Origin of the sequence: Methanothermococcus sp. (assembly GCF_015523155.1) — an archaeon.
Classification (GTDB): Archaea; AGJL01; Methanococci; order Methanococcales; family Methanococcaceae; genus Methanofervidicoccus.
Map to the genome: position 1 here is coordinate 1 of NZ_WAKW01000003.1, position 56,869 is coordinate 56,869.

The window sequence follows — 56,869 nt, forward strand, 5'->3', positions numbered from 1 at the left end:
TCGGAGATGTGTATAAGAGACAGATATATAAATATATCTTTAATTATACAATTTTTATCGGTTTATAACCTATGTTATTAACAGTATAAATAATTAAAAAAATAATAAAATAAGGTGTGATGACATGATAGCAAAGGATATGATATTCATCAACCCAACTATATTACGCTCATTGAACAAAAGTAAATTAAGAAAAAAAATTTTATTTTTTCTTTACAAAATACATCCACAGGGTGTTTATCTTTCAGAACTTTCTAGATGGGTAAATTCAGACCCAAGTAATGTATTGGGATGTTTAAAAGGAATGGGAACTAGATACAATGGCAATTATTCCCTAATTGAAATGGGACTTGTTGAATGTATTGACGAAGCAGGAATGAAAATCTATGTTATAACTAAATATGGTAAAAACATTGTTGAATATTTAAAAGATTATGATTCAATTGACAGGTGGTGATATCATGGAGATTAACTTTAACCATGGAATACAAAATATAGTAGGTAGGAGCAATTATGAATATGAGTATAAAATAGACGATATGAACCATGCCCTTAAATCCATGGATTATACTATAAAATATTTGAGTAATGAATTGTTGGTGGCTTTTTTTAAACAGGGCATGGATTTTGGAATATATGGAGTAATTGACAAATATAAACCAAAGCCAAATAAGGTAAATTCTCTTTTGGGGTATCCAAATAATGATTTTTTGAATGATTATATAATCACTGCCATTAAATTGGGAATAATTTATCAAAACGAAGATGGTAATTTAGAGCTAAATAGAGATAAAAAAATAATTATAAAACACCCTGAGTATGATAAATTTATGGAAGATTACATCATAAACTACGACCACATGACTAAACTGTCAAAATATGCCCTTATAGGATATAACCATCCAAAAATATTACTTAACTTTATAGAGGATGCCGATATTTGGGATATTATATTGAATACCTCATATTTAAAATCATGTAGAAATGTCATTGCAAAGTATTTGAATTTAAGAAATGGAGATTATATACTTGATGTAGGTTGTGGTTCTAGATCCCCTGAATTCTATATCTCCAAGATATTCCCAAAGGGAAAATATACAGGGATAGATATATCAAAAAATTTGCTGAAAATAGCAGAAATAAGAACAAAAAGATGGGATAATGGTAGTATCTCGTTAAAACATATGGATTTTTGCAATGCAATGATTAAAAATAAATACGATTATGTTATATGTACATATACCCTTAAATATAGCCCATCACTAAAAATATTCCTAAAAAAGATGATGAATGCCCTACATTCGGGGGGTAAATTAATTATTGCAGAGGAATTCTTTAAAGATACCTCTAATATAAATATTGAATTATTTGAATTCTACAATAGATTAAATAAATTTTTTAAAAATTATCATTCTAAAAAGGAAATATTGGACACATTGGAATCTATGGGTTATGATATTAAACACACATCATTAAGTGATGGAATATTGGTAATTGAGAAAATATAATTTTAAAATTTTTACCCATATTTCAATACTTCAATTAAATAACCTACAATCAATGCAAAACCTGGGGCAGAAATCCATCCCAATATAATATTTAACAATGTTTTCCATTTTACTGTTTTGATACCCTTTGTTAATCCAACTCCAACAACACCGCCGATTATTGCTTGGGTCGTAGAAACTGGCATTCCAAACTGTGTAAATACAAAAACGCTTATTCCTGCGGATAACTGTGCCACAAATGCTGTTAATGGACTTAATTTAACAAGATTCATACCAACAGTTTCAGAAACTCCTTTTCCAAATAGTAGGGCACCTATTATAATAGCAATTCCACCCATAAAAAAAACATCCGTATTATTTGATATTGCACCAAGGGCTGTTGGAAGGTCATTTGAACCTAAGTTATATGCTATAAGACCACCGCTTAATATCAACCCATATTTTAACAATTCTACTCTTTTTAAAATAGGTATATTTGAATGTTCAAACAATTTATAAAGGGTAAATGATATTGATGCAGTTAATACAGGTGAAATTATCCAGCTTCCAACAATTTTAACAAATAATTCCATGTTTGCGGAGCTCATGTTTAACCCAACCAAAGCACATACAATTACTTGGTGGGTGGATATGGGTATCTTTTTGTAGGTAATTACCGTAATAATCAATCCTGCAATAACAAGTGAAGGAATAACATTTCCCGACACAATAGTACTCATAGTATGTCCCACATTGTGAGCATTTAAACATCCCAATAGCACAAATATTCCAAATATTAACACTAATTTTTTATAGCTCATTAATTTTGCTCCAACTGATGTGCCAAGAGCATTTGCCGTGTCATTTGCCCCAATTACGAATGCAATATATAACCCACTTAATAGAGCAATTGATTCTAATATATAAATCACCGATAACTTAGATATATTATTTGGAATTCATCTGATACATTTTCTATATAATCACTTATTTCTGTTATTTTATCTACAAAATCACTCATAAGTTTTCCCTCCCAAAATGAGTTTATTTTCATATTTACCATATACCTATAAATTTCATGATGAATATCATCAATTTTTTCCTCTCCTGCTTTTATATCTTTTATATGTTTTTTAAAGTCGCCTCCGTTTTCAAACACATCTATTAAATTATACATTGAATTTAACATATTTAAGGATATATTTAGTATTAATTTGCACTTTTTCTCAATGGTGTCGTCTAAATCAAAAGTCATCAAATTGTATATAAGAGCTCCATGTTTAATACTGTCAAGAACTTCATCAAGGATTTCAATTGAATAATTTAATTCTTTTTTCATGCTGGGCAAAAATGCTTCATAGAGATTTAATATTACTCTTTTTCTTATTTCATCCCCTTCTTTTTCAAGTTTTATAATTTCACGTAATTTATTGTCGCTCTTATCATCGATATATTCATCTAACACTTTAATACTATCAATAGATAGGGAAACATGAGTTTTCAGTAGATTTATGACTTCTTTTTCAGGTTTCCTTTTAAAGAGAAATATGGTCAAATTACCGCCCCCTATATTTAATCATCCAACATATCATTTAATACAATTAACATAGTTCAATACATTTAATTTGGGCTTTTAAATTATTATCATTTATAATATATATCAAATATAAATAAAAACATATTGCCAATAGATAAAATATATAAAACTGTAAAATTTAGTTTTTTTGAAATTAAATTGATTTTAAGTCTATGGAGAAAAATCTAAATGAATATTTTATATTTCCTTTCCTTTTTTATACCATTCTTTTTTATCATATGTGTCTATATTTTAATATTACAGTAAAAAAAATCAATAAATATATAAAATATTAATCCTATAATAACTAAAAATTATACTTTAATATATATTTAATATCAAAATTTTCTTATAATGTAAAAAAATATAAATAAAAATAATAAAATAAAAAGGCGATAATATGAATGCATTTGGTTTTTTAGATATTGAAAGAGAAAACGGCATTACAATGGTTTTAGATAAGGGACTTTCCCCTGATTTTGTAAAAGATTATTTGAAAACTTGCGGAAAATACATAACCTTTATTAAATTTGGCTGGGGAACAAGTGCAGTTCAGGATGGGGACATTGTAAAAGAGAAGATAAGAAATTACAAAGAATATGGAATAAAAGTATATCCCGGAGGAACTTTATTTGAGGTTTGTTTTTCAAGAGGAATGTTTGACGAATATTTAAATGAATGTAAGGAGCTCGGTTTTGAAGCTGTGGAAATATCCAATGGCTCTATGGATTTAAGCCTAGAAGATAGAAAAAATGCCATAAAAAAGGCAAAGGATGAAGGATTTATCGTTTTAACAGAAGTTGGAAAAAAGAGTATAGAAAAGGACAAGGAATTAAGCATAATGGATAGAATAAATCTAATAAATGAGGATTTAAAAGCAGGAGCAGATTATGTAATTATCGAGGGTAGAGAAAGCGGAAAATCCATCGGATTATTCGATAAGGATGGAAATGTAAAGCTGTCTGAATTTGAAACCTTAATTAATCATGTTCCAGTTGAAAAAATCATATTTGAAGCACCAAATAAAAATCAGCAGGTTGAATTTATATTAAAAGTTGGAAATGATGTTAATTTAGGAAATATTGCCTATGACGAAGTAATTTCATTAGAAACCCTTAGAAGAGGATTAAGGGGAGATACTTTTGGAAAAATACAGTGAAATTTGTAATAGGCAGTAATAATAATTAAAATAATAAAATAATAATTATAAACTAAACGAAATATAATGATATAAAAATATGTGATACTATGGATATAAATGAAATTACAATAATTGGCGGATACAACAAATTTGGAGAGCCAGAGGCAGTTAGAGAATTAACTGTAAAAAAAGGAGAAATATTTGGTGTTGTAGGTCCAACAGGTAGTGGAAAATCAAATTTAATAAGCGATATTGAGCAGTTAGCACAGAGGGATACCCTTTCAAGAAGAAAAATATTGATAAACGGGGAAGTCCCGCCGGTTGATATGAGAAGAGACCCAAGAAAAAGAAGGATAGCCCAATTATCCCAAAACATGAACTTTTTAGCAGACATGACTGTTGAAGAATTCTTATTGATGCACGCAAAAAGTAGGGGCATAGAAAAAGAAGGAATAGTGGATGAAATAATAAATTTGGCAAATAAATTGACGGGAGAACCGATTAAAAAGGAATATAATTTAACCATATTAAGCGGCGGTCAATCAAGAAGTTTAATGGTTGCAGATGTGGCAGTTATAAGCGATTCCCCTATTGTGTTAATTGATGAGATAGAAAATGCAGGGATTAAAAAGCATGAAGCTTTAGAGCTCCTAGCAGGTTATGGAAAAATTGTGATGGTTATTACCCACGACCCAGTTTTAGCACTTATGACAGATAGAAGAGTTGTAATGAAAAACGGTGGGATGACTGAAATCATTGAAACTACCGAGGAAGAAAAGGAGGTTTCAAAGAAATTAAATAATATAGATAATTGGATGCTGTTAATGAGAGAAAAAATAAGGCATGGCGGTAGATTGGCATTGGAAGATATAGAATTTACAGTATAAGGTGAAATAATGGATAATTTAAATAAAATAGATAAAACAAATAAAAAAGATATAAAAATAAGTATAGTGGCTGGAACACCGGGAGCAGGAAAAACTTCTGTATTAATACATACAATTAAAAATCTTATGAATGCAGGACATAAACCAGCGGTTGTTAAAATTGACTGTCTTTATACGGATGACGATGTAAGATATGGTAAATTGGGCATTCCTACTCTTATAGGTCTTAGTAAGGATATGTGTCCAGACCATTTTGCAATATATAATATGGAAGAAATGGTTGAATGGGCAAAAAATCAAGATGAAGATATTGACATACTCATAATTGAAACCGCAGGATTGTGCCATAGGTGTGCTCCCTATACAAAAAACAGCCTTGGAATCTGTGTGATAGATGCAACATCTGGACCAAATACGCCGAGAAAGGTAGGTCCATTTTTGACAAGTGCCGATGTTGTGGCAATTACAAAAGGAGATATAATTTCTCAGGCAGAAAGGGAAGTATTTAGAGAAAGAATTTTAGAGATGAACCCCCATTGTAGAATTTACGATGTAAATGGATTAAGCGGTCAGGGTTGTGGGGAAATAGCCGATGAAATAGCTGAAACAAAACCATTAGCAAGTTTAGAAAATGAGGAATTAAGGCACAATGCCCCATTATGTATTTGCACCCTTTGTGTTGGAGAAACAAGAGTTTCAAAGAAATACCACAGAGGAGTTTTAAGAAGAATCGATGGATTTACAAAATACACAGGGGAATAATATGGATGTAAATAAATTAAATAAAATAATAAAATTGCTTCCCGGATACAACTGCAAAGCATGCGGTTATAAACGATGCGATATTTTTGCAGAGGAACTTTTAAATGGTGAAACTTCACTGGATAAATGCCCATTTTTATTTAGGGAAGATTTTAAGGAAAATATGAAAGAATTAAAAGAATTATTAAAGGATGTCGAGTATAAAAAAGAGGTAAAACCAGAAGTGGAAAAAGAAGAAAAAAAACTCATAGGAGTAATTGATGGGTATGAAGCAGATTTTCTGTTGGACCCGCTACCTAATGAACATTCATGCAGGGAAACTTTAATAATTACAGATAAAAGACCTTTAAAAATTGGAGATTATATCCAATACAGACCATTAGGCTGTCCGATACCACATTTTGCTAAAATAATTGATGAAAATCATGGATTGTATATTGCCCATATTGAAGGTCCATGCCATAGAATCACAGGGGAAGAAAAAGAATATATAAACGTAGGTATTGCCATGGTTGTGGCATTTGAAGGCATAGTTATTGGAAAGGTTCCAGAAGTCGGGCATACTGTTAAGTTTATACCAAATCACTGCATGATGCAAAAGGTTCATTCAGGGGTAGTTGTTGAAGTTGAAGGAAACAGAGTATATATTGAAGGTATTGATTTAAAGGTATGGTGATTAGAGATTTTAAATCCTCTGGATTTTTATTTATCTTTTTGCTTGTAAATTAGACTAAATCACTTCGTGATTTCGTTGCTCACTTGGCTATGCAGGTGATTTCATTATCCAACATCTTCAAAACCTTTCTAAGAGGTATTTTTAATTCTTCTGCTATTTTTTTGGCGTCTTCATATTCTGGTTTCATATTTATTATTTTATCATCAATACATGATATTTTCACATTAAATTTAAATTCCTTGCCATTTATATTAATAAAATGGGTTTTTTCAATTCGCTCTGCCTTTATCCTATCTATCTCTTTTATTCTTACCCCTAATGTTCCAGTTTCTTCCATAAGCATTTTTGCAAGTTTTTCAGATTTTGCATAATTTGTGATTACAGAAATAATATTGGTGGGTCGGTTTTTCTTTCCGATACCATTTACAACAAATACTTCTTTTGCCCCTTCATTTAGTAGTTTTTCAAAAAGATTTCCTATAATCTCCCCAGAAACATCATCTACATTGGTTTCAAGCACAACCATGTTTTTTTCTATATTTTTGTTTATTTTTCCTTCAATAACTCTTAAAATATTTGGGACTTCTTTTAATATTTTTGAGCCTCCACCATATCCAACTTTTATGGGCGTCATAGGGGGGAAGTTATCCACAATTTCATCAACCACATTGGAAAGTACGGCAATGCCCGTTGGTGTAGTATGTTCAAATTTAGTGGCATAAGGTGGATTGGAGTATTTTATACCATGTTTGCATAATATTTCAAGGGTAGCAGGAGCAGGAACTGATAAAATACCGTGTTCCATACTCACATATCCACCGCCAAGAACTGGGGGTGTGGAGTATATTTTTCCGTTCAAAAATCCGTTTTTTTCAAGGAGCATTACGCTTCCAACAACATCAAAAACTGTATCAAGGGATGCCACTTCGTGAAGGTGGAAGTCGGTTTTATGGAGCTTTTTTTCGGCAGATATTAAATCGTCTATAATATTACAGATTATGTTCTTTGCCCTTTTGGATAAATTCAAATTATTAGAAACTTCCTTAACGGCATCTTTTAAATCTTCTGGGCGGTGAAATCTATCTTCAATTATATTCATATAAAGCTTTTTTACCACTATACCGTTTATTTTTTCTTCCTTAATATTTACTTCAAATTTTTTGCAGTTTTTTAGATTGTTGATGGTGGAGGTGAGCTCACATAATAAATCAATATCATCGGTTAAATCAATAAGTGCAGATATGAACATATCACCGGATATTCCAGATATTTTGGGGTCTATAATTAGAGTTTTCATACTATCACTTTTTTATATTAAATGAAGGAAATAATATTTAAAATATATTCCTATTTTAATCTTTAATTTAATAAATTATACGTATATGTTATATGATTATCATCGTGATATTATGTATATCTTAAAAGTGGCATATGATGAATATAATTATGGATTCCAATCTCAACCACATAAAGAAACCGTTTGTGATAAAATAATGGATGCTTTAAGAGAATGTAATTATTTAGCAAATGATAAAATAATTTTTTATGGTGGAAGGACTGATAAAGGCGTTTCTGCAATTGGAAATTTTATAGTGGTGGAATTAAACCAAGAGCCGATTTTATCCTATATTTATTCAAAATTAAAAAATAAAGGAATTTGGATTTTAGGCTACAACAAAATAAATGCCATTCCAGAGGTAAAATATAGACATTATAGGTATATATTGCCTAATATGCTATATGATGATGAATATAATATTGATTTAATGAAGGAGGCTTCAAAAAAAATCATAGGAACGCATTCATTCCATAACCTATCAAAAAGAGATAGAACAAAGGAAAAAAGCCCCATTAGGACAATATATGATATAAAAATTGATGAAAATCCATATTATATTACAATTGATGTTATCGGCAAAAGTTTCCTGTGGAATATGGTAAGAAAAATAATTACTGCACTATCCGAGGTGGGAAAAGAAAATAAATCTTTGGGATGGATAGATGAACTCCTGTGTGAAAACTATAAAGAGGGCGTAGCACCGGCACCAGCAGAGGGGCTTATACTGATGGATGCAAAAACTGATGTAGATTATATTTACGATAGCTATGTGTTAAATAGATTTAAAAGGGAGTGGATGGAAAACTATAAAAAAACAACCATGAAATTAGGAGTATGTAGAAATATGGTAAATTCGTTTAATATATAAAAAGAGTAGTGAATTACTCCCCTCCGTCTTAAAATGGACTCTCCCATCGCAAATCTTTATTTGCGAGCTAAAATCCAAAGGATTTTTTAATCCCTTATCTTCGCGAAGCGAGGGGATTAAACAGAATGCTTCGCATTTTGTAGCTCACCAACTTTGTTGGTGATTTTAAAAATCTTTGATTTTTAAGACGGAAGGGGACTTCTTGCGGAATAAGTTAAATCATGCTCTTTTATTCTTACTCAATGCGATAATTCCATTGGCAATTGACACTGCAACAGGAGTTCCCCCTTTTGCCCCTACTGTGGTTATAGATGGAATATTGGTATGTCTTAACGCCTCTTTTGACTCGCCTGCTTTTACAAAACCAACCGGAGCTCCGATAACAAGTTTTGGTTTTATGTCCTCTTCATTTATCAATCTAATTACTTCAAATAGTGCAGTAGGTGCATTACCTATTACAACAATACCTCCGTTTATAAGTTTTTTTGCAACCCTCATAGATGCCATAGCTCTTGTAATTTGCTCCTTTTTAGCCATTTTATAAGTTTCTCTATCGTTTATAAAGTTATGCAAATTATCGTATCTAATACCGGCTTTAACCATATTAACATCAACAACTATTGGTTTTTTATTTTTAATTGCTTCAATGCCATTTTCTACTGGGTTATTTTTAAAAACTAAAAGTTTTGCATATTCTTCATCTGCTGTGGCATGCACAACCCTTTCCATTATTGTCAGTTCTTCATTGGAGTACTCTTTTAATTTATCACCCAAAACACATTTTATTTTATTTCTTACAATTTCCCTAGATTTCTCAGCAATATTTAATCCATCCTTTGTTGTAGCTCCCATAAACATAATATCATCTTTTTAACTTATTATTTATTCTACTGTTTTTAAAATTGTTTTTGTACTACCATCTGATTTTGTATGAACAAATTCTATTAAATCATTAACTACCTTTGATAATTCGAGCTCTACGAGTCCTATCAAATCATTGTCAGAATCCAATCTAAAAAATGTACCATCTTTGCTAATGACTGTCCCTTCTAAATGGCATCTTCCAAAGTATGCTTCTATATAATCTCCTTCATCGACAGTATCGATATAATTGTATAACTCATTTTCTTCATTAACAACTATTTCAATAATTTTCATAATATCCCTTTTTTTATTTTTAATTAAATTAATTATTTATATGCATTTAAGAATATTAAACGCCCATTACTGTTCTAAATAAATCCCTAAGTCCCGGAGCAAGTCCCAAAGCCATTATAGCTATTTTTAAAATATTTCTAAAATCTTTGTTATCCACCTCTCTGTTTATAATATAAAGTACAGATATAACCACAATAAGTTTTAAAGGTATCATCACATAAGGTCCAAAAGCATCCATGAAGAATCTTGGTATAGGGTGCTGTTCCCAATACCCATATACTCCAATACCAATTGCTGTTGCTGATGCATCTGTTAATTGTGAAAATATGGCATATTTATCCAAAATATCAAATTTTAATCTATTCTTTAAAAATCCTATCTTTTCAATAGACCATACTACAATAGAGCATATAATAGCCACCAAACCAAACACATAAAAAAATGCTTCTACATGCATCATATTTTTTAAAAATATACTTAGTAAATAGATTGTTGGAATTATTGCCATTATCAAAGCTAAAATATGATACCTTCCTTTGAGTAATAGCCTAGAAAGTATTATAGATACCATATAATATAACCCAACCAAAATCACAATACCGGGTGTTACTGTATAGTATGAGTGAGGTATATATCCTGCATCAACAAGAGCCCTCATTAATGATATTAGAACAATATAAAATATGGTTATATATGCAAACTTGTTATCCAAGGATATATTTAACAATTTACAAATTTTAAAAAAAATATACACCATAACAAACAATAATATACCATAGGTAATCTCTTGAATGGAATTATATCCTGATTTCATTTTGATAGGTTCTATATAATATTTATAAATAAACTCTAAAAATGATTCTTTTAAATCCATTAAATCACCATATAAATATTATTATATTAAATATTTTAAACTATATTATATAAATATAGAATTGTTTTGGTGATATTATGAAAATAATAAATGCTAAAATGTTAAAAATATACTTAAAAGAAACTGACAAATATAAAGGAATAGCCCTGTATAGATATATATTAAAAAAACTTAAAGAGAATAGAGTTGCGGGAGCTACTGTATTGAGAGGATTTTGTGGCTATGGTATAAGGGGAATCTCTGAGGCTGACATTATAAGACTTTCTATGGATTTACCTATAATAATAGAATGTATCGAATATGAGGATAAGTTGGTAAAAATATTGCCTGAATTAGTTGAAATAATTGGAGAAAATGGAGTTATAAGTATTACAGATGTCAAGGTTATAAAAAATAAAAATAATAAAAAATAATAAAAAATGAAAATATAAAAAATAATATAAAAAAGGTATTTTTCAGGGTGTTATTTTTGGATTTTTCATATTTACTTAGTAAAAAACATAAAATTTGCAAAAAGATAGAATCTCTTAATGTAGATTTTGATATTGATAGATACTGGGTTTCACAGGACTTTGAAAATCCATCGTACTGTGTATTTGCCGGTGGAGATGGTAGTTTTAATAAAATAGATTATGTTGATTATTGTCTTTATTCAGTAGGTGCTGTATCTTATATAAACAAAGTTGGAGAGAAAATAGAAGAATCCATTTCCTATTGGGATACAGATATAATACTACCGTATAGATACATATCAAATAGGCTTAGGCTTTATATGATAAATATGGAGTTAAAAACTGCACTATGGAATTTTAAAAATAAAAATATTGATTACTATCTATTTGATGGCTCATTGTATTCTCTTTTAATCCAAACCCACACCTATGGAACCATTGTTGAAAATAAAAATGAAGAAAATGAAAAATCTATTATAGATTATTATAATGAATACAGTCATGAAATTAAAAGCAGAATTCTTGAAAATATCCATGAAAATCGGCTTATTCCAACTCTAGCCCTAAACAAAAATGATAGAGAAAGAATAATATTTGAACAGCTTGAATATATAGTTCTTTTAATAGAGATCCTAAAGAAATATGGTAAAAAAATAATTGGTATCTCAAAAACTTCAAAAATGAATTTGTATTTTAAAGAATCTAATATTCCTGATATTGCGGTGTTTTCAAAAGTAAACGGAACAGGATATTCAAAACCATTAAATTTAACAGATGGAAGAATAAAGGAGATAAATAGAAATGTATATTATACTATAAATCACTTAAAAAAATTTGGGTATAATGTAGATGAAATATACTATCAATTTTTAAGGTTGGATAGTGGAGCAGGCGTGTTGAACATTACTTCATTTTCAAAATTAAATAATGACTTCTTTTCAAATTTAAATGAAATATCCATTGGAGGATATCCATATATATTAAAAAAATCCCATGAAACTGTAAAGATAGGTGATAAAGATATGGAGCTCTGTGCTAAATTATTGGGCATATACAATAAAAGTGATAGAAATTTAATACTTTAATATCTATTTTATTTTATATTTATAATACGAAAAAAATTTAAAAAATCATCTATTTTAATATAATTTAATCGACATATAACGAACAAAAGTTTCTTTTAAATCGAAACTTTTATATAATATGGAGTATATTTGAAATTATGGAAAAAATAAAAGTGCATATTATAGGAGATATTGTATTGTCCGACAACATAGGGAAGAGTATGAAAAAATGGAGGGAAATGTTTAATATCCCTCAAATATATGTTGCTAGATATTTAGATTTATCTCCATCAGTTATAAGTGATTACGAAACTGGTAGGAGGAAAAATCCAGGAGTAAATATCGTAAAAAGATATGTTGATGCATTAGTTGAACTTGACAAAGAAAACGGAGGGCATATAATAAGAGCCCTTCAAAAGGTTTTAAATCCTCCATCAATGAAAGCTATTCTTCAAATAAGAGAATATAGAGACCCGATAGCTATTAAAGAATTCTTAAACATTATAGATGGGAAAATTGCGGTAGGAAATCGAAAAATTTCAAAAATTTCAAAATCTTCTGAGATTCAAGAGTTAGAAAACAAGTTAAATAGTCAAATATTTGGTCATACAGTTGTAGATAGTATAAGGGCAATATTGGAAATGGATGGACAGGATTTTTTAAATCTATACGGTTGGACTACCGAAAGGGCATTGATATTTACAAATGTTTCATCTGGGAGAAGTCCAATGGTTGCCATAAGAGTGAGCTCTATAAAACCAAGACTGGTAGTTCTTCAAGGTATATTTCACTTAGATAAATTGGCACTAAAAATAGCAGAAATTGAAGGAATACCTCTTATTATAACAAAACTTAATATTGATGAACTATTAAAGAGATTAAAGGGAATATCAAATTAATATTACGTATAATGAATTTATTTTAATGTTTATTTTTGTTTTTATTTATTTTTAATTTATTTATATTATTAAAAAAGGTGATTACATGAAAGTTGGTATTGTAGGTTATGGAAGTTATATCCCTAAATACAGGATAAAAGTAGAGGAAATAGCAAAAGTTTGGGGAAAAAATCCAGAGTCCATAAAAAAAGGATTGATAGTCAATGAAAAAAGTGTCCCTTCACCAGATGAAGATACTGCAACAATAGCTGTTGAAGCAGCTAGATCTGCATTAAAAAGAGCAGGCATAAATCCTCAAGATATTGGAGCAGTATATGTAGGTAGTGAAAGTCATCCCTATGCTGTAAAACCAACATCATCAATAGTAGCAGAGGCAATTGGTGCCACGCCGGATTTAACAGCTGCGGATTTAGAATTCGCATGCAAGGCAGGAACCGCGGGAATCCAGATGTGCATGGGTCTTGTTAGTAGCGGGATTGTAAAATATGGTATGGCAATTGGTGCAGATACAGCTCAGGGGGCTCCAGGTGATGCACTGGAATATACCGCAGCAGCAGGTGGTGCAGCATATATAATTGGAAACGATAAGAATGAATTAATTGCAGAAATAAATAGCACCTGTTCATTTACAACAGATACCCCTGATTTTTGGAGAAGAGAAGGAGAATCCTACCCAAGACATGGTGGGAGATTTACAGGGGAGCCTGCATTTTTTAGACATGTGTTAAGTGCGGCTAAGGGAATGATGGAAAAAATGGGAACTACTCCAAAGGACTACGATTATTGTGTATTCCACCAGCCAAATGGGAAATTCTACATAAGGGCGGCAAAATCATTAGGATTTATAAATGAACAGTATAAATACGGACTTTTGACTCCCTATTTAGGGAATACATATTCAGGTGCTGTTCCACTGGGGCTTTCAAATGTTTTAGACCATGCAAAAGAGGGAGATAGGATTTTAGCAGTATCCTATGGAAGTGGTGCAGGTAGTGATGCCTTTGATATAACTGTAACGGACAAAATCGAGGAAGTTAAAAATAACGCTCCAAAAACAGTAGATTTACTCAATAGGAAAAAATATGTAGATTATGCAGTTTATTTGAAATATAGGGGCGGAATAAAGATATAAATGTGATAATAATAATGATTGAAAAAATAAAAAAGGATTTTAAAGACTTTAAGGATGAGGCATTTGGAATTTTATTATTCGGCTCTTATGTAAAAAATGAACATACAAAAAGAAGCGACATTGATATATGCTTGATTGGTATTGATAAAAGCGACATTGATATATGCTTGATTGGTATTGATAAAGACGACTATTTAAAAATTTTAAAAAAACTTGGAGATAAATATGATATAAAAATCTTTGAAGAGCTCCCCCTTTATATAAAAATTGATATTATCAAAAACCACAAAGTTATTTGGGGAAATGAATTAGAAATTTCAGAGTATTTCTACAAATTCAGAAAAATTTGGAGGGATATGGAAAAAAGGATAAAAGAAAACCAGTTTAAAAGTGTGAGGGAAAAATCTTCTTTGCGGAGGAGATTCAATGGAAAGAAAAAAGAGATACTTGGAGAAATTTGAAAAATTTGAGGAAGAATTTTACTTCATAAAAGAACATAAAATTGAGGATGAAATTACAAAACGAGCATTGTTATACTCCCTTCAACTATGTGTTGATATTGCAATGGATGTTGTGGCAATGCTTGTAAAAGATGTTGGATTAAATGTTGAGGACGATTATACAAATATTGAAAAACTTCTAAACCACGATATTATTACAAAAGAAGAAGAAACTATATTAAAACAATATAATGGAGTTAGAAATGCAATTTTTCATAAATATGATAAATTAAATTTGGATATTGTAGAAGAAGGACTAAAAAGAATTGATGAACTTCATGAAATAATAATTAAACTTATATAGAGTTTTACGAAGAGGTGGAATAATGAGAGATGTTGCAATAATAGGATACGGACAAACAAAATTTGGTGAACTCTGGGAATCATCATTTAGGGACATAATTGTTGAGGCAGGAGTTAAAGCAATAAAAGATGCAAATATTGAGGGGGATGATATAGAAGCCATGTATGTTGGAAATATGAGTGGAGGCCTTTTTGTAGGGCAGGAACACATAGCATCACTTATAGCAGATTATGCAGGATTAAACCCCATTCCATGCACAAGAGTTGAGGCGGCATGTGCATCTGGGAGCTTGGCTCTTAGGAGTGCATATCTCTCTGTTGCAAGCGGATGCCATGATGTTGTTTTAGCCGGCGGTGTGGAGAAGATGACAGATGTAGCAGATGCCACGTCAGCAATAGCCACTGCAGCAGACCAGGAATGGGAGGCATTCTTTGGGGCAACATTTCCATCATTATATGCTATGATGGCAAGAAGATATATGTATGAATACAATCTTACACTTGAACAGCTCTCAATGTGGAGTGTAATAGCTCATGACAATGGCTCAAAAAACCCCTATGCTCAGTTTAGATTTAAAACCACACTTGAACAGGTAATGAATGCTTCACCAGTAGCAGACCCATTAACACTTATGCACTGTTCCCCAGTTTCCGATGGAGCTGCGGCACTTATTATATGTGATGCAGATAAGGCAGAAGAATTTGCACCAAAAGATGAGATAATTTATATTAGGGCATCAACTCAGGCATCTGACACAATAGCACTTCATGGAAGAAAGGATATGACATCACTTAATGCCGCTAAGGTTGCATCAGAGAAAGCGTATAAATTGGCAGGTGTGTCTGCTGATAAGATGGATGTTGCAGAAGTTCATGATTGTTTTGCAATCAATGGTTTAATTTTATTGGAAGATTTGGGATTCTGCAAAAAAGGAGATGCTGGAAAAATCGTTGGAGATGACGAGAGAATAAGAATAGATTACGACGATTTTGTCAGTGTTAATCCAAGCGGTGGTTTAAAGGCGGCAGGTCATGCTCTCGGTGCCACAGGTATAAGACAGGTTGGGGAAATTTACTGGCAACTAAAACAGGATAAAAATTGTAAAGACAGGCAGGCATCCATTAAAAACGGATACGGTATAACTGCAAATGTTGGAGGAAGTGGTGGAACAGTATGTGTTCATGTTCTTTCAGATAAGAGGAAATAAAATAAAAAAAATAAATTAAATAAAAATAAAAAAATCAAAAACCTAAAAAAGTGAAATTGTGGTTGTGGAAATTATTATATAATCTAATTTCTTCACTAAAAAATTGGTAAAATTCATAACATTCGCAATTTAACAAATATCAATAGAAATGAAAAGATTTAGAATTAATTATATTTGATATATTATTATTGCATGTTTATGATTATCCTCCTATATACTAATTGGAGATTTGGCAATATATTTCTTAGCGCGTGATTTTATAATAATTATTTAATGGTTATAGGGATTGATTATGCCAAATATAATGGAAAGTTAGAATTTAGTGATAATTTAATGAGGTGAAATAATGTGTAATCTCAACCTATATATAAATGACGAACTCTTAATGGAGGATATCATGATTGTTGAAAAAAAGGATGGTAAGATAATAGCAGTTGATTTATTTGGAGATGTAAAAGAGCTCGATGGAGAAATAATAAAAATCGACTTAATTGAAAATAAAATAGTAATAAAAAATTAATGGTGATAATATATGGTGGTAAGAACTTGGAGGCACATTAATGAAAGATATAACCTTATAGGAACAAGATGTAAAACTTGTGGGACAGTTTATTTTCCTTCAAGAAATGTATGTCCAAAATGTAGGAGAAGAGGAGAACTTGAACCATATAAACTCAGTGGAAAGGGAAAAATATATACCTATTCTATAATATACACGCCACCAAAGGATTTTGAAAAAATGGCACCTTATGTAATAGCTGTAATAGAATTAGATGAAGGACCAAAACTAACTGCACAGGTTGATTGCGATATTAATGAGGTTTATATTGGCATGCCTGTGGAGGTGGCATTTAGAAGGATAAAAGAGGATGGTAAAGATGGAGTTATTAGTTATGGATATAAATTTAAACCTATTGAAGAATTATAATTAAGTATTATATCCTATTTATTATTATTTAAATTATTTTTTATTCTTATTATTTTATTATTTTTATTTAAAGGTGTATATGATGCATGAATTATCCTATGCAACATCTATATTGAATACAATTTTAGATACAATAAACAGTCAAGATTTGAAAGGTAAAAATATTAAAAAAATTTCCAAAATAAATTTAGAAATTGGAGAATTGATATTTATAAACTTTGAACAGTTAAAATTCGCATTTGAAGTAATCTCAGAATCCACAGTATGTGAAGGTGCAGAGTTGGTGGCAGAATTCATAAAACCGCACATTGTATGTAAAAACTGCGGATATGAGGGCGAGTTGGAGCCAAAAGATGAATTCGATGTTTCATGTCCAAAATGTGGTAGTTTATCTTTGAAAATAAAGGGTGGAAAAGAATTCAATATAAAAAACATAATAGCTGAATTTGACGATGAAAAATAATATTATATTTTTATTTTATCGCATAATTTTGGAACAAATGTATTAAATCCTTCTCCAATTGCCCATTCTTTAAATGTATTTATTGGTTCTTCTTCTCCATGCTGTATTATTAGATTCTCAGGATTTGCCTTTTTTACGACTGTTCTTAATTCATCCATTCCAGCATGTGCTGAGAATTCATAGAAAGATATTTCAAATTTTGGTTTTATCACCATCTCTCCAATTGGAAATTTTCCAGTTTCAAGAAGTATTCTTCCAGCAGTATTTTTCACCTGATAACCTGTGAATATCAAGGAGCTCTTAGGGTCATTCCAGAAGTTGCTTATATATTTTATCACAGGTCCCCCATTAAGCATTCCAGCAGTGCTAACTACTACACCACCATTTTCCTTTAAATCTCTCATCACATAGTGCCTCTCATCGCTTTCTACTGTGTATGTGTTTAAAAATACTCTTTTAAGCTTTTTATGATTTCTGATATATTTGGGGTGTTGCCTTAGCATAATCTCTGTTATTTTTATTCCCATTCCATCAAGGTATATGGGATTATCCAAATTTAAATCGCTTAGCATTAAAATTGCCTCCTGGCTCCTATCGACTGCAAAGGCAGGAATTATTGCAGTGCCTCTCCTTTCCACAGTTTCTTTTACCTTATTTAAAAATTCCTTTTCAAGCTGTTTTCTATCCGGATGATTTTTATCTCCATAGGTTGATTCAATAATCAGAACATCTATATCATTATCGCAAAAACTTAAATCTGCCCCCTTAGTGAGCCTTGTTTTTGAAAGCTTAATATCGCCAGTATATAGAACCTTCCTGTTATTGGCATAATTTAAATAGATTGAAGCACTTCCTGGGATATGTCCAGCATCAAAAAATGTATATTCAAAATCCCTCATGAAATATGTTTTTCCATATTCTACATTTTTATGATGGTGAAGTATTCTGTTTATATCTCCCTTATTAAATGGAAGCTCCCTATGTTCCTCCATGCCTATTTTTAATGAATCTTTTAGGAGCTCCTTTGTCAGTGCCCTAGTCATTGAAGTTGAATATATTGGACAGTGCAAATGCAGATGAGATAGTATAGGTAAAGAACCTGTATGGTCAAGATGGGCATGGGATATAAAAACAGCATCAGGATATATCTTATTTAATATTGGATATTCTGGGTTATTCTCAGACAATTTTACTCCACAGTCAAGGAGTATATTGCTGTTATCACTTCTAACTTCTATACAACTTCTTCCTACTTCCATTGCTCCTCCCCTAAACACAATATCCATAAAATCCCTCTTTTTTATTTTTTAACCTATTAGCATATATCTATCTATATTTATTATTATATATTGTGGTTATCATATAATTACATAGCGGTTTAAAACTACATTGTGTTATATTTATATATCATTTAATATCAAAAAATGGTATTTATGAAAATTTTAAACGAGAAAGTGAAATCATGACTGATTTGATAATCTGTGAGAAACCAAATGTTGCAAAAAAAATAGCAAATACACTTGGAAAAGCTAAAAAAAAATCATTAAATAAGGTTCCATACTATGAATTGGAAAGGAATGGAAAAAAAATAATCGTTGCATCTGCTGTTGGACACTTATTTACATTGGAAGAGGTAAAAACCGATAAAAAGAAAAAATTTGGAGAATATCCTGTTTTTGACATAAGATGGGTTCCTGCTTCAACTATAAAGGGGAAGGAATATGTTCAAAAATACATAAACACGCTGAAAAAACTTGCAAAAGAAGCTGATGAGTTTTACATAGCATCAGACTGGGATATTGAAGGGGAATTGATAGGGTATCATGCGTTATACTACTGTTGCGGAAAAAAAGATGCAAAAAGAATGAGATTTTCTAGTTTAACTAAAAATGAAATTGTTAAAGCATACGAGAATCCTGATAAAATAGATTTTGGGCTTGTTGATGCAGGGGATAGTAGGCATAAGGTAGATTGGTATTATGGTATAAATGTTTCAAGAGCTTTGATGCAGTCCATAAGGGCAGTCAATAGATGGCAGACTATGAGCACAGGTAGGGTTCAAGGTCCTGCACTATCATTTTTAGTTGATAAGGAGCTGGAAATAAGAAAGTTTGTTCCAACACCCTACTGGGTAATCGGAGCTCACTTAAAGGATGAACTCACGGCTATTCATGAAAAGGATAAATTTTGGGATGAAAAGGAAGCTAATGAAATTTACAACAAAATAAAGGATGAAAAAGAGACAGTAGTTTCAAGTGTCAAAAAAACTAAGAAAAAGATAAAACCAAATCCACCATTTGATTTGGGGACATTGCAAAGGGAGGCACATAGGGCATTTAAATTTTCACCAAAAAAGACGCAGGAAATAGCTCAGAAGCTTTATGAGCAAGGAATATGCTCTTACCCTAGAACATCCTCTCAAAAGCTTCCAAAGGATGAAAATTACATAAAGGATATTTTAACCAAAATTTCAAAACATAGCGATTATAAAAAATATGCCGAGCTCATTTTAAATGAAAATAGAAAACCAATAGAAGGTAAAAAAAGCGACCCTGCACACCCTGCAATACACTTTGTAGATATTCCAAAAGAACCACTGGCTGATGACGAGAAAAAATTATACGATTTAATTGTAAGAAGAACGTTGGCAGCCTTTTGGGGTGATGCAGAAAGGGAATATGTCAATGTAGTATTGAACATTGGTGGAGAAAACTTTAAACTCAGCGGTTCAAGAACTGTAAAAGAGGGGTGGCACGAGATATATTACTTCACAAAGTTTGATGAAAAAGAGCTCCCAAGTTTGAGAAAAAACGATAAAATACCTGTTGAAAAAATAACCATTGAAAGAAAGGAAACAAAACCACCCAAAAGATATACAATGGCATCTATTATAAAAGAACTCGAATCAAGGGAGTTAGGGACAAAAGCTACTCGTGCTGATATTGTAGAAAAACTCGTAAAAAGAGGATATTTAATTGATGACGGCTCTTTAAAAGTGACTGATTTGGGGATAGCAGTAATTGAAACCCTTAAAAAATACTGTCCTGAAATAATTGATGAACAGATGACAAGAGAGCTGGAAAAGAAACTGGATAGATTACAGAAAGGAACCATAAAAAAGGAAACCGTTTTAAAAGATGCTGAAAATAAGTTAAGGGCGATACTTGAAGAGGTTAAAAAGAAGGAAAAAGAAATAGGAAAGGAACTGGTGGAAAAGATAGATACAACAAACAAATCTTTAAAAACTGTTGGTAAGTGCGAATGTGGCGGAGATTTAATAATAATCAGGGCAAAAGGTAAAAAAAGGTTTATAGGATGCACAAACTATCCAGAATGCACAAAAACTTATCCATTACCTCAGAAAGGAAGGATAAAGGTTTTAAATGAGACCTGTGAAGTTTGCGGAGCTCCGGTGATAAGCATAGATAATCAGAAAGTCTGCATAAATCCAGAGTGTTCGTCAAAAATATCCAGTGAAGAACAAAAAGAAATAGAAAAAGCTGAAAAAGCTGAAAAAACCTGCCCAAAATGTGGTGGAAAGCTAGTAATTAAAAAAGGAATTTACGGCGTATTTTTAGGCTGTGAAAATTATCCAAAGTGTAGATATACGGAAAAGCTGAACGGTAAAAATAAAACTGAATCTGAAAAGGTAATAGTAGGTAAATGTCCCGACTGTGGCGGAGATTTAATAATAAGGAAGGGAAGATTTGGGGAATTCATAGGATGTTCAAACTATCCAAAGTGTAAATATACGGAAAAATTAAAAAAGAAAAATAAAAAATAATTAAAAAATAAGAAGGTTTTTTCTTGAAAATTTAACTTTCGCTTACTTCGTAAGCGAAATGAAGGATTTATAACAAGGGGCTTCCTGTGCTATAAGTTAAATTTAAATTTTGAATATCATAATATATATGCTTATGCAATATTTCTTAGGATTCTTTATTATTGATTATTTTATTGAATAATTTTTCAAGTTCTTTCCCAACATTTGAATTCAAATCAATGGGTTTTCCTATTAAATCTGATGAAGAAACTTCGTTACTATATGGTATATATGCCAATATGGGAATACCTACCTCCTCTTCAAATATTTTGCCAAATGTCTCTTTTTCCATATTATCTTTTATTTTATTAACAACGGCATATATATTGGATATATTGATATCATATGCAAGTTTTTTTATTCTTTTTGCAGTTAGCATAGATTTTTTAGAGGGTTCTACTACAACAATCATTAAATCAACATTTTCGGTGGTTTTTCTTCCTAAATGTTCTATACCTGCTTCCATATCCATAATAACTACTTCATTTCTTTTTAATATTAAATGTCTCAAAAGTCGCCTAAGTAAAACTGAAGCGGGACATACACATCCTCCTCCTCCTTGTTCAATGGTGCCCATTACAAGTAAATATATGTTTCCCTTTCCAGCTCGGTATGAATACTTTTCAACAATATCATCCACTTTTGGATTAATTTTAAAAACACTTCCATACTCCCCTACCTTTGCACCAGTTCGTTCCTCTATAAGCTCACCCATTTTTGACAATGGTGTTATTTCCTCATCAATCCCTAATGCACATGCAAGATTCATATCCGGGTCTGCATCAACAGCTATAACCTTATATCCATTTTTTTCAAATAGTCGTGCCAGTGTAGATGATATAAATGTTTTTCCTACTCCACCTTTTCCAGTGATTGCTATTTTCATAATTTCACTATATCTTTTAATTAATTTTAAATATATTTAATAATATATTTAGTTATATATAAATCATAAATAAATGTATCCATCTGAAATTTAATAATTTTTATTTTGGATATATCCATATAATACTAATATAAAAAGTGATATTTATGTTTAATTTAAATATAGTTGGAATGCTTCCAAAAAATATGGAAAATAGAGGTATGTTGGTATTAAAGGATAATTTAAAAGAGATTGAAGAAATCCTAAACCATAGAAGCATACCCAAAAATGGATTGGATGATGAAAAAATAAAATTATTTTTAAAATTACTTTCCCTTATGGATACGGATAAAGACCCTAAATCTATAAGAATAGGAGAGAGGGAAGGGAGATTATCATCAAAAATTCAGGAAGAATTGGTTTCTGGCTTTTGTCATGGTGTTGGGAGAAGTGGAAATTTAACAGACCCTCAGCCAAAAGCCCCAGGAGCAAGTGTAATGTATGGATTAACAAACAGTATTTTAAAAAGTTTTTTGAAAAATTTGGGTTTAAATGTTCATTCAATAGCTACACCAGTAGCAACTGGAATGTCAATAGCACTGTGTTTAAGTGCGTCAAGGAAAAAATACAATTCAAATGTGGTTGTATATCCTTATGCAGCACATAAAAGTCCAATAAAGGCTGTATCTTTTGCAGGACTCAGAATGCGACTAGTTGAAACTAAATTATATGAAGATGCTGTAAAGGTTGATGTTGAAGATATAGAAGATGCCATAAAAAATGAAATAAAATCCAACAACAACCCATGTGTTTTAAGCACCCTTACATTTTTTCCACCAAGGGAGGGGGACGATATCGAAGAAATAGCAAAAATTTGTGATGAATATAATATTCCACACATAATAAATGGGGCATACGCCATTCAAAATAAATTTTACATCAATAAATTAAAGAAGGCATTTAAATATAGGGTGGATGCAGTGGTGAGCTCATCCGATAAAAATTTGCTGACCCCAATAGGTGGTGGGATAATATATTCAAAGGATAAAGAATTTTTAAATGAAGTTTCCCTTAGCTATCCAGGTAGGGCTTGTGCAACTCCGATTGTAAATATATTGGTTTCAATGTTGTCATTGGGGTTAAATAAATATTTGGAGCTTATGAAACAGCAAAAAGAAAGCAGAAAACTTTTGAATAATCTTTTAATGGAATTAGCAGAAGAGACAAATAATAAAGTTTTAAATATTAAAAACCCAATATCCTTATGTATTACCGTAGGTTTAGACCCTGTGGAAATTGCAGGTAAATTATACAATCTAAGAATTACTGGTCCAAGGGGAGTAAGGTCCTCAGATAAATTTGGTAATTGTTATTTGGGTAATTATCCCCATAATTATGTTGTTATGAACGCAGCAATTGGGGTTAAAAATGAAGATGTTATTGTTGCAGTTGAAAAATTAAGAAATATATTATTAAATATTAAATAATATTAGGTGAAAAGATGGCAATAACTATTGCAATAGCTTCTGGTAAGGGTGGTACAGGTAAAACCACCGTTTCAGCCAATTTATCAGTGGCACTTTCAAAATTTGGAAAGGATGTTATTGTGCTTGATGCAGATATAGCTATGGCAAATTTGGAACTTGTAATGGGTTTGGATGGGAAGCCAATAACCTTAAATGATGTTCTTGCTGGTAATGCAAATATAGAACAGGCCATTTATGAAGGACCTGCTGGTGTAAAGGTAGTCCCTGCTGGTGTATCATTAGATAGTTTTAAAAAGGCTAAACCCGAGAAATTATTGGATGTATTAACAAAGTTGCATGAAATTGGAGATATTATAATAATAGATTGCCCAGCAGGTATTGGAAAGGAGGCATTAACTGCAATATCAACTGCTGAACATTTAATATTAATAGTAAATCCTGAAATATCATCCATTTCTGACGCTTTAAAGGTTGTGGCTATTGCAAGAAGATTTGAAACTAATATATTGGGAACAATAATTAATAGAACCACCATGGAGGATTCTGAATTGAGTGCCAAAGCTATTGAAACAATATTGGAAGTTCCCGTAATTGGAATAATTCCCGAAGATCCGAACATAAGAAGATGTGCGGCATTTGGAGAACCCATTGTATTAAAATATCCAGATTCTCCTGCTTCACAGGCTATAATGCAAATTGCGGCAAAATTAACTGGGAAGAAATATATTCCTAAACAAACTGAGGAAAAATCATTTATTAAAAAGTTTATTAAGGGGTTATTCGGAGGGAGAAAATGATAGATATAACCGTAGTTCTTATAATGGCGATTATTAGCCTATTAATAAATATTGTATTGTTTATCAAACTTGTGCAGTTGAAAAAAGAATTGGACAATGTTAAGCATTCCACTAGACTTACCCGTGAGGAGGTGGAAAAACTAAACGAGAGATTAAAGAGGATTAAAAGTTTATAATTTTTTATTATTTTAAATAAAAATTTTTTGGTGGATACTATGAAAAGGTTATTTTTGATGATAACTTCTATTTTTATATTAACAACTATGAATTATGGTTCTGAACTCATAAATATAAGCCCAAAAATAATAAATAATAATACCAATGATATTTATATTATATACCATCTAAATAATACACTTCCAATATACAATTTTACTTTGCTTGTAAATTCCAATAGTGTAATGTTTAAAAATAATTCAGTGAATATAGCCCATATCAAGGAATATCATGGAGTTTATAGAAATTTCAGTGGCAAAATTATAAAAAATATGGATAAATATAACATTACTATATCTGTTAGATATATATTGAACAACTCATTGGTGAGTTATATAAAATATTACCATATAAAATACAGCAATTTTTCGGTGAAAAAACTAAATCACTACAATAGTAATAGTAATTTAAGCAATTATTATGTAAATAAATATCAAAGTAATAAAAGCAATATTACAAAAAGTATAATAAACGACACATTTAACCATAGAAATGTTATATCTTCAGAAAATAACAATGGGAACAAGAAAAAATTAAAAAATAATTCAAAACCTACGAATTATAGTTTAAGCACCAATAAATCTTTAAACAAAAAAGAGAATCAATTTGATTACATTATTTATGCAATAGTTGGTTTGATATTTGGCATTATTATTGCCATAATGGTGTTATATGTGTATGGGTTATAACAGCACTATTTTTTAATTTTTTAATTTTTTATATTATTATGTATGACTTATTAAGTTAATTAAGTTAATAAGTGAATAATATGGATAAAATGGTTGTAGTGATTCCAGCATATAATGAAGAAAAAAATATTTTAAAAGTTTTAAATGATTTGAATAGTCTCAATGTTGATTCAATAGTTGTAGATGATGGAAGTTTGGATGGGACAAAATTTGTTATTGAAAATTATATAAAAAACAATACAGCTAAAAATAAAATATATCCAATATTTAAAAATAAAAATGAAGGAAAATCAAAAGCATTGGAAGATGGAACTAAATTGGCGTTAAAACAAGGATACAAATATATTGTGTATATGGATGGGGACTACCAGCACAAACCAAGTGATATTCCAAAAATGTTTAAAACATTGGAGAAAACTAATGCAGACGCTGTTTTTGGTATTAGAAGATATAATTATATTCCATTTTATAGGCAAATATCAAATTTTCTTGCGAGTATGTTAATGTCGTTAATAATCTCGATATATTCTAAAAAAATTTACTTTTTTAGAGATATACAGAGTGGATTTAGGATTATTAAAAGCGATTTTTTAAATAATGTATATTTCGGCGAAGGTTATAGTGTAGAGCATTTAATAGCCCTTCAATTGGCAAAAAAAAATGCTAAAATTGTTGAAGAATATATTAAAATTGAATACCATCCTGATGCAACATCCCATATTACAACAAAAAAGATATTTGATGTTATGAAAGAGGTTGCAAAATTTGTTTTAATAAAAAAACAATAATTTATAAATATATATGAATTATTTTTTATTTTTATTATATTTATTTTATCATAATTTACAATATAAAAGAAATTAAAAAAAAGTGATAATATGATAGATTCGAAAACTAAACTATTAGGGCTTATAGGACATCCTGTTGAGCATTCCTTATCCCCGATAATGCACAATGAGGCATTAAATGATAAAAATCTAAATTATGTATATCTCGCATTTGATGTTCTTCCCGAAAATTTAAAGTATGTTGTTGATGGAGTAAAATCTCTTGGAACAGTGGGTGGATTTAATGTAACTATCCCGTATAAAGTGGATATAATGAAATACCTTGATGAAATAGATAAAGAGGCTGAGCTTATGGGTGCAGTAAATACTGTAAAACTAAAAGATAATAGGGCAATAGGGTATAACACCGATGGTTTAGGAGCAAGAATGTCCCTTGAAGAAGAAATCGGGAAGGTAGAAAATAAAAACATACTGATAATCGGTGCAGGCGGGGCTGCAAGAGCTGTGGCATTTGAACTTGCAAAAAACAATAATTTAACGATTGTAAATAGAACTGATAAAAAGGCGGAGCTCCTTGCAAAAGAAATATCTAAAAAATTAAATAAACATGTATATTATAATAATTTAGATATAAATATTGGCGATTTCGATATAATTATCCATACCACTCCAATAGGCATGTATCCAAATGTTAATGTGAATCCTATAATAGACACCAATAAAATTGAAGAAAATATGGTTGTAATGGATTTAATATATAATCCAGAGGAAACAGTCCTTTTAAGAGAGGCGAAAAAACGGGGTGCAAAAACAATCAATGGTCTTGGAATGTTGGTGTATCAGGGAGCAATCTCTTTTGAGATATGGACGGGTGTTAAACCAGATATTGATGTTATGAAAAAGGCGATATATGCTTCATTAAAAAAGAATTAAAAAATTATTTATTAATATGAACCAAATTATATAAATTGAATAGGATAAAAAAGTTAAATTAAGTTTTTTTATTATTCCTCTGATTTAACAAATTCCACTACCATAAGCCATATACGCAATAATCCAAAAAAATAATGGAAGGAATATGTAATTTCTGAATGCAAATCTAATCCGTTATTAATTTCAAATAGTAATATTAATTAATATTGACAATTACAAATACCATGTCGGTTAAAAAGGTTTTAAGTTTATTATTATATGTTAGTGAACTACTGGCCTTATGGACGAAGCTTCCAGCCTGTCCCGTAGTCTTCACAGGCGTCACTGCACTGTCAGTCTTTGGACCTTTTCATTTAGGTAGCAATAAAATATTTGAGAATAACTATATAATTATATAAATTACGGCTTTCATCCTTCCGTAGCGAAGCGGAGGCTACAACTAGAAAAACCTTCGGTTTTTGTTGCTCACTTACTTTGTAAGCGAAATGAAGGATTTTTTATCCCTTATCTTCGCGAAGCGAGGATATATTACAATCAAACGAAGTTAAAATCCGAAGGATTTATAACAGAAGGGGACTTCTTGCGGAATAAGTTGAAAATAAAAATTGGTGATTACATGATAGATGATAAAATAAGAGATATAGTGAAATCTTTTAAAGCCTATGTTCCAGGGAAATCAAAGGAAGAAATAGCAAGAAATTACGGGATAAACCCAAAAGATATTATAAAATTAGGTTCAAATGAAAACCCATGGGGATGCTCTCCGAAAATAAAGAATGAAATATTTAAAGAGATTCCAAAAATTTATCAATATCCAGAACCAATAAATCCAATACTCATGGAAGAGCTCTCCAAATTTACAGGAGTTTCAAAGGAGAATATTGTTGTTGGTGGAGATGGTGCAGATGAGATAATAGATGCAACAATGAGGATATTGGTAAATAACGGCGATGAGGTAATTATTCCCATACCCACATTTACACAGTATAGAATATCCGCATTAATATATGGTGCAAAGGTAAAATATGCAAAATTTGACAAGGAAAAGGATTTTAAATTGGATATTGATAGTATTTTAAATAATATAACAGATAAAACAAAAATTATATTTCTATGTACCCCCAATAATCCAACAGGAAATATAATCGATAAAAAGGACATTGAAAAAATCATAAATTCAACGGACGCATTGGTGGTAATAGACCACGCCTATATAGAATATTCAAAAGAGGAATACGATTTAACAAACTGGGCATTAAAGTATGATAATGTTTTGGTGTTAAGAACATTTTCAAAGGTATTTGGTTTAGCAGGCCAGAGAATAGGCTACGGTATTACAAGTAAAAAAATCGTAGATTATATGATGAGGGTTAAACCAATATTCAGTTTAACAAGATTAAGCCAAATCTGTGCTATTACAGCACTAAGAGATAAGGAATTTTTCAATAAATCAAAAAATGATGGTATAAAGAGCAGAGAAATATTATACGAAGGATTGAAGAAATTTAAAGAATTAAAAGTATATCCATCTGAGGCAAACTATCTTTTAGTTGAGGTTAAGAATGGTATGAGCTCAGGTGAGTTTTGTGAAGAACTCTTAAAAAGAGGGGTAATTATAAGAGATTGCAAGTCTTTTGAAGGACTTGATGGAGAGTATGTAAGGGTTGCCATTGGAACTTTTGAAGAGGATAAAAGATTTTTGGAGATTTTAAGGGATTTAATGATGAATATCTAAATATCTAAATATTCAATATTATTATTTTTAAATATTTATGTTTTAAGTGGTTGATAATAGATTTCCCAATGATTATGAAAATTAAAAATATATGGTGATTTTATTGAAAGATTTAGATTTATACAATGAAGAATTATGCAAACGGACGATTGTAGATTTAGACAAATTGAAAACAAAAAAAGTCAAATGCAACTGCGGGTATGTGTTTAACTGCGTTGGTAAAAGAATATTATGTCCAAGATGCAAAAGAATTTTTATAGTAAAATAAAAAACACCCCTCCTAAAAAAGGTTCGGAGTGCTTTAAAACTTAAATCTCTAAAATCTTTACATCTTTACTTAAATAAGCCTTCCCAACACCTGATTTTTTAACCCTTCCAACTTCAAATGCATAGCATCCGTTTTTATGAAGTTTTTCTATTAAATCCTGAGCATACTCTTGTTTTGTGGATATAAATAATCCACCAGCAGTTTCAGCACCATATCCTTTTAATAGGACATGTCCAAACAACGGGGCCAATTCACAAGTTCCTTTTATTACTGGAAGTGCATTGATTTCAATTTCAACGGAGCTCTGTTTCGCCATTTCATTACCATGTCCAAGAATTCCAAAACCTGTTATATCTGTCATAGCATGAGCAATTTTTTCACCAATTTCTTCTTCAAGTTCTCGAAGTGATAAAAGTGGTTTTCTATTGGATGAAGTCATCAATTCAATGGCTTTGCTTATAATTTTATTCTTTTCAGATTTTTCAATGTCAAGTAAATCATCAAATTCAGGGCCTACCCTTGATAGTGCCATTGCAGTCTGGGTACCCAATGGTTTTGTTAATATTAAAATATCTCCTTCTTTTGCACAGCTTTTTGTTAATATATCCTCTTTTTTTCCAACCCCTGATACAGCCCCGCCTATTAAAGGCCATGGGTTTAAAATTGTATGACCTCCTACAATGGTTGTTTCATTTTCCCTGCAAAAGTCCTGAAATCCTTTTAACATATCTCTTGAAACTTCTATTGGAAGGCTTTCTGGAATTCCCATAATTACCAATACGCCTATAACATCCAATACACCCATGGCATACACATCACTTGTGGAATTGCACGCTGCAATTCTGCCTTGTAAATATGGGTCATCTACTATTGGGGTAAATACATCGACGGTTTTTACCACTGCCATACCGTTTCTGATAATTACTGCGGCATCATCACCTAATCCAACATATGTTTTTTTTAAATCATCTTCTGAGACTATTCCTTTTACTAAAAATTCCAATTCGGTGTTGGGAAGTTTGCATGCTCATCCGTGAAGTTTTACCATTTCTGTAAGTTTTATATCTTTTTTTACTTTTTTTGCTGCATTGTTATTTAGTTCCATAGGTTATCACCATTAATATATTTATACAATATATTATCAAAAATATTTATAATTATATATACCTACTATTTATTAATTTATGGATAAGTATAATTTATAAGTATCTATTTAAAAATTTAATAATTATTCAAAGATATTAATTTTTTTAATATAGTGATATTATGATAAGTATCCCAAACTATAAAGATATAAATGCTAAAACCGTTGTTTTTGATTTAAACGGAACCCTTGCAGTAGATGGAAAAGTAGATAACGAAATAAAAGATCTCTTAAATGAATTAAATAAAAAATATAATATAGTTGTGCTAACCGCAGACACATTTGGAACTATAAGAAGAGAATTTGAAGGAAGTGATATAATTATTGAAATAATAAAAAATACCGAAGAAAAGATGAATAAGGCAAAAAAACATGCTCCATATATTGGAGTTGGTAATGGAAATAACGACATAAACATGCTTAAAAATGCTGAGCTTGGGATAGCGGTAATTGGAAAAGAAGGATGTAGTATCAAAACTCTATTATCCGCAGATATTGTTGTAAATAATATTATGGATGCCATATATTTGCTGTTAAATGAGAAAAGAATGATAGCAACACTTAGGAAATAAAAAAATATAAAAAACTATATAATTTTCTTATTCTTTATTTTCCACCTACTTTTTATTTCTCGGTAGGTAATGAGCTTTTAGTGATATTATAAAAAGTTTTAAATTGATGTTTTTAACCGTGGTCTTCCCTTGCTTTTCCCTCCTAATTCTATCATTCATTTTTTAATAATAGCATCTGCTACTATCATGTGATTTTATAGCAAACTCACCATATATTGACTGTATACTGAGATTATAATTTTTCTTTTTTATATTTTATAGATAATATAAACCTTTATTTATAGTAGTTTCTATCTAAATATTATATATAATTATTTAGGTGATATTATGAAGTTTGGAGTATCTTCGCTTGTGTTTTTACCTGAAACATTGCAGTCATCCATAGAAAAGGTTGCCGAAAATAGGTTTGATTGTTGGGAAATTGTATGTGAAGGCAGCCATCAATTGAATCCTAAAAATATAAAATACCTTATGGAGTTAAAAAATAGGTATGAAGTGGATATTGTGGTTCATGCTCCATTCTCTGATTTAAATCCTGCTTCAATGAACGACAGAGTGAGACAACTAACTATCGACTGTATAGTGGAGGCAATTGAAGGGGCATTTGAACTTGATGCAAATGTTGTAACAGTTCATCCGGGATATATACCACCCTTGTGGTCAAATTACGTGGAGGATATATTGGTGGATAACAATTTTTCAACATTAAATGATATAGTTGAGGTAGCAGAAGATTATGAAGTTATGATTGGTTTGGAAAATATGCCCAATTATATGGGAGTTTTAGGTATAACCCCTGAGAGTTTGAAAGAGATTGTAAAAGATATAGATTCTAAGTATTTGGGTATTACCTTTGATATTGGTCATGCAAATACTGCCTGCGGAAATCCAAGTGAGTATGTTAAGGAATTAAATAAAATAGGAGAAGGTATTGTTCATGTTCATTGCCACGATAACAATGGAAACGACGATGAACATTTAAAAGTTGGAGATGGAAATATTGATTTTTTCAGTGTATTTAGGGAATTAAAGGATATGGATTATGAGGGTGTTATATCCTTTGAATCCAAAAATATAAGGGATGCAGTTAAAAGCAGAGAGATTGTTAAGGAACTATTGTCCAATATTGAGCTAAACAAAAGTAAAGTATTGAATATAAAAATATAAAATATAGTATGTGGTATTGATTATATAAATGATTGATAGGGATAATAGTAAAATGGTGATAAAATGAAAATAGCAATTTTAGGAGGAACAGGAGACCAAGGTTTTGGTTTAGCACTCAGATTTGCTAAAAATCACGATGTTATAATAGGTTCAAGAAAGGAGGAAAAAGCAGAAGAGGCATCAAATAAAGTAAAGGAAATATTATCCTCAAAGGGACTAAAATATAAAAATGTAATAGGTTTAGACAACAAAGAAGCTTCAAAAGAAGGGGATGTTGTTATTTTATCATTACCATATCAGTACATATTATCAACATTAAAGGATTTAAAAGAAGAATTAGCAGGTAAAATAGTTGTATCTATTGGAGTTCCACTGGCAACGGCAATAGGAGATAAGCCAACGAGGGTGGTTTTACCACCTCAGGGTTCAGTTGCTGAAATGGTTCAAGATTACTTAAAGAATTCAAAAGTGGTAAGTGCATTCCAAAATGTATGTTGTAAGGAGCTCGAAGATATAGACAACCCTGTGGATTGCGATATACTTGTTTGTGGAGATGATGCTGAATCAAAAAATATTATAATGTCTCTTGCAGAAGAAATCGATGGAGTTAGAGCAATAGACTGCGGAAAATTGGAGCTATCAAGCTACATAGAACAAATTACGCCACTCTTAATAGGGTTAAATATAAAATATAAATTAAAAGGTTCTGGAATAAGAATAACAGAATTAAAAGAATAATAACATAAAATTAGAAAAATTAAATGTTATCTATATTTTTTTATATTTTCAGCAAACTTTTTTGCATTCTCCAAATCCTCTTTATTTGGATGTCCTTTATTTATACCACCAATTAATTTGAACACTGAATAATCTTCATAACCTCTACATGAAAATTCTCCAACAATATTAAATTCCTTATTTTTTAATTTATTTCTCAAAATTTTATGATAAAGTGGTAAATCTATACCGTGCGTAGAAAATATAAATGCTTTTTTATTTTTGCCAGATATTTTATCCACAAGTTTTAAGAGCTCTTTATGATGTTTCCCAAAGTATATCCCAGAGCCAAATCCTATTAAACCGTATTTTTTAGTTTCATCGGGGTTTATTTTCTCCGGCTCAATAACATCTGCATTTAAGACCTCTGCCATAGCATCTGCTATTTTTTTAGTATTTCCGTGGTGTATGGATTTACAAATGATTAATGTTTTCATAATTCCCCCTTATTGTAAGGTAATTAAATAGTATAATATATGCTGAATAATAAAAATAAAATAGTAAATATATGCTTTGTAATCCTGCGGTGATTATTTATTATTCTTTAAACATTAACTGCCTCATTATTTTACCCATTGGACCTCCCATTTTAAGCATTTTTCCTCTTTTTAAATTCTGAAATGCGTTTTTAGTTGTGGCATAATATTTTAAGAGATCCTTTATCTCCTCCTGTTTAACTCCTGCACCCCTTGCTATTCTCTTCATTCTTGAAGCTTTAATTATCTCAGGATTTTCTTTTTCCTCCTTAGTCATGGAATCCATTATAATTTTATACTTCTTTAATTTCTGCTCTGTGAGATTTGCTGCATCTTTTGGAATAGCTCCTCCAAATCCTGGAATCATGCTCATTATTTGTTTCATAGGTCCCATTTTAGATATTGCTTCCAGCTGAGAGTATAATTCATTAAGTGTGAATTTTCCTTTTAATATGGCATCTATGCTTTCCTCCGTATCATCATCTATTAAATCCTCTGTTTTTTCAAGAAGTGAGTCCAAATCTCCCATTCCTAAAAGCCTTGAAATAAATTTATTTGGGTCGAATGGCTCCAAATCATCTACATTTTCCCCAGTACCTATGAATTTTATAGGTGCGTTTATCTCCGCCACGGCACTTAGGGCTCCCCCACCTTTTGCAGAACCATCCAATTTTGTAACGAGTATGCTTCCTATTTCACCTACTGCATCTTTAAATGCTTTTGCCTGATTTTTTGCCTGCTGTCCAAGTGTTCCATCTATTACAAGTATAATTTCGTCTGGATTTACAACATCTTTTATTTGTTTCATCTCCTTTAGAAGTCCAGCTTCTTCTTTATGTCTTCCTGCGGTATCTATTATCAAAACATCCATTTTTTTAAGGTTTTTAATACCATCTTTTGCAATTTCTATTGGAGTTTTTGTTTTTGTTTCATCACCATACAATGGAACATGTATCTTCTCTGCAAGCTGTTTTAGTTGCTGGTATGCCGCAGGTCTGTATATATCCGCCGCTATTAATCCAGGCTTTAAACCTCTTTTTTGGATGTATCTTGCAAGTTTTGCGGCACTTGTGGTTTTACCACTACCTTGAATACCTACAAGTAATATAATTGTTTGTTTTTTTGGATTTAACTCCAACTTTTGCCCTTCTTCACCAAGTAGTTTTACAAGTTCTTCATAAACAATTTTTAGTATATGCTCTTTTTTTGAAAGTCCTTTTGGTATATTTTCGTTTATTGCCCTTTTTTCTATTTCTTTACTCATTTTAAATACAAGTTTTACATTGACATCCGCCTGAATTAGTGCCTTTTGGATATCCTTAATTACTTCTTTTATAAGCTTTTTATCTACGAATGTAGCATTTTTTATTTTATTCAATGCGTTGGTGATGTTTTGTCCCAATTTATCAAGCATAATTTCACCTAATATCTTAATATCTTAAAATTAAAATTATTTTACAATTATTCTCTCCATCTTTTAAATAAATTGTTTTTCATTCCTAAATTGTCCAATATTCTCCCCACTACAAAATTAATAATATCATCTATTGTTTTTGGCTCATTGTAAAATCCAGGAATAGGGGGCATTATTAAAACTCCTAATTTTGAGAGTTTTAGCATGTTTTCAAGATGTATGGCACTAAAAGGCATTTCTCTTGGCATAACTATTAATTTTCTCTGCTCTTTTAGAGCTATATCACAAACCCTACATATTAAATTACTACTGTATCCATTTGCTATTGACGATAATGTCTTCATAGAACATGGCACTACAACAACGGCATCGAATATATTTGAACCTGATGCAACAGGTGAAAAGAAATCGTTATTTTCGTAGTATTCATCAGATAATTTTATAAAATCATCAATTGTAATTTTTAACTCATGTTTTATTATTTCTTTCGCTGATTTAGAAATTATTAAACAAGTTTTTACATTTTCATTATCCTTTAAAACTTCAAGAAGTCTTTTAGCATAGTGAGCTCCGCTTGCACCACTTACGCATACCACTATTTTTTTCATGTTATTTCTCCAACAATTATTATATATTGTATAAGATGAGGCATTATTTTTATATAAAATTTGTTAAAATATAATTATATATTAAAATAAACAAATATTACCTTCGCAAAAAAAATAGTGCGGGGGAATTGATTCAAACGCATCTTTTAAAAAAGGATGCTATCCAAAATCCAACCTCCACTCGCTATCACTCGTGTCGGTTGGAACCTGATATAGTAATATTGGTATAAAAAATATAGTGCGGGGGAAGGGATTTGAACCCTCGAACCCCTACGGGACTAGGCCCTCAACCTAGCGCCTTTGGCCAGACTTGGCAACCCCCGCTCACTTGCTATTTTTGCGGTTTAAAAACGCATAGTATGGTTTTCTATAATGATATATAAACCTTTCGGCGAAAAGTATATATATGAGATATTATTATCTAAGGATGCGTTAATAATTTAATAATGCCGAGGTGGCTTAGGCTGGTTATAGCGCTCGGCTCATACGGATATTCCCAAGGTGCTTTTCCTTGGGTCCTGGGAAACCGAGAGGTCGGGGGTTCAAGTCCCCCCCTCGGCATTTTTTATAATTCTATCAATCTATAAATTTATATATTCTAATTAACTATTTAAAAAAATAAAAAATAAATTAAAAATAGAATTAAATAGGTTTTCCAAAGAAATTTATTTTTTCAATTAATTCTTCAAATGCATTTTTTTCAAATTCTAAAACCTCTTCTTTTGTCAATGTTCCGCTTACCTCTCCATCTAAAGATAACTTATCAACTCCTCTTAAAATCATCCTACCATTACCATCTCTGTTTAATATTTCTTCTGCAACCCTGTCATGAACAAACGCCATCGGAGGTATAAACACCGTATCTTTTAATTTCTTTAAATCAACAGTTTCTAAATCCTTTGCTGTAATTAAATCTGAAATATCTTTATTAACTTTAATGACATTAACTGGGGTATCCTTAAATATTTTATTTAAAAATGGATATGATATATTTCCTGTAATTATAGTAGCTTCGGATTTTATTTTATTTCTTAATTTTTTTAATAATCCATCTTCATAAGATATGGCAAATGGTGCATTTGTCAATGGGTCATAAAGTGGTGTGCCTGTAATTCTTATTTTATCTCCAAATTCTTCAAATGTTTTTTTTACAATTTCTTTAAATTCTTCAACACTATGACTTTCGATTCCATCGATAATTGGTGCATTTTCTAATATAAGTCCCTGTTCGGTTTTATTTGCAAATCTCATCAATATTACTGCATGAGCTCCCCAGTCTATTAAATCGTTAATGGTTTTTTTAAGTTCTTCACCATCATTTACGCCGGGAATTAATATAATGGCACAATGGACTTCACAGTTTTCACAGAAGTATTTTAAGCATTTTAAAGATTCCTCTGCGTTTTTGTCATTTAACCATTTTTTTCTGATTTCTGGGTTTGTGGAAAATACTGAAAATGTAACTTCATTGACACCATAATCAACAAGATTTTTGGCAATTTTAACAGATTCAAATCCTTTTCCAGATGTGTATCCAAGATGAATCTTTAAACCGATATCACCTATATATTTACAGAGAGCTTCCAAGTCAGGATAAAAGCTAACATCCCCGCCGCTTGTAATATTCACTTTATCGTAATTTTGGAAAAGTAATGCATTTTGAATTTGTTGTATTACAAAGGGTAATGGTATAAACTCCCCATTAATTTCTCTTACAGAGTATGTGCAGTAATCACAACCTATTTGAAATGTGCAGTTTTTACAGCCAAATGGTCTTGGGTTTGAATTATCCACTTTTTTAAAATAGCAAAATTTGCAGAATCCTCCACAATTCTTACCTGGCTCTCCTTTTAAATCAACCAATAGCTGAGATTTGGGTTTTAAAATGTCATTGTCCTTTTCAGAATTCTCAAAACCCATGTCAAATATATTAGGGTTATAAACTTCTGAATTAAAATTATCATTGTTCAAATTGAAAGTCATAGATGCCCTCTAATTTTTTTATTAGTATAGTGTCATTTTTTAACCTATAAATAAATTATTGTAAAAATCGTAAAGAGCATAGTATAATAAAGAATACTTAAAAAGAAATAAATTAAGTTAAAATACTAAATTTAAATATACAAATAATTTTTTCTAGCATTACCAATTTAAAAAATCTACTATATATATTTTTCGATTTGAATCCAATGGAAAAACGAATATATAAATAAAAATATAGGAGGTTATGCATATATCAAATAATAGGAGTGGTTCCTATGGTAAAGTATGAAGATAAAATAAATTTGTATGATGCGAAAGGTAATCTTGCAGCAGAAAGTGTGCCATTGGAGGCTATAAGCCCGTTGTACAACCCAGTTATAAAAGAGATAGTAAAGGATGTTAAAAGAACAGTAGCAGTTAACTTAGCAGGTATAGAAAACAGCTTGAAAACCGGAGCTCTTGGAGGTAAAGGTTGTAAAATCCCAGGAAGAACCTTGGATTTACCAATAGTTGAAAATGCTGACACTATTATGGAAGAAGTTGAAAAAATATTAAGAATTTCACCAGATGATGATACAAACATTAAAACAATTAACGGTGGAAAGCAGGCAGTTGTTCAGTTGCCATCTAGAAGATTAGAAGTAGCAGCAGAATATTCAGTATCCATGTTAAACACAGCAATGGCTTTGAAAGAGGCCATTATTAAAACATTTGACGTAGATATGTTTGAAGGTTCAACAGTGCATGCAGCAATTATTGGAAGATATCCACAAGTAATGGATTACATGGGAGGAAATATAGCTTCATTATTGGGTGCTCCTTCAAACATGGAAGGTTTAGGTTATGCATTGAGAAACATTATGGTAAACCACTATGTGGCTACAACAAAGAAAAACATCATGAACGCTGTTGCATTTGCGTCAATCATGGAACAAACAGCCATGTTTGAAATGGGTGATGCAGTAGGGGCATTTGAAAGAATGCACTTGTTAGGTCTTGCATACCAGGGTTTAAACGCAGACAACCTTGTAATTGACCTCGTAAAAGCAAACGGTAAAGGAACAGTTGGTACAGTTGTTGCTTCATTAGTTGAAAGGGCTCTTGAAGACAAAGTAATTGTGGAAGATAAGACACTAGATTCAGGATTTAAAATGTACAAACCAGTTGATGTTGCTATGTGGAATGCTTATGCAGCAGCAGGTTTAGTTGCAGCATCTATTGTAAATTGTGGTGCAGCAAGAGCTGCTCAAAACGTTGCTTCAACAATTTTATACTACAACGATATATTGGAATATGAAACTGGTTTGCCTGGTGTTGATTTCGGTAGAGCAGAAGGTACAGCAGTAGGATTTAGTTTCTTCTCACATTCAATCTATGGTGGTGGAGGTCCAGGTATCTTCACAGGAAATCACATAGTTACAAGACATTCCAAGGGATTCGCTATACCGCCAGTATGTGCTGCATTATGTGTGGATGCTGGAACTCAGATGTTTTCACCTGAAAAAACATCAGCATTGGTAGGTGCAGTATATGGGGCTATTGATGAGTTTAGAGAACCATTAAAACATGTAATTGAAGGGGCTCTTGAAATAAAAGATAAACTATAAAATTAATTATAATGTTATAGGTAATTAAAATGATAGAAATAGAAGTCTTCCCCCATAGGTATTTAAAGGCTAAAACCACTGAAAAATTTCTTAATGAAGCTTATTCCTTAAATACTGTGGAAAGAGTTATAATACACGGTGAACCTTTGCCAAAAACCATATATTACGGTCCTGCAAGAGGAACGCCTGTGAATCATCCTGAAAGGAAGGAAATTAATGTTCATGGGGTTCCTGTTGAACTTACAGTAATGGCAGGAAGGTTCTGGATAACATTAAAGGATGATAGTGAATTGGATAAAATTGAGGAAATATGTAAATCACTATTTCCATATGGATACAATATAAAAGTGGGTAAATTTACCAAAAATAAAGCAACTGTATCAGATTATATAAAATACGGTGAAAAATTGGTAAATATGATGGATAAAACCATGATAGGTTTGACAGACCCCAGAAGTAAATATAAATCCTCAGTAAAAATTATTCCAAAAGATAAAAAAGAAGAAAACAATTGTAAAAATTAAAAAAATTAAATAAATAGAGTGATTTCATGCCAGTTGGTAGAAGAGAGCAGATTGTAGATTGCAGGTCCGTAATGGGATTGGGCGAAGGGGGTGGATTAGCTCAGAGAGGAACCTTTGCAGAAGGTTTGAAAAATGATGTTGTAGTTGTAGCTATGTCCCCTGGAAGGAGGCATATCACAAAACCAGTTTGTGAAATTACCTATGGTATAAGGGAAGCAGGAATCCAAACAAGTGTTCTTGTATTGGATGCAGGCAGTGGTGTTCCTCATGATGCCCCTCATGGAAGTCTTGGTTCAACATTTGGATTAAAACCAAAAGAAGCCGAGCAGGTAAATAGGCATAAACTTTGTGTTATCCATTTTGGAAATGTTAAAAGTCATATTGTATATAAAGCAAGATTATTTTTAAGGCATGTTAAAATACCAACAATAATTGTTTGCCAAACTCCCATTGATATGGAAGATTTCGCTAAAATAGGTGTTAAAACTAGAGATGTTATGCCTATTGAACCTAAAACTGAAGGTATGATTGTAGATATAATTACAGGAGTTATTAGGGGTGAATCAGCCCCACAAACTAAAATTGATGAAGTAATTGAAAAAATCAAGAAGCATTTAACTTAAGAGGTGATTTTATGGCATATAAACCTCAATATTACCCTGGTGCAACAAAAATTGCACAGAACAGAAGAAATCATATGAATCCAGAAGTTGAATTGGAAAAATTAAGGGAAATTCCAGATGATGAAGTTGTAAAAATTATGGGACACAGACAACCTGGTGAAGACTATAAAACAGTTCATCCTCCATTGGAGGAAATGGACTTGCCAGAAGATTATGTAAGGGACTTAGTTGAACCTATTACGGGAGCTAAGGAAGGACACAGGATTAGGTACATTCAGTTTGCAGATTCAATGTATTACGCACCTGCTCAGCCATACGATAGGGCAAGAACATACATGTGGAGATTTAGAGGTGTAGATACTGGAACACTCTCAGGAAGACAAGTTATTGAAATGAGAGAAAGTAATCTTGAAGAAATCTCAAAGAACTTCTGTATTGATACATCATTCTTTGACCCTGCAAGAAATGGTATGAGAGGAGCAACCGTTCACGGACACTCATTAAGATTGGATGAAAATGGGTTAATGTTCGATGCCCTCCAAAGATATGTTTATGATGAAAAAACTGGTCATGTATTATATGTAAAAGACCAGGTTGGAAGACCATTGGATGAACCTGTTGATGTTGGAGAACCATTACCAGAAGAAAAATTGGTAGAAATTACAACAATATATAGAAAAGATGGAGTTCCAATGAGAGATGACAAAGAGCTCCTAACAGTAGTTAAGAAAATCCACAGGGCAAGAACATTAGGTGGATTCATGCCTACTGAGAAGATATTCGAAGGATTATAATTAAAATAAATTTCTCCTAAATTAACTATTTAATTTAATTAATTACCTCTATAAACTTTTGAGGTGAATATTTATGGAAGCTGAAAAGAAATTGTTCTTAAAAGCATTGAAAGAAAAATTTGAAGAAGACCCAAAAGAAAAATATACAAAATTCTACACCTTTGGTGGATGGAGACAGTCAAAGAGAAAAACAGAATTTGTTGAAGCAGCAAAAAAACTCGCTGAGAAAAGAGGCGGAATTCCTGGATACAACCCAGATATTGGGGTTCCATTAGGACAGAGAAAATTAATGCCTTACAAACTCTCAAACACGGACAGCATTGTAGAAGGAGATGATTTACACTTCATGAACAACGCTGCTATCCAGCAAATGTGGGATGATATCAGAAGAACAGTTATTGTAGGTATGGATACGGCACACGCTGTTCTTGAAAAAAGACTTGGTGTGGAGGTTACACCTGAAACAATTAACGAATATATGGAAACAATTAACCACGCACTGCCAGGAGGTGCCGTTGTTCAGGAACACATGGTTGAGGTAGATCCTGCATTAGCATGGGATTCATACGCTAAGATATTCACAGGAGACGATGAATTAGCAGATGAGCTCGACAAAAGAGTATTAATTGACATTAACAAATTATTTCCAGAAGAACAGGCAGAACAATTAAAAGCTGCTATTGGTAAAAGAACTTACCAGGTATCAAGAGTTCCTACATTGGTAGGTAGAGTATGTGATGGAGGTACCATAGCTAGATGGTCTGCTATGCAGATTGGAATGTCATTTATTACAGCATACAAACTCTGTGCTGGGGAAGCTGCAATAGCTGACTTCTCATACGCTGCAAAACACGCTGATGTTGTTGGAATGGGTACAGCACTTCCAGCAAGAAGGTCAAGAGGGGCAAATGAACCAGGAGGTATTCCATTCGGTGTATTGGCAGATGTAGTCCAAACAACAAGAGTAAGCGATGACCCAGTTGAGCAGTCCTTAGAGGTAGTAGCCATGGGCTGTATGTTATATGACCAGATATGGCTCGGTTCCTACATGTCTGGCGGTGTAGGGTTTACCCAGTATGCAAGTGCAACCTATACCGATGATATATTGGATGATTTCTCCTACTATGGATATGACTATGTAGAGAAGAAATACGGAATAAACGGCACAAAACCAACAATGGATGTTGTAGAGGATATTGCAACAGAAGTTACGCTCTACTCATTGGAACAGTATGATGAGTTCCCAGCATTGTTGGAAGACCACTTTGGAGGTTCTCAAAGGGCAGGAGTTACAGCGGCGGCATCAGGTATTTCAGTATGTATGGCAACAGGAAACTCAAATGCTGGAGTTAATGGATGGTATTTAAGCCAGATATTACACAAAGAATACCACAGCAGATTAGGATTCTACGGATACGACTTGCAAGACCAATGTGGTGCTTCAAACTCACTTTCAATTAGAAATGATGAATCATCACCATTGGAATTGAGGGGTCCAAACTATCCAAACTATGCAATGAACGTAGGTCACCAGGGAGAATATGCAGGTATTGCTCAGGCAGCTCACTCAGCAAGAAGAGATGCATTTGCAACAAACCCATTAATTAAGATTGCATTTGCGGACCCATCATTAGTATTCGACTTCGCACACCCAAGAAAAGAATGTGCAAGAGGGGCTCTAAGAGAATTTGAACCAGCAGGAGAAAGAGATCCAATTATACCTGCACACTAAAAAGAATAATATTCCCTAAGGAAACTTTTAATGTTTCCTTTTATTCTTTCTTATTACTTTATAATATATGGCTAAATATTCTATTTTAATTATTTATGTTATTGTTATTTTTTGTAATTAAAGAATGCTTTATTAAAAATAAACAATATTTGCCGTATTTTAATGAAATCAAATAGAAAATAATATATATTATCACAAATAAACTATATATTTATGAATAAAACAAAATTAGTGTAGTATACGAGGTGAAATAATGGACCCAACATTGCTAGCCCTTGGAGCATTGGCATTCGCCGGTGCTTCAGCTACTGTGGCAGGATGTGCAGAAGATTTGGAATCTGATGTAGGTTCTCAATCAAACCCTAACTCTCAGGTTCAGTTAGGACCTCAGATGGGCAATATACACAGATACTTTAACAAAGCTATATCTGGGGAACCAGTAGCATATGGTTTATATGTTGCGGTGGCAGGTTTAATTGCATGGGCTTTAATGAATACAGGACTTAATGTTTTGTTGGCAATTGTTATTGGTGCAGGTGTTGCAGCAATTGTTCATGGCGCTTATGCCGTAAGTGCATATCTTGGAAGAATTGTAGGCCAGTCTAAAAACTTTGGTCAGCCAGTATATATGGATGTGATTATGACTCATATAGGTCCTATTGTAGGACATGGTTTTATTGCAGTATTTTGCATGTTGTTAGCTGCATATTTGGCAGGTACAGCATTGGGAAATCCATTTCCATTACCTTTAATTGCATTGATATTCGGTATTACTGTAGGTTCTATTGGTTCATCAACAGGGGACGTTCATTACGGTGCTGAAAGAGAATATCAAAAATATCCATTCGGTGGAGGTATTCCTGTTGCAAACCAAGGGGATATCGACATTAAAGCAGAAACTGGTATTAGAAACGGTATGGATTCATCTTATTTTTGTTCTAGATTAGGTGGACCATTAACTGGCCTATGTTTTGGTCTTATAGTATTCTTGGATGGATGGAGAGGAATTATTGGAAGTATTCTTGGTGGAGATTTGATTACAAAGTCAGCAATAGCTATTGTTGTAGGGATTATAATTGTTGCAATTGCAGCATATATTAACAGAGTAATAGAAGTATATGCCAGAAACAAATATGGTCCATATACAAATAGATAATAAGATTAAGAAATAAATTTGGTGATAAACTATGGATGCTGTAAGTTTAATACTGCCTCTTGCAGAGATTACAGTTGCAGGTGCCATAATTAATGCAAGTGTTCATTTTATTCCAGTGGGTGGAGCTCCCGCAGCTATGGCTACATCAACAGGTGTGGGGACAGGAACTACCCAGTTGGCAGCAGGTGCTGGATTTACAGGATTAATGGCTGCTGCGGTAATGGCTGCTCAAAAAGGTATTAATTTAATGAACCCGGCACATTTGGCGATTATTCTATTATCTGGAGCAGTAGGTTCTATGATTATGCTGGGTTTAACAATGTTAATTGGTCAGTTGATTTATGTATTTGGTGTTGGTGTAGTTCCAGCAGCAGATAAGTGTGATAAAGACCCATTTACAGGGGATTATCAAAAATCATACATCACTCCGGGGACCACGGGTCATGCCATACCTACTGTATGTTTTATAAGTGGTTTAATTGGTGCAGCACTTGGAGGTATCGGTGGAGGTCTTGCATATATAGCATTTAAACAGTTAGGATTTGATTCAGGTATTGCAGGAATAGTGGCTATTGGTTTCTTCTTCATGAATGCTGTTCTTGCATCATACAATATTGGAGGAACAATAGAAGGATTCCACGATCCAAAATTCAAGAAGATACCAAATGGAATTATAGCATCATTTGTAGCTTCATTAGTGGCAGGAGCTATTATAACGGGAATGTCCCTTGGAATTTAATTATAATAATATTAAATAGATGAGGTGTTATTATGAGTCATGGTGGTGGAGGACATGCAGCAGAACTTTATCCAGAAAATCAAATTTTAATAGTTGGTGTAGTCCTTTCAATTGTTGGAATGTATATTGCACAATTTATCCCTCAATTAGCCATGCTTGTTGGAGGGCTTTTAACAGTTGCAGCTACTGTGGCAGGTGCAAACACTACAAGAAGAGTGGCAGCTTATGGACTCGGGACTGGTGTTCCATCCATCGGTATGTTAAGTTTAGGTATGGGAACAGTGGCAGCGCTATCTGGCGTATTATTGGCCAATGGCATGGTTACCCAATATGGGTTTTCAAATGTTGTGTTGTATCTTATACCAATATTTGTGGCAGTAATTGCAATAGTTTTAGGATTTATTGTAGGAAAATTAACTGTAAAGCCTATTGGTATGAAGATACCAATCATGGTTGAAAGTATGACAAAGTTGGCTCTTATGGGAGCTTTGTCAATTATGGGATTTTGTGTGGCTTTCGCAGGTGGATTTTTGCCAAATGTAGTTATCCCTGGAGCAGTGAATAATGGTATTATAGGCTTAGCATTTATTGCAGCAGGTATGGCTATATTGCATCCATTTAATGCATGTTTGGGTCCAAATGAGAGCCATAAAAGAACATTATTATTGGCAGTAGCATGTGGATTATTAACATGGTTTATATTCTCGGTAGCTAGTTTAGATGTAGTATCTATTATAGTTTCAGCTGTGCTATGGGCAATAGTATATAGATTATTTGTAAAACAATCATTAAACGATGCCTGCGATGTATTGTATATCCCAGAATTACCTAAGAAGGAAATGTAAGGTGGTAAGATGGAAATAATAAAAGTATGTCCTGAAATTGGAGTAGTTATGGATGTAGATTCAGGACTTATTGCTGAAATGAGAAAAGATGTTATTTCTGTGGATTTAACCCCAGTTGAGGAAGAAATAAATAAATTAGAAAAATTGGCAAAGGCATTTGAAAATTCTCTTGATCCAAGATATGCTCCATTAAAAGCGTATCCTGGGAGAGAAGGAACTTATGAAATTGCAGGTCTATTCCAAGGAATGTTCTTTGGTTTTTGGATAGCATTGGCAATTCTTGTATTGGTTGTTATATTGGTTATTAAAATAAATCCTGGTTTAATAGGATTATAAGTTTGGAGGTGCTAATACATGGCAGATAAAAAAGCCCCTGCATCAGGATGGCCAATTGTAAGTGGTGAGTATGTTGTGGGAAATCCTGAAAGCTGTGTTGGAGTAGTAACATTGGGTTCCCACGGAATAGATGAAGCTGCTATTGAAGCAGGAGCCGCTATTTCAGGTCCTTGTCACACAGAAAATCTTGGGATTGAAAAAGTTGTAGCAAACTATATATCAAATCCAAATATTAGATTTATGGTATTGTGCGGTTCTGAGGTTCAGGGACATATTACAGGACAATGCTTTAAAGCATTATATGAAAATGGAATTGGAGATGATGGAGGAATCATCGGAGCTAAGGGAGCTATACCATTCTTGGAAAACGCAGGCAAAGATGCTATTGAAAGATTTCAAAGGCAAATTGTAGAAGTTGTGGATTTAATCGATGTGGAAGATATAGGTAAAATAACACAGGCTATTAAGGACTGTATTTCAAAAGACCCCGGTGCTATCGATGAAGAACCTATGGTGCTTGATTTAGAAGGTGGTGCTGGAGGTTCAGAAGAGGAAGGAGGTACAGCTTTAAAACCATATTCCCCAGAATTGGCGTTATTGGAATCAAAAATGGGAATAATTTCTGAAAAAATAAACGATGCTGCATTGGTTGCAAAGTTTAACTCAGGGTATTACAATGGGAAAATTCAAGGCATAGCAATAGGTATATTTTTGTCCTTGCTTATCTTCTCACTTGTATTCTAGTTTAGGTTGGAGGTGCTAATATGACAAATGGTGAGGAAGGTTCTTCAATTAAAGGTATTCCAACAGTTTCAAATCCAGATATGGAAGCCATTAGAACCCTTACAAATAATTTGGATTATAAGGTAGGTATAATTACAAGAGATTTAGGATTATCCTCAGGTTTAAATTCAAAGGCACTGTTAGGTGTTGCATGTGGAGCAATATTTGCAATAGTAATGGTAGGAATACCAATTGTATTAAAATTCTTTTATTAAGGTGATGTTATGAGTGATGTACCGATAGTAATTACGCCGCCAGACGACTTTAAAAAATTAAGAAAAAAATTGGATAATATAAATGAAACCGTAGAGAATACAAATGCCGAAGTAATACAAAGATTAGGTAAAAAAACAGGTAGAGATGTAGGTATTGTCTATGGATTTATGATAGGGTTTATAATTATGATGGTAGTTGCAAAAATATTACCAATATTTCAATATTACCTAAAATAAAATAAAGGATAAATGAGGTGGTTATAAATGTTCAAATTTGATAAGGAACAGATGGTAATCGAAATTGCAGGTAGAAAATTTGGTGGTCAGCCAGGTGAATATCCAACAGGTTTATCAGGAACTATATTCTACGCAAGACATAAAATCGTTGAAGATGAAAAAAAAGGTATTTTCGATAAAGCAGCTGCGGAAGATTTGATAAATAATCAGGCAGAAATGGAAGATATCACAGGAAACCCCGCACTTGTTCAGGTGTTTGGTGGGAATCCCGAAGCATTGACAAAATATATAGACTTCGTTGCTGAGGTATGGGATGGACCAATGTTATTGGACTCCACATCAGGAGAAGCAAGAATGGCAGCAGCAAAAAGGGCAACAGAAGCAGGTTATGCTAATCAATGTGTTTATAACTCTATCAATGTTTCAATTGATGAGGCAGAATTCCAAAACTTAGTAGAAAGTGATTTAGAGGCATCAATTGTTTTATGTTTTGACCCTATGGACCCATCAGTTGAAGGTAAATTGAATGTTTTATTAAATGGTGGTAAAACAGCAGATACAGGTATGTTGGAATTAGCTGAAAAAGCAGGAATTAAATACCCATTAATAGATGTTGCTGTTACACCATTGGGTAATGGTGCAGGTTCTGCTGTAAGAGCATCATTTGCTGTTAAGGCAAAATTAGGTATGCCAGTAGGAAGCGGTATTCACAACATTCCATCTGCATGGGATTGGTTGAGAGAATTCAGAAAAGGATTAAGGGAAAAAGGTGAAACTCAACTCTCAAAAGATGTTCATCATGTTTGTGATATTGGGGCAAATATAATTCAAACCATGGCTGCTGCTGATTTTGTTTTATATGGTCCTATCGATAATTCAAGACTGGCATTTCCAGCAGTGGCAATGACCGATGCAGTAATTGCAGAAGCTGCAAAAGAAATGGGAACAACGCCAATAGAGAACCATCCATTTAACAAATTGCTGTAAATTATATATTATTTATTTCATTTAATTTTCTAATTTTTTGACAGGATGTTTTTTATATATATTTAATACTTCCAAATTATAGAAAAATCCTTCAATGCGTTTTTTACTTTATCCTTATTACCTTCAATTATAATGGTATTATCCAATTCTTTACTGAATTCAAAAATAACACCATACCATTCACTTAAATCACCCAATATTTCAGTTTGAAGTTCTTTATTTAATTTTATTCTTATAGATTCTATATTTTTTCTCTTTTTAACTTCTGTGTCGAAGGTGGTTTTTTTAAGTGGGAAAACTACATCAAGTTCATTCCTTATAGCCTTAGCCATTTTATCCAAATATTCTTTGGCGAGCTCATCATCACAAAGCCCAAAAAGTATCATCTGCACTTTTGAAATCTCTTTTTCAGCATCCCTCAAAACCTCAAAGGATGAATGGTCATCTAATAAATAAAATGTAATTATATTATTTGCCAATCTTAATCTGAAAAAAGCTTCTTCTGGAACCATTTTTCCTTTACGGACTAATATAGATGCGAGCTCCGCTAAAACTACCCACTGTTTATCTATTCCTCCTGCATTTTTCATATTACTGTTTTCCATAATATCACTTTATAAAAATATTATAATTTTTTTCTATTTTTCCATTTTTTCGATATATCTATTTAGTATTTCTTCTGAATCATGATTTAGTTTTGTACCTATTTTTTTTAATTTTGTTTTAATATATTCTATACTTTCCTTACCATCTATAAAAAAAGCCTGATAACTTGTGGTTCCAGATATATTAAGTATTGCTACAATATCATTGTTTTTCAGGTCTCTTTTATCAATATTCGCCCTCATTTTTATAAAATCTGACATTTCACTTTTTAACCCCTCTTCAACGCTTATTATACTTATTAATTTTGCTGTAAATGTATTTGCATCGCATTCCATAACATCACCATTATTAATTATTTTAAATTAAATATTGAATAATTTTTTCGTGTTATTGTATATAATATTAACAATCTCATCATAGTTGTAGGTTCCATCATTCTTTTTTATATCGTATATCTTTTCTACAACTTTTATTACATTTATTGGCTGGTTTTTTTCTCCCTTCACAGGAGATAAATATGGGCTATCCGTTTCAACCACAATATTTTCCAAGTCCAAATTTTTCACAAGTTCTTGATGATGATTGGAAAAACAAACAAGTGTGGATATGGAGATGTAATGATCGTCATCAATTAGTTCCTTTGCCAGCTCGACATCACCACTATAACAGTGAAACATGGATATTACTCGGTTATTTATTAAATTGTAACATTCCCTTTCAAGACCTCTGCCGTGAATTATTACAGGTTTGTTTAATTCCTTGGCTAAATTTACAAATTTATCAAATATTTCCTTTTGACGATTTATATTTTGGACATTTACATCAAGCCCTATTTCACCAACCCCTAAAATTTCTTTTTCATGCTCTTTTATTAAATTATATACTTTATCTACCACCTTATCATCTGCCCGCACATTGCCTGGATGAAAACCAAGGGTTAGATATATATTATATTCTTTTTTAAATCCCAACGCCCTTCTACACCCTCCGAAACTTGCACCACTAGTTATCATCTCCACATTGTTGTTTTTTGCGAGCTCTATAATTTCGCTTCTATTTTTGTTAAATCCTTTATCTTCAATATGACAGTGGGCATCGATATATTTAGGTTTCACTTTTTTCACCAAAATTATTTTTCTAGTTCTTTTAGCATGAGTTCTTTTACCTTTTGTTCTTTATTTTTTGGAACATAAATTTTGAAATTTATAATTATTCTTATAATGTCATCGCCATCTACTAGTTTGCACTCTTTAAGATATGCCCTTTGCTTATCAAATCTTAAATAAATTTTGCTTTTTTCAATTCTTAAATCAATATCCTTTTTTAATTTAGTGATATTTTTCCCATTAGATTTCATAAGTTGCATAATGTGATTAAATACTTTTTTAGCCATTTTGCTTTTATCTATTGTAATTTTATGGATAAAAATTGGATTTCCAAAACATCCCTCGGAATTTATCGTTTCAACCTCTAAATTTTCTTCATCAATATTTTCTGGTAAAAAATAGGCTATTGCTTCCAAAACTTTATCTTCATCCTCTGTGGCATGAGAAATTGAAGAGATAGATACACTATTTATTTCAATATTTTTCATATTCCACCTTTAATTTAATTTATCTTTTTTAATTAAAATATTACTATATTAAAAGATTATTATGTAATAGGTAATTTTTTTATTTTATATATATTTTTTTAATATTATTTATATAAATGTGTAATATCTTTACGACATGTGTCGTATAATAAAAAGATTTATATAATATAGTTTATAATGATTAATAATGATGGTTAAAACTTTAATTAAAAATAATTTAATTAAAAATAATAATGATATTTAATTAATTATTATATGAGGTGAAGTAATGATTGAAATTAGATTTCATGGAAGGGGCGGTCAAGGAGCAGTTACTGCCGCTCAAATTTTAGCAAAAGCTGCTTTTTATGATGGTAAGTTTTCCCAAGCTTTTCCGTTTTTCGGTGTTGAAAGACGGGGAGCTCCTGTTATGGCTTTTACAAGAATTGATGATAAGAAAATAAGGTTGAGGAGTCAAATATATGAGCCTGATTATGTTGTAGTTCAAGACCCAACACTTTTAGATACCATTGATGTTACGAGTGGTTTGAAAAAAGGTGGAAAAATTGTAATAAACACGAATAAGGACATAAAATTGGAAGGTTATGATACCTATACAATTGATGCAACAGATGTGGCTCTTGAAGTGTTGGGGCTCCCTATTGTGAATACTGTTATATTGGGAGCATTTACTGGAGTTACGGGAGAAGTTACCATTGACTCACTTAAAAAGGCAATTATGGATACATTCCCAAAAAAACTCGGAGAAAAAAATGCAAAAGCTGCGGAAGTTGCATATAATATGATTAAAGAAGAATAAACATTATCTCCATATATTCTAAATATCTAAAAGATGTAATTAGTAAAAAAAGATTAAAATTATGTAAGGTGATGGAATGGTTACTGTTGGAACCATAATATACGAACCAGGAAATTCTACTAATAAAACAGGTAGTTGGAGGGTATTCAAGCCAATTATGGATAAAGATAAATGCGTAATGTGTGAAAACTGCTTTATATTTTGTCCAGAAGGATGTATTAAGGAAAAAGATGGGAAATTTGAGATAGATTATGATTACTGTAAGGGTTGCCTTATATGTGTAAATGAATGTCCTGTTAAAGCCATAAGTAGTATAAGAGAAGAAAAATAAACTAAATATTTGCTTATTTATTAAATATAGAAGAGAAGGTGGATAGATTATGAGTAAAGTTAAAATTATCACTGGAACATCTGCTGCTGCGGAAGCTGCAAGGTTATGTGATGTAGATGTTATTTCAGCTTATCCGATAACTCCTCAGACAACATGTGTGGAAAAATTGGCAGAGTTTGTTGCAAATGGAGAGTTGGATGCAGAATTTATTAAGGTAGAAAGTGAGCACTCAGCAATAAGTGCATGTATTGGGGCAAGTGCAACAGGTGCAAGAACTTTCACTGCAACATCATCTCAGGGATTGGCGTTAATGCATGAGGTATTGTTTATAGCATCAGGTATGAGATTGCCAATAGTTATGATGAATGCAAATAGGGCATTATCTGCTCCAATAAACATTTGGAATGACCAGCAGGATAGTATATCTCAGAGAGATACGGGATGGATTCAGATATATGCTGCGGATAACCAAGAAACATTGGATTCAATAATTCAGGCATTCAAAATTGCAGAGAATGAGAAGGTATTATTACCAGTTATGGTTAATTTAGACGGGTTTATACTTACCCATACAGTTGAACCTGTGGAATTACCTGATGAAGAAGAAGTAAGGGATTTCGTAGGTATTTATGAACCCAAACATGCATATTTAGACCCAGATAGACCAATAACCCAAGGACCTGTGGGTGTTCCAAGTTGCTATATGGAATCTAAATATAATGTCCAAAATGCAATGAATAATGCTGAAAAAGTTATAATGGATGTTAATGAAGAATTTGCAAAGAAATTTGGAAGAAAATACGGAAATGGATTAATAGAAACATACAACATAGAAAATGCAGAAACTGTGCTTGTTGCCATGGGGTCAGTTTGTGGAACAATTAAAGAAGTTATTGATGATTTAAAACAGGAAGGAAAAGAATATGGTCTTTTAAGAATAAGGACATACAGACCATTGCCAATAAACCACATAAGGGAGGCATTAAAGAATGCTAAAAATATTGCCATCCTTGATAAGGATATAACCTTTGGAATGAATAAAGGTGCAGTATATACTGACTTAGCTGGTTTTTTAAAGGATAAAAAAACTACAAACTATATTGTTGGATTGGGTGGAAGAGATATAAGACAGGATGATATCAAAGAAATCATGAAACATGCTGAAAAGGCAGAGGATGGAGAAACCAAATGGATGGGATTAAAAGAACAATAAATAAAAAATAAAAAATAAAATAATTTAAAAATAATATATTATAAAATTTGGTGATAGAAATGACTGAAAAACAATTTCCAAGAGAGGAATATTTAGCTTCTGGTCATAGAGGTTGTGCTGGGTGTGGAGCAGCAATTATCGTTAGGCAGGCATTAAAAGCTGCTGGAAAAGATACAATAGTAGTAAATGCCACAGGATGTTTAGAGGTTATGACCACACCATATCCTGAAACAGCTTGGAGAGTTCCATGGATACATGTTGCTTTTGAAAATGCCGCAGCAGCTGCAAGTGGCGTAGAAAGAGCGATAAAGGTTTTACAGAGAAAGAGAAAAAAATATGCCAATAAAAAAATAAATGTAATAGCATTTGGTGGAGATGGAGGAACAGCAGACATTGGTTTCCAGGCATTAAGTGGTGCTATGGAAAGAGGGCACAACATGCTATATATAATGTATGACAACGAGGCATACATGAATACAGGTATTCAAAGAAGTAGTTCTACACCATTACTTGCATCAACAACAACTTCTCCTGTGGGCACTGTCATAAAAGGGGAAGATAGGCCTAAAAAGGACATGGCCATGATTATAGCTGCACATGGTGTTCCTTATGTTGCTACAGCATGTTTGAGCTATCCTGAGGATTTCATGAATAAGGTTAAAAAAGCATGTGAAATAGAAGGTCCAGCATTTATTCATGCACTTCAACCCTGCACTACTGGATGGAAATATGACCCGAAATATACTGTAAAAATAGGAAGATTGGCAGTAGAAACTGGTGTATTTCCACTTTATGAAATTAAAAATGGGGAATTTAAAATAACTTATAGACCTTTAAAAAGAAAGCCACTGAATGAATATGTAAAACTTCAGAAGAGATATAGACATTTAACAGATAAAGACATTGAAATGTTGCAAAAATACATAGATGAAAGATGCAAATTGTTGGGGTTATAAATATATACTTAGGTGTTTATCATGAAAAAAATAGTGATGATTAATGATAAATGTGATAACTGTGGAGATTGTGTTAGGGCATGCATGGAACTTCATGGAATAAGTAGAATAGGTATATTGGAACATGAGGATAGATATTTGCCCGTAGTATGTCAGCATTGTGCATCGGCACCTTGTAAAGAAGTATGTCCTGTTGAGGCTATTGAAAATAAGGATGGTGTTATTTACTTAGATGAATCTAAATGTATAGGTTGTGGATTGTGTGCAATGGCTTGTCCGTTTGGTGCTATTTCTATGACCAATGTAGCCCATAAGTGTTCGTTATGTATAGAGCAGAATGATAAAGAATGTGCCTGTGTTAAAGCATGTTCTAAGAGATGTTTGGAGGTTATGGATATAAACAATATTATATTTGATAGAAGAACTAAAAATCTCGAAAATATATCCAAATTATACACAAAATCAGATAGGAAAGAGGATTCAAACATACTGTCAAAAATAACGAGCTCGGCAAAAATAGGTAATCCACTAAATTAATGTATATGATATTTTTGGTGAAATTATGAAACTAATGCCCAATGTAAAACTCTGTGTAAGTTGTGGTAGATGTGAGAGGATATGTCCTTTAAACGGTATTTTCGTAGTGGATGGGATTCCCTTAAAATGTATGCATTGTGAAGATGCTCCATGTATGAAAGCATGTCCTGAAAATGCATTAATTCGTTTAAATGATAAAGTAGTAGTTGATAAAAAGAAATGTATAGGTTGTGGAATTTGCATTGAGGCTTGTCCATTTGGAGCTATTAGAATGGATTACAATACAAAAACAATATTTAAATGCAATGGAGGTGCCAAAAAAGAGGTAGAATTATGCAAGATGGTATGTCCAACAGGAGCTCTTGATTACAGTGAAAACACAATAGAAAATAAACAAAAAGAGCTCATATCAAAACTTAAAAAAATATATTCTTACATTTAATATTAATTTATATTAATTTCATCCCTATTCTGCCTTTTATCCTATTTTATTTTTGAAGTGGAATTAAATTAGGTTTTATTAGGTTATTTTTAATTTCAATTTTCATAATGGTTTTAAGTGGAAATCTTGGAACTGTTGGGCTTCCGGGATTTAATAAAAGGATTTTTTTGTTTAATTCAGGTATTTCTATTTCTTTTATAAGTGGAATATGAGTATGCCCAGATATAAGAACATCCAAATCTTTTTCTAAGCTGTAATATTTCATCTTTAATAAATCCTCTCTGGGATAAATTATATCTCCGTGGATAATGCCTATTTTAAAGTTTTTAATGTTCAAAACTTTCTCCCTTGGAAGTTCGAGATAGTCCATATTTCCCTTAACTGCCATTACTTCCCCTATATCAGCTAATTCATCTAAAATAGATTTTGACGTTAGGTCTCCACAATGTATGATTAAATCTACATTCGAAAACTCATTATAAACTTCCTTTGGTATTTTATCTGCTCTATCACCGATGTGAGTGTCTGAAATAACTCCTACAATCAATTTATCACCTGCCACTTTTAAAACCAATAATCCTATAATCAATAATATGGTTGAAAATATAAAATAAATTTTGGATATATATAATGGTTAATAATAAAATAATAAAAATAAAATACTTACAAAATATATTCTTGGAAAATGTAAAAAAGCGTAATATCCATTATCTGCTGAATAGACTGCTTAAATCGATGATGATAGAACAATACAAAAAAAGCAAAAATTCTTTTAATAAAAAGTGGCTTCCTTGGGGTGGATATAAGCTCCTCCTGCCCATCTACCCCAAGTTCTGCTCGATTCCGCTACCCTGTGAGCGTCGGTGTCCCACCTACCGCTGCTCCCTTCCGGGCCTGACGGGGTTCGGTGGATTAAGGAGGTTTGCCCACTCCCTACAGAGTGGGTCCCTCCACCGCCTTACCCCACAGGACGAAATGTCAACACAGAACTTGGGAATGAGCAGGAAGATGCTCATACCGCCCCCAAGTTTTCGGCTCCCGCATGAGACGATTTCGGGTTACAGGGGACGCCTAACCCCCCAGCCTAGCCAATCTATTTATTTATACTTAATGTATATATACTTTTCTGTTATTTAATACCTTTTAAATTTAATAAAAAATGTTAAATTTGATAAAAAGGAAAATATAAATATATGGTAATACAAAATGTTTTATATCTATTTTAAAGATTAAATTTATAAAGGAGGATAATATGAGATTGGTTAGCGAAGCCTTATCAAAGAACAATAATGAATTATACAATAAACAAATGTCAAAAGATGATTTTGGAAATGCCAGTATTATTGTAGTTGGATGTGGAGGTGCAGGAAACAATACAGTTCATAGACTTATGGAGATAGGAATTGAAGGTGCGGAAACCATAGCTTTAAACACTGATAAACAGCATTTAGAACATATAAATGCAGATAAAAAGATTTTAATTGGTTCCACATTAACAAGAGGGCTTGGAGCAGGAGGATACCCTGAAATTGGAAAAAAATCAGCTGAACTAGCAAAAAATGTATTGGAGGATGTTTTAAAAAATGCAGATTTAGTATTTATTACTGCGGGTATGGGTGGTGGAACAGGAACTGGCTCTGCACCTATTGTAGCTGAAATAGCAAAAGAAAATGGTGCAGTAGTTATTGGAATGGTCACATATCCTTTCAAAATAGAAAGAGCAAGGCTAAAAAAGGCTGATGAAGGTCTTGCAAGACTAACTGAAAGTTGTGATACAGTTATTGTGATTGACAATAACAGGCTTGTTGAGTTTGTTCCAAATTTACCTATAAATGAGGCATTTAAAGTTGCAGATGAAATAATAGCCCAGGCAGTTAAGGGTATTACTGAAACCATATCTAAAAAGAGTTTAATAAATATAGACTATGCCGATGTAAAGTCCATTATGACCGATGGTGGAGTAGCAATGATTGGTGTTGGTGAAGTAGATTATGAAACAAAAGGAGATAGGGTTGAAAAAGTTGTTAAGGATACATTAAGCTGTCCTCTTTTGGATGTAGATTATAAAGGTGCCACAGGAGCCTTAATACATATTACAGGGGGACCAGATTTAACACTTGGAGAGGCTAATAGAATAGGTGAAGGCATAACTGAAAATATGGAATCCAATGCAAATGTAATATGGGGTGCGAGAATTGACCCCACTATGGAGGGCTGTATTAGGGTTATGACAATAATAACTGGTGTGAAATCTTCGAATATATATGGGGGAGGAGAAACACCTAGAAGGATAATACCCAAACCTTCCCAAAAAAATAAATCTTTAGGTATTGACTATATTGTATAAAAAATAC

Annotated in this window: 67 protein-coding genes, 2 tRNA genes and 1 other RNA gene; 50 read left to right on the forward strand and 20 right to left on the reverse strand. The window is 32.0% G+C overall.

Going from position 1 to position 56,869, the window contains the following annotated elements; all coding sequences use genetic code 11:
• Nucleotides 1-124 precede the first annotated feature (124 nt).
• Nucleotides 125-457 (forward strand): helix-turn-helix domain-containing protein, encoded by a 333-nt coding sequence (locus F7B34_RS00775; protein WP_292459511.1) that lies wholly within the window; start codon nt 125-127, stop codon nt 455-457.
• Between the two features lie 4 nt (nt 458-461).
• Entirely contained in the window at nt 462-1,508 is a 1,047-nt protein-coding gene (locus tag F7B34_RS00780) for a class I SAM-dependent methyltransferase (RefSeq protein WP_292459513.1), read from the forward strand.
• Nucleotides 1,509-1,519: 11 nt separating this feature from the next.
• Here the strand turns inward: F7B34_RS00780 and F7B34_RS00785 are convergent, their stop codons facing one another.
• On the reverse strand, nt 1,520-2,419 hold the full coding sequence (locus F7B34_RS00785) for an inorganic phosphate transporter (RefSeq protein WP_292459515.1): 900 nt from the start codon (nt 2,417-2,419) through the stop codon (nt 1,520-1,522).
• On the reverse strand, nt 2,416-3,042 hold the full coding sequence (locus F7B34_RS00790) for a TIGR00153 family protein (RefSeq protein WP_292459517.1): 627 nt from the start codon (nt 3,040-3,042) through the stop codon (nt 2,416-2,418). Before F7B34_RS00790 ends, F7B34_RS00785 begins: the two co-directional genes overlap by 4 nt.
• Before the next feature lie 421 nt (nt 3,043-3,463).
• On the opposite strand from F7B34_RS00790, the gene comA reads away from it, so the two are divergent.
• The 4 genes from comA to F7B34_RS00810 all read left to right on the forward strand — a co-directional run bounded on the left by comA (nt 3,464) and on the right by F7B34_RS00810 (nt 6,529).
• Nucleotides 3,464-4,222: a phosphosulfolactate synthase gene (gene comA / locus F7B34_RS00795; protein ID WP_292459519.1), complete on the forward strand. Its 759-nt coding sequence runs from the start codon at nt 3,464-3,466 to the stop codon at nt 4,220-4,222.
• An 89-nt stretch (nt 4,223-4,311) separates the two neighbouring features.
• The gene (locus F7B34_RS00800; protein WP_292459521.1) at nt 4,312-5,091 is read left to right on the forward strand and encodes an ATP-binding cassette domain-containing protein; all 780 of its coding nucleotides are present in this window, start codon (nt 4,312-4,314) and stop codon (nt 5,089-5,091) included.
• Between the two features lie 51 nt (nt 5,092-5,142).
• The gene (locus tag F7B34_RS00805) at nt 5,143-5,853 is read left to right on the forward strand and encodes a GTP-binding protein (protein ID WP_292459666.1); all 711 of its coding nucleotides are present in this window, start codon (nt 5,143-5,145) and stop codon (nt 5,851-5,853) included.
• Nucleotide 5,854: 1 nt separating this feature from the next.
• Nucleotides 5,855-6,529 carry a (Fe-S)-binding protein gene (locus tag F7B34_RS00810; RefSeq protein ID WP_292459523.1) on the forward strand — a complete coding sequence of 225 codons (675 nt, stop codon included), beginning with the start codon at nt 5,855-5,857 and terminating at the stop codon, nt 6,527-6,529.
• A gap of 79 nt (nt 6,530-6,608) precedes the next feature.
• Here the strand turns inward: F7B34_RS00810 and larC are convergent, their stop codons facing one another.
• Nucleotides 6,609-7,826, reverse strand: a complete 1,218-nt coding sequence (gene larC / locus F7B34_RS00815; protein ID WP_292459525.1) for a nickel pincer cofactor biosynthesis protein LarC — start codon at nt 7,824-7,826, stop codon at nt 6,609-6,611.
• Between the two features lie 112 nt (nt 7,827-7,938).
• Between larC and truA the strand changes: the two genes are divergently transcribed.
• A complete protein-coding gene (gene truA, locus F7B34_RS00820) occupies nt 7,939-8,736 on the forward strand; it encodes a tRNA pseudouridine(38-40) synthase TruA (protein WP_292459527.1) in 798 nt (265 codons plus the stop codon).
• Nucleotides 8,737-8,955: 219 nt separating this feature from the next.
• Here the strand turns inward: truA and F7B34_RS00825 are convergent, their stop codons facing one another.
• The 3 genes from F7B34_RS00825 to F7B34_RS00835 are packed head-to-tail and all read right to left on the reverse strand — an operon-like array spanning nt 8,956 to nt 10,768.
• A complete protein-coding gene (locus F7B34_RS00825) occupies nt 8,956-9,588 on the reverse strand; it encodes a cobalt-precorrin-8 methylmutase (protein WP_292459669.1) in 633 nt (210 codons plus the stop codon).
• Between the two features lie 30 nt (nt 9,589-9,618).
• On the reverse strand, nt 9,619-9,894 hold the full coding sequence (locus F7B34_RS00830) for a DUF2097 domain-containing protein (protein ID WP_292459529.1): 276 nt from the start codon (nt 9,892-9,894) through the stop codon (nt 9,619-9,621).
• Between the two features lie 55 nt (nt 9,895-9,949).
• A complete protein-coding gene (locus F7B34_RS00835; RefSeq protein ID WP_292459531.1) occupies nt 9,950-10,768 on the reverse strand; it encodes a DUF63 family protein in 819 nt (272 codons plus the stop codon).
• Between the two features lie 77 nt (nt 10,769-10,845).
• Here F7B34_RS00835 and F7B34_RS00840 point away from each other — a divergent pair, with 77 nt between their 5' ends.
• The 10 genes from F7B34_RS00840 (at nt 10,846) to hypA (ending at nt 17,717) form a co-directional block, all read left to right on the forward strand.
• Entirely contained in the window at nt 10,846-11,181 is a 336-nt protein-coding gene (locus F7B34_RS00840) for a DUF190 domain-containing protein (protein WP_292459533.1), read from the forward strand.
• Between the two features lie 56 nt (nt 11,182-11,237).
• Nucleotides 11,238-12,305, forward strand: a complete 1,068-nt coding sequence (locus F7B34_RS00845; protein ID WP_292459534.1) for a DNA double-strand break repair nuclease NurA — start codon at nt 11,238-11,240, stop codon at nt 12,303-12,305.
• Nucleotides 12,306-12,442: 137 nt separating this feature from the next.
• On the forward strand, nt 12,443-13,183 hold the full coding sequence (locus tag F7B34_RS00850; protein ID WP_292459536.1) for a helix-turn-helix domain-containing protein: 741 nt from the start codon (nt 12,443-12,445) through the stop codon (nt 13,181-13,183).
• An 85-nt stretch (nt 13,184-13,268) separates the two neighbouring features.
• Entirely contained in the window at nt 13,269-14,315 is a 1,047-nt protein-coding gene (locus F7B34_RS00855) for a hydroxymethylglutaryl-CoA synthase (protein WP_292459538.1), read from the forward strand.
• Between the two features lie 14 nt (nt 14,316-14,329).
• Nucleotides 14,330-14,776, forward strand: coding sequence for a nucleotidyltransferase domain-containing protein (locus F7B34_RS00860; RefSeq protein WP_292459539.1), 447 nt, complete (start codon nt 14,330-14,332; stop codon nt 14,774-14,776).
• A complete protein-coding gene (locus F7B34_RS00865) occupies nt 14,742-15,119 on the forward strand; it encodes a DUF86 domain-containing protein (protein ID WP_292459542.1) in 378 nt (125 codons plus the stop codon). Before F7B34_RS00860 ends, F7B34_RS00865 begins: the two co-directional genes overlap by 35 nt.
• 22 nt (nt 15,120-15,141) lie before the next feature.
• Nucleotides 15,142-16,326, forward strand: a complete 1,185-nt coding sequence (locus F7B34_RS00870; RefSeq protein ID WP_292459543.1) for a thiolase domain-containing protein — start codon at nt 15,142-15,144, stop codon at nt 16,324-16,326.
• 346 nt (nt 16,327-16,672) lie between these two features.
• Nucleotides 16,673-16,846, forward strand: a complete 174-nt coding sequence (locus F7B34_RS00875) for a CooT family nickel-binding protein (RefSeq protein ID WP_292459546.1) — start codon at nt 16,673-16,675, stop codon at nt 16,844-16,846.
• 12 nt (nt 16,847-16,858) lie between these two features.
• Complete coding sequence (locus tag F7B34_RS00880; protein WP_292459548.1) at nt 16,859-17,254, forward strand: Zn-ribbon domain-containing OB-fold protein; 396 nt, start codon at nt 16,859-16,861, stop codon at nt 17,252-17,254.
• A gap of 82 nt (nt 17,255-17,336) precedes the next feature.
• Nucleotides 17,337-17,717, forward strand: a complete 381-nt coding sequence (gene hypA, locus F7B34_RS00885) for a hydrogenase maturation nickel metallochaperone HypA (protein ID WP_292459549.1) — start codon at nt 17,337-17,339, stop codon at nt 17,715-17,717.
• 2 nt (nt 17,718-17,719) lie between these two features.
• Here hypA and F7B34_RS00890 read toward each other — a convergent pair whose 3' ends face one another.
• Complete coding sequence (locus tag F7B34_RS00890; RefSeq protein WP_292459551.1) at nt 17,720-19,003, reverse strand: MBL fold metallo-hydrolase; 1,284 nt, start codon at nt 19,001-19,003, stop codon at nt 17,720-17,722.
• A gap of 176 nt (nt 19,004-19,179) precedes the next feature.
• Between F7B34_RS00890 and topA the strand changes: the two genes are divergently transcribed.
• Nucleotides 19,180-21,501, forward strand: a complete 2,322-nt coding sequence (topA, locus tag F7B34_RS00895) for a DNA topoisomerase I (RefSeq protein WP_292459553.1) — start codon at nt 19,180-19,182, stop codon at nt 21,499-21,501.
• Between the two features lie 145 nt (nt 21,502-21,646).
• Here topA and F7B34_RS00900 read toward each other — a convergent pair whose 3' ends face one another.
• Nucleotides 21,647-22,426 carry an AAA family ATPase gene (locus F7B34_RS00900; protein ID WP_292459555.1) on the reverse strand — a complete coding sequence of 260 codons (780 nt, stop codon included), beginning with the start codon at nt 22,424-22,426 and terminating at the stop codon, nt 21,647-21,649.
• A 146-nt stretch (nt 22,427-22,572) separates the two neighbouring features.
• On the opposite strand from F7B34_RS00900, the gene spcS reads away from it, so the two are divergent.
• From spcS to F7B34_RS00940, 8 genes are all read left to right on the forward strand, one after another.
• The gene (gene spcS, locus F7B34_RS00905) at nt 22,573-23,892 is read left to right on the forward strand and encodes an O-phosphoseryl-tRNA(Sec) selenium transferase (RefSeq protein WP_292459557.1); all 1,320 of its coding nucleotides are present in this window, start codon (nt 22,573-22,575) and stop codon (nt 23,890-23,892) included.
• Between the two features lie 14 nt (nt 23,893-23,906).
• On the forward strand, nt 23,907-24,689 hold the full coding sequence (minD, locus tag F7B34_RS00910; RefSeq protein WP_292459559.1) for a cell division ATPase MinD: 783 nt from the start codon (nt 23,907-23,909) through the stop codon (nt 24,687-24,689).
• The gene (locus F7B34_RS00915) at nt 24,686-24,865 is read left to right on the forward strand and encodes a hypothetical protein (RefSeq protein WP_292459561.1); all 180 of its coding nucleotides are present in this window, start codon (nt 24,686-24,688) and stop codon (nt 24,863-24,865) included. The genes minD and F7B34_RS00915 overlap by 4 nt, the downstream gene beginning before the upstream one ends.
• A 39-nt stretch (nt 24,866-24,904) precedes the next feature.
• Nucleotides 24,905-25,594, forward strand: a complete 690-nt coding sequence (locus F7B34_RS00920; protein WP_292459563.1) for a hypothetical protein — start codon at nt 24,905-24,907, stop codon at nt 25,592-25,594.
• 89 nt (nt 25,595-25,683) lie between these two features.
• A complete protein-coding gene (locus F7B34_RS00925; RefSeq protein WP_292459671.1) occupies nt 25,684-26,382 on the forward strand; it encodes a glycosyltransferase family 2 protein in 699 nt (232 codons plus the stop codon).
• Between the two features lie 90 nt (nt 26,383-26,472).
• Nucleotides 26,473-27,315, forward strand: a complete 843-nt coding sequence (aroE, locus tag F7B34_RS00930) for a shikimate dehydrogenase (RefSeq protein WP_292459565.1) — start codon at nt 26,473-26,475, stop codon at nt 27,313-27,315.
• 616 nt (nt 27,316-27,931) lie between these two features.
• A complete protein-coding gene (gene hisC / locus F7B34_RS00935) occupies nt 27,932-29,050 on the forward strand; it encodes a histidinol-phosphate transaminase (protein ID WP_292459673.1) in 1,119 nt (372 codons plus the stop codon).
• Between the two features lie 103 nt (nt 29,051-29,153).
• A complete protein-coding gene (locus tag F7B34_RS00940) occupies nt 29,154-29,318 on the forward strand; it encodes a hypothetical protein (protein ID WP_292459567.1) in 165 nt (54 codons plus the stop codon).
• Between the two features lie 40 nt (nt 29,319-29,358).
• On the opposite strand, the gene selD is transcribed toward F7B34_RS00940, so the two are convergent.
• Nucleotides 29,359-30,423 (reverse strand): selenide, water dikinase SelD, encoded by a 1,065-nt coding sequence (selD, locus tag F7B34_RS00945; RefSeq protein ID WP_292459569.1) that lies wholly within the window; start codon nt 30,421-30,423, stop codon nt 29,359-29,361.
• A 161-nt stretch (nt 30,424-30,584) separates the two neighbouring features.
• Between selD and F7B34_RS00950 the strand changes: the two genes are divergently transcribed.
• From F7B34_RS00950 to npdG, 3 genes are all read left to right on the forward strand, one after another.
• On the forward strand, nt 30,585-31,034 hold the full coding sequence (locus F7B34_RS00950) for an HAD family hydrolase (RefSeq protein ID WP_292459571.1): 450 nt from the start codon (nt 30,585-30,587) through the stop codon (nt 31,032-31,034).
• 327 nt (nt 31,035-31,361) lie between these two features.
• A complete protein-coding gene (locus F7B34_RS00955) occupies nt 31,362-32,201 on the forward strand; it encodes a sugar phosphate isomerase/epimerase (RefSeq protein WP_292459573.1) in 840 nt (279 codons plus the stop codon).
• Nucleotides 32,202-32,264: 63 nt separating this feature from the next.
• Nucleotides 32,265-32,939 (forward strand): NADPH-dependent F420 reductase, encoded by a 675-nt coding sequence (gene npdG, locus F7B34_RS00960; RefSeq protein ID WP_292459575.1) that lies wholly within the window; start codon nt 32,265-32,267, stop codon nt 32,937-32,939.
• 26 nt (nt 32,940-32,965) lie between these two features.
• Here npdG and F7B34_RS00965 read toward each other — a convergent pair whose 3' ends face one another.
• The 4 genes from F7B34_RS00965 to F7B34_RS00980 all read right to left on the reverse strand — a co-directional run bounded on the left by F7B34_RS00965 (nt 32,966) and on the right by F7B34_RS00980 (nt 35,800).
• Complete coding sequence (locus F7B34_RS00965; protein WP_292459577.1) at nt 32,966-33,415, reverse strand: flavodoxin family protein; 450 nt, start codon at nt 33,413-33,415, stop codon at nt 32,966-32,968.
• Nucleotides 33,416-33,515: 100 nt separating this feature from the next.
• On the reverse strand, nt 33,516-34,868 hold the full coding sequence (locus F7B34_RS00970; protein WP_292459579.1) for a signal recognition particle protein Srp54: 1,353 nt from the start codon (nt 34,866-34,868) through the stop codon (nt 33,516-33,518).
• A 47-nt stretch (nt 34,869-34,915) separates the two neighbouring features.
• The gene (locus F7B34_RS00975; RefSeq protein ID WP_292459582.1) at nt 34,916-35,476 is read right to left on the reverse strand and encodes a UbiX family flavin prenyltransferase; all 561 of its coding nucleotides are present in this window, start codon (nt 35,474-35,476) and stop codon (nt 34,916-34,918) included.
• Between the two features lie 239 nt (nt 35,477-35,715).
• Nucleotides 35,716-35,800: transfer RNA gene (locus tag F7B34_RS00980), tRNA-Leu, on the reverse strand.
• 124 nt (nt 35,801-35,924) lie between these two features.
• Here F7B34_RS00980 and F7B34_RS00985 point away from each other — a divergent pair.
• Nucleotides 35,925-36,037 (forward strand) — tRNA-Met (locus F7B34_RS00985).
• An 81-nt stretch (nt 36,038-36,118) separates the two neighbouring features.
• Here F7B34_RS00985 and mmp10 read toward each other — a convergent pair.
• Nucleotides 36,119-37,396 carry a methyl coenzyme M reductase-arginine methyltransferase Mmp10 gene (gene mmp10, locus F7B34_RS00990; protein ID WP_292459675.1) on the reverse strand — a complete coding sequence of 426 codons (1,278 nt, stop codon included), beginning with the start codon at nt 37,394-37,396 and terminating at the stop codon, nt 36,119-36,121.
• 338 nt (nt 37,397-37,734) lie between these two features.
• On the opposite strand from mmp10, the gene mcrB reads away from it, so the two are divergent.
• The 13 genes from mcrB (at nt 37,735) to mtrH (ending at nt 48,037) form a co-directional block, all read left to right on the forward strand.
• Complete coding sequence (mcrB, locus tag F7B34_RS00995) at nt 37,735-39,066, forward strand: coenzyme-B sulfoethylthiotransferase subunit beta (protein ID WP_292459584.1); 1,332 nt, start codon at nt 37,735-37,737, stop codon at nt 39,064-39,066.
• A 29-nt stretch (nt 39,067-39,095) separates the two neighbouring features.
• Nucleotides 39,096-39,590 carry a methyl-coenzyme M reductase operon protein D gene (gene mcrD, locus F7B34_RS01000; RefSeq protein ID WP_292459587.1) on the forward strand — a complete coding sequence of 165 codons (495 nt, stop codon included), beginning with the start codon at nt 39,096-39,098 and terminating at the stop codon, nt 39,588-39,590.
• A 26-nt stretch (nt 39,591-39,616) separates the two neighbouring features.
• Nucleotides 39,617-40,213 carry a methyl-coenzyme M reductase I operon protein C gene (gene mcrC / locus F7B34_RS01005; protein ID WP_292459589.1) on the forward strand — a complete coding sequence of 199 codons (597 nt, stop codon included), beginning with the start codon at nt 39,617-39,619 and terminating at the stop codon, nt 40,211-40,213.
• A gap of 11 nt (nt 40,214-40,224) precedes the next feature.
• Nucleotides 40,225-41,007, forward strand: a complete 783-nt coding sequence (gene mcrG, locus F7B34_RS01010; protein WP_292459591.1) for a coenzyme-B sulfoethylthiotransferase subunit gamma — start codon at nt 40,225-40,227, stop codon at nt 41,005-41,007.
• A 73-nt stretch (nt 41,008-41,080) separates the two neighbouring features.
• Nucleotides 41,081-42,739 carry a coenzyme-B sulfoethylthiotransferase subunit alpha gene (mcrA, locus tag F7B34_RS01015; RefSeq protein WP_292459593.1) on the forward strand — a complete coding sequence of 553 codons (1,659 nt, stop codon included), beginning with the start codon at nt 41,081-41,083 and terminating at the stop codon, nt 42,737-42,739.
• Nucleotides 42,740-42,992: 253 nt separating this feature from the next.
• On the forward strand, nt 42,993-43,895 hold the full coding sequence (mtrE, locus tag F7B34_RS01020) for a tetrahydromethanopterin S-methyltransferase subunit E (RefSeq protein ID WP_292459595.1): 903 nt from the start codon (nt 42,993-42,995) through the stop codon (nt 43,893-43,895).
• A 31-nt stretch (nt 43,896-43,926) separates the two neighbouring features.
• A complete protein-coding gene (gene mtrD, locus F7B34_RS01025) occupies nt 43,927-44,634 on the forward strand; it encodes a tetrahydromethanopterin S-methyltransferase subunit D (protein ID WP_292459597.1) in 708 nt (235 codons plus the stop codon).
• Nucleotides 44,635-44,666: 32 nt separating this feature from the next.
• On the forward strand, nt 44,667-45,479 hold the full coding sequence (mtrC, locus tag F7B34_RS01030; protein WP_292459599.1) for a tetrahydromethanopterin S-methyltransferase subunit MtrC: 813 nt from the start codon (nt 44,667-44,669) through the stop codon (nt 45,477-45,479).
• Nucleotides 45,480-45,488: 9 nt separating this feature from the next.
• Nucleotides 45,489-45,815: a tetrahydromethanopterin S-methyltransferase subunit B gene (locus F7B34_RS01035; protein WP_292459601.1), complete on the forward strand. Its 327-nt coding sequence runs from the start codon at nt 45,489-45,491 to the stop codon at nt 45,813-45,815.
• A gap of 18 nt (nt 45,816-45,833) precedes the next feature.
• Entirely contained in the window at nt 45,834-46,559 is a 726-nt protein-coding gene (gene mtrA / locus F7B34_RS01040; protein ID WP_292459603.1) for a tetrahydromethanopterin S-methyltransferase subunit A, read from the forward strand.
• A 20-nt stretch (nt 46,560-46,579) separates the two neighbouring features.
• Nucleotides 46,580-46,813 carry a tetrahydromethanopterin S-methyltransferase subunit F gene (gene mtrF / locus F7B34_RS01045; protein WP_292459605.1) on the forward strand — a complete coding sequence of 78 codons (234 nt, stop codon included), beginning with the start codon at nt 46,580-46,582 and terminating at the stop codon, nt 46,811-46,813.
• Between the two features lie 9 nt (nt 46,814-46,822).
• On the forward strand, nt 46,823-47,050 hold the full coding sequence (gene mtrG / locus F7B34_RS01050; RefSeq protein WP_292459606.1) for a tetrahydromethanopterin S-methyltransferase subunit MtrG: 228 nt from the start codon (nt 46,823-46,825) through the stop codon (nt 47,048-47,050).
• Between the two features lie 27 nt (nt 47,051-47,077).
• Nucleotides 47,078-48,037, forward strand: coding sequence for a tetrahydromethanopterin S-methyltransferase subunit H (mtrH, locus tag F7B34_RS01055; protein ID WP_292459608.1), 960 nt, complete (start codon nt 47,078-47,080; stop codon nt 48,035-48,037).
• A 62-nt stretch (nt 48,038-48,099) separates the two neighbouring features.
• On the opposite strand, the gene F7B34_RS01060 is transcribed toward mtrH, so the two are convergent.
• Genes F7B34_RS01060 through F7B34_RS01075 form a run of 4 tightly spaced genes read right to left on the reverse strand, consistent with a single transcriptional unit; the run spans nt 48,100 to nt 50,237 of the window.
• Nucleotides 48,100-48,627 carry a DUF2096 domain-containing protein gene (locus tag F7B34_RS01060; RefSeq protein ID WP_292459677.1) on the reverse strand — a complete coding sequence of 176 codons (528 nt, stop codon included), beginning with the start codon at nt 48,625-48,627 and terminating at the stop codon, nt 48,100-48,102.
• Between the two features lie 48 nt (nt 48,628-48,675).
• Complete coding sequence (locus tag F7B34_RS01065) at nt 48,676-48,978, reverse strand: DUF749 domain-containing protein (RefSeq protein ID WP_292459609.1); 303 nt, start codon at nt 48,976-48,978, stop codon at nt 48,676-48,678.
• Nucleotides 48,979-49,005: 27 nt separating this feature from the next.
• Nucleotides 49,006-49,758 (reverse strand): YchF/TatD family DNA exonuclease, encoded by a 753-nt coding sequence (locus tag F7B34_RS01070; RefSeq protein ID WP_394355305.1) that lies wholly within the window; start codon nt 49,756-49,758, stop codon nt 49,006-49,008.
• Between the two features lie 14 nt (nt 49,759-49,772).
• On the reverse strand, nt 49,773-50,237 hold the full coding sequence (locus F7B34_RS01075; protein WP_292459611.1) for an RNA-binding domain-containing protein: 465 nt from the start codon (nt 50,235-50,237) through the stop codon (nt 49,773-49,775).
• Between the two features lie 268 nt (nt 50,238-50,505).
• On the opposite strand from F7B34_RS01075, the gene F7B34_RS01080 reads away from it, so the two are divergent.
• The 6 genes from F7B34_RS01080 (at nt 50,506) to F7B34_RS01105 (ending at nt 54,515) form a co-directional block, all read left to right on the forward strand.
• A complete protein-coding gene (locus tag F7B34_RS01080; protein ID WP_292459613.1) occupies nt 50,506-51,036 on the forward strand; it encodes a pyruvate ferredoxin oxidoreductase subunit gamma in 531 nt (176 codons plus the stop codon).
• A gap of 76 nt (nt 51,037-51,112) precedes the next feature.
• Nucleotides 51,113-51,367, forward strand: a complete 255-nt coding sequence (gene porD, locus F7B34_RS01085; RefSeq protein WP_292459614.1) for a pyruvate synthase subunit PorD — start codon at nt 51,113-51,115, stop codon at nt 51,365-51,367.
• 49 nt (nt 51,368-51,416) lie between these two features.
• Nucleotides 51,417-52,580, forward strand: a complete 1,164-nt coding sequence (porA, locus tag F7B34_RS01090; RefSeq protein WP_292459615.1) for a pyruvate synthase subunit PorA — start codon at nt 51,417-51,419, stop codon at nt 52,578-52,580.
• Between the two features lie 59 nt (nt 52,581-52,639).
• Nucleotides 52,640-53,536, forward strand: coding sequence for a pyruvate synthase subunit PorB (gene porB / locus F7B34_RS01095; protein WP_292459616.1), 897 nt, complete (start codon nt 52,640-52,642; stop codon nt 53,534-53,536).
• A gap of 21 nt (nt 53,537-53,557) precedes the next feature.
• A complete protein-coding gene (locus F7B34_RS01100; protein WP_292459618.1) occupies nt 53,558-54,073 on the forward strand; it encodes a 4Fe-4S dicluster domain-containing protein in 516 nt (171 codons plus the stop codon).
• A gap of 25 nt (nt 54,074-54,098) precedes the next feature.
• Nucleotides 54,099-54,515, forward strand: a complete 417-nt coding sequence (locus F7B34_RS01105; protein ID WP_292459620.1) for a 4Fe-4S dicluster domain-containing protein — start codon at nt 54,099-54,101, stop codon at nt 54,513-54,515.
• A 46-nt stretch (nt 54,516-54,561) separates the two neighbouring features.
• Here the strand turns inward: F7B34_RS01105 and F7B34_RS01110 are convergent, their stop codons facing one another.
• The gene (locus tag F7B34_RS01110) at nt 54,562-55,062 is read right to left on the reverse strand and encodes a YfcE family phosphodiesterase (protein WP_292459622.1); all 501 of its coding nucleotides are present in this window, start codon (nt 55,060-55,062) and stop codon (nt 54,562-54,564) included.
• Between the two features lie 232 nt (nt 55,063-55,294).
• Nucleotides 55,295-55,610, reverse strand: an RNA gene (gene ffs / locus F7B34_RS01115) — signal recognition particle sRNA.
• Between the two features lie 157 nt (nt 55,611-55,767).
• Between ffs and ftsZ the strand changes: the two genes are divergently transcribed.
• Nucleotides 55,768-56,862 (forward strand): cell division protein FtsZ, encoded by a 1,095-nt coding sequence (gene ftsZ, locus F7B34_RS01120; RefSeq protein ID WP_292459625.1) that lies wholly within the window; start codon nt 55,768-55,770, stop codon nt 56,860-56,862.
• The last annotated feature ends 7 nt before the right edge of the window (nt 56,863-56,869 follow it).

Bases quoted from the DNA above. Each gene is read 5' to 3' on its own strand.
- F7B34_RS00955 (WP_292459573.1), top strand. From the start codon at position 31,362: ATGAAGTTTGGAGTATCTTCGCTTGTGTTTTTACCTGAAACATTGCAG.
- F7B34_RS00870 (WP_292459543.1), top strand. From the start codon at position 15,142: ATGAGAGATGTTGCAATAATAGGATACGGACAAACAAAATTTGGTGAA.
- F7B34_RS01065 (WP_292459609.1), bottom strand. From the start codon at position 48,978: ATGGAATGCGATGCAAATACATTTACAGCAAAATTAATAAGTATAATA.
- F7B34_RS00860 (WP_292459539.1), top strand. From the start codon at position 14,330: ATGATTGAAAAAATAAAAAAGGATTTTAAAGACTTTAAGGATGAGGCA.
- F7B34_RS00780 (WP_292459513.1), top strand. From the start codon at position 462: ATGGAGATTAACTTTAACCATGGAATACAAAATATAGTAGGTAGGAGC.
- hisC (WP_292459673.1), top strand. From the start codon at position 27,932: ATGATAGATGATAAAATAAGAGATATAGTGAAATCTTTTAAAGCCTAT.
- topA (WP_292459553.1), top strand. From the start codon at position 19,180: ATGACTGATTTGATAATCTGTGAGAAACCAAATGTTGCAAAAAAAATA.
- F7B34_RS00840 (WP_292459533.1), top strand. From the start codon at position 10,846: ATGAAAATAATAAATGCTAAAATGTTAAAAATATACTTAAAAGAAACT.
- F7B34_RS00825 (WP_292459669.1), bottom strand. From the start codon at position 9,588: ATGGGAGCTACAACAAAGGATGGATTAAATATTGCTGAGAAATCTAGG.
- mtrE (WP_292459595.1), top strand. From the start codon at position 42,993: ATGGACCCAACATTGCTAGCCCTTGGAGCATTGGCATTCGCCGGTGCT.
- F7B34_RS00830 (WP_292459529.1), bottom strand. From the start codon at position 9,894: ATGAAAATTATTGAAATAGTTGTTAATGAAGAAAATGAGTTATACAAT.
- larC (WP_292459525.1), bottom strand. From the start codon at position 7,826: ATGAAAACTCTAATTATAGACCCCAAAATATCTGGAATATCCGGTGAT.
- F7B34_RS01100 (WP_292459618.1), top strand. From the start codon at position 53,558: ATGAAAAAAATAGTGATGATTAATGATAAATGTGATAACTGTGGAGAT.
- F7B34_RS01060 (WP_292459677.1), bottom strand. From the start codon at position 48,627: ATGAAAAATGCAGGAGGAATAGATAAACAGTGGGTAGTTTTAGCGGAG.
- F7B34_RS01080 (WP_292459613.1), top strand. From the start codon at position 50,506: ATGATTGAAATTAGATTTCATGGAAGGGGCGGTCAAGGAGCAGTTACT.
- mtrH (WP_292459608.1), top strand. From the start codon at position 47,078: ATGTTCAAATTTGATAAGGAACAGATGGTAATCGAAATTGCAGGTAGA.
- F7B34_RS00965 (WP_292459577.1), bottom strand. From the start codon at position 33,415: ATGAAAACATTAATCATTTGTAAATCCATACACCACGGAAATACTAAA.
- F7B34_RS00800 (WP_292459521.1), top strand. From the start codon at position 4,312: ATGGATATAAATGAAATTACAATAATTGGCGGATACAACAAATTTGGA.
- F7B34_RS00950 (WP_292459571.1), top strand. From the start codon at position 30,585: ATGATAAGTATCCCAAACTATAAAGATATAAATGCTAAAACCGTTGTT.
- F7B34_RS00810 (WP_292459523.1), top strand. From the start codon at position 5,855: ATGGATGTAAATAAATTAAATAAAATAATAAAATTGCTTCCCGGATAC.
- F7B34_RS00900 (WP_292459555.1), bottom strand. From the start codon at position 22,426: ATGAAAATAGCAATCACTGGAAAAGGTGGAGTAGGAAAAACATTTATA.
- porA (WP_292459615.1), top strand. From the start codon at position 51,417: ATGAGTAAAGTTAAAATTATCACTGGAACATCTGCTGCTGCGGAAGCT.
- truA (WP_292459527.1), top strand. From the start codon at position 7,939: ATGTATATCTTAAAAGTGGCATATGATGAATATAATTATGGATTCCAA.
- mtrD (WP_292459597.1), top strand. From the start codon at position 43,927: ATGGATGCTGTAAGTTTAATACTGCCTCTTGCAGAGATTACAGTTGCA.
- npdG (WP_292459575.1), top strand. From the start codon at position 32,265: ATGAAAATAGCAATTTTAGGAGGAACAGGAGACCAAGGTTTTGGTTTA.
- F7B34_RS01105 (WP_292459620.1), top strand. From the start codon at position 54,099: ATGAAACTAATGCCCAATGTAAAACTCTGTGTAAGTTGTGGTAGATGT.
- F7B34_RS00855 (WP_292459538.1), top strand. From the start codon at position 13,269: ATGAAAGTTGGTATTGTAGGTTATGGAAGTTATATCCCTAAATACAGG.
- porD (WP_292459614.1), top strand. From the start codon at position 51,113: ATGGTTACTGTTGGAACCATAATATACGAACCAGGAAATTCTACTAAT.
- F7B34_RS00875 (WP_292459546.1), top strand. From the start codon at position 16,673: ATGTGTAATCTCAACCTATATATAAATGACGAACTCTTAATGGAGGAT.
- F7B34_RS01075 (WP_292459611.1), bottom strand. From the start codon at position 50,237: ATGAAAAATATTGAAATAAATAGTGTATCTATCTCTTCAATTTCTCAT.
- F7B34_RS00880 (WP_292459548.1), top strand. From the start codon at position 16,859: ATGGTGGTAAGAACTTGGAGGCACATTAATGAAAGATATAACCTTATA.
- F7B34_RS00890 (WP_292459551.1), bottom strand. From the start codon at position 19,003: ATGGATATTGTGTTTAGGGGAGGAGCAATGGAAGTAGGAAGAAGTTGT.
- F7B34_RS00865 (WP_292459542.1), top strand. From the start codon at position 14,742: ATGGAAAGAAAAAAGAGATACTTGGAGAAATTTGAAAAATTTGAGGAA.
- mcrC (WP_292459589.1), top strand. From the start codon at position 39,617: ATGCCAGTTGGTAGAAGAGAGCAGATTGTAGATTGCAGGTCCGTAATG.
- mtrA (WP_292459603.1), top strand. From the start codon at position 45,834: ATGGCAGATAAAAAAGCCCCTGCATCAGGATGGCCAATTGTAAGTGGT.
- mtrC (WP_292459599.1), top strand. From the start codon at position 44,667: ATGAGTCATGGTGGTGGAGGACATGCAGCAGAACTTTATCCAGAAAAT.
- comA (WP_292459519.1), top strand. From the start codon at position 3,464: ATGAATGCATTTGGTTTTTTAGATATTGAAAGAGAAAACGGCATTACA.
- minD (WP_292459559.1), top strand. From the start codon at position 23,907: ATGGCAATAACTATTGCAATAGCTTCTGGTAAGGGTGGTACAGGTAAA.
- F7B34_RS00775 (WP_292459511.1), top strand. From the start codon at position 125: ATGATAGCAAAGGATATGATATTCATCAACCCAACTATATTACGCTCA.
- mmp10 (WP_292459675.1), bottom strand. From the start codon at position 37,396: ATGGGTTTTGAGAATTCTGAAAAGGACAATGACATTTTAAAACCCAAA.
- F7B34_RS00915 (WP_292459561.1), top strand. From the start codon at position 24,686: ATGATAGATATAACCGTAGTTCTTATAATGGCGATTATTAGCCTATTA.
- F7B34_RS00970 (WP_292459579.1), bottom strand. From the start codon at position 34,868: ATGCTTGATAAATTGGGACAAAACATCACCAACGCATTGAATAAAATA.
- F7B34_RS00850 (WP_292459536.1), top strand. From the start codon at position 12,443: ATGGAAAAAATAAAAGTGCATATTATAGGAGATATTGTATTGTCCGAC.
- F7B34_RS00920 (WP_292459563.1), top strand. From the start codon at position 24,905: ATGAAAAGGTTATTTTTGATGATAACTTCTATTTTTATATTAACAACT.
- mtrF (WP_292459605.1), top strand. From the start codon at position 46,580: ATGACAAATGGTGAGGAAGGTTCTTCAATTAAAGGTATTCCAACAGTT.
- F7B34_RS00975 (WP_292459582.1), bottom strand. From the start codon at position 35,476: ATGAAAAAAATAGTGGTATGCGTAAGTGGTGCAAGCGGAGCTCACTAT.
- mcrA (WP_292459593.1), top strand. From the start codon at position 41,081: ATGGAAGCTGAAAAGAAATTGTTCTTAAAAGCATTGAAAGAAAAATTT.
- hypA (WP_292459549.1), top strand. From the start codon at position 17,337: ATGCATGAATTATCCTATGCAACATCTATATTGAATACAATTTTAGAT.
- spcS (WP_292459557.1), top strand. From the start codon at position 22,573: ATGTTTAATTTAAATATAGTTGGAATGCTTCCAAAAAATATGGAAAAT.
- F7B34_RS00925 (WP_292459671.1), top strand. From the start codon at position 25,684: ATGGTTGTAGTGATTCCAGCATATAATGAAGAAAAAAATATTTTAAAA.
- mcrG (WP_292459591.1), top strand. From the start codon at position 40,225: ATGGCATATAAACCTCAATATTACCCTGGTGCAACAAAAATTGCACAG.
- porB (WP_292459616.1), top strand. From the start codon at position 52,640: ATGACTGAAAAACAATTTCCAAGAGAGGAATATTTAGCTTCTGGTCAT.
- mcrD (WP_292459587.1), top strand. From the start codon at position 39,096: ATGATAGAAATAGAAGTCTTCCCCCATAGGTATTTAAAGGCTAAAACC.
- F7B34_RS01035 (WP_292459601.1), top strand. From the start codon at position 45,489: ATGGAAATAATAAAAGTATGTCCTGAAATTGGAGTAGTTATGGATGTA.
- mtrG (WP_292459606.1), top strand. From the start codon at position 46,823: ATGAGTGATGTACCGATAGTAATTACGCCGCCAGACGACTTTAAAAAA.
- ftsZ (WP_292459625.1), top strand. From the start codon at position 55,768: ATGAGATTGGTTAGCGAAGCCTTATCAAAGAACAATAATGAATTATAC.
- aroE (WP_292459565.1), top strand. From the start codon at position 26,473: ATGATAGATTCGAAAACTAAACTATTAGGGCTTATAGGACATCCTGTT.
- F7B34_RS00835 (WP_292459531.1), bottom strand. From the start codon at position 10,768: ATGGATTTAAAAGAATCATTTTTAGAGTTTATTTATAAATATTATATA.
- mcrB (WP_292459584.1), top strand. From the start codon at position 37,735: ATGGTAAAGTATGAAGATAAAATAAATTTGTATGATGCGAAAGGTAAT.